The sequence below is a fragment of the Thomasclavelia ramosa DSM 1402 genome, from assembly GCF_014131695.1.
GTDB classification, from domain to species: Bacteria; Bacillota_I; Bacilli_A; order Erysipelotrichales; family Coprobacillaceae; genus Thomasclavelia; species Thomasclavelia ramosa.
Window position 1 is genome coordinate 57,672 of sequence record NZ_CP036346.1, and the last position, 57,671, is coordinate 115,342.

At 30.3% G+C, this 57,671-nt stretch carries 46 protein-coding genes (2 of these 46 cut by a window edge); 37 read left to right on the plus strand and 9 right to left on the minus strand.

Annotated elements, in window-relative coordinates; translation table 11 throughout:
• The 10 genes from EYR00_RS00270 to EYR00_RS00315 all read left to right on the plus strand — a co-directional run.
• A protein-coding gene (locus EYR00_RS00270; RefSeq protein WP_003535426.1) for an amidohydrolase crosses the window boundary here: on the plus strand, positions 1–1,063 show its 3' portion. Its footprint begins 497 nt before the window's first position; only the last 1,063 of its 1,560 coding nucleotides appear in the window; the start codon falls outside the window, past its left edge; the stop codon is at positions 1,061–1,063.
• Complete coding sequence (locus tag EYR00_RS00275; protein WP_003535425.1) at positions 1,064–1,705, plus strand: YggS family pyridoxal phosphate-dependent enzyme; 642 nt, start codon at positions 1,064–1,066, stop codon at positions 1,703–1,705.
• A gap of 208 nt (positions 1,706–1,913) precedes the next feature.
• Positions 1,914–2,663 carry a sugar isomerase domain-containing protein gene (locus EYR00_RS00280; RefSeq protein WP_003535424.1) on the plus strand — a complete coding sequence of 250 codons (750 nt, stop codon included), beginning with the start codon at positions 1,914–1,916 and terminating at the stop codon, positions 2,661–2,663.
• On the plus strand, positions 2,663–3,406 hold the full coding sequence (locus EYR00_RS00285; protein ID WP_040434117.1) for a sugar isomerase domain-containing protein: 744 nt from the start codon (positions 2,663–2,665) through the stop codon (positions 3,404–3,406). The genes EYR00_RS00280 and EYR00_RS00285 overlap by 1 nt, the downstream gene beginning before the upstream one ends.
• A 49-nt stretch (positions 3,407–3,455) precedes the next feature.
• On the plus strand, positions 3,456–5,555 hold the full coding sequence (locus EYR00_RS00290; RefSeq protein WP_003535420.1) for a BglG family transcription antiterminator: 2,100 nt from the start codon (positions 3,456–3,458) through the stop codon (positions 5,553–5,555).
• A complete protein-coding gene (locus tag EYR00_RS00295; RefSeq protein WP_003535418.1) occupies positions 5,548–6,696 on the plus strand; it encodes a putative N-acetylmannosamine-6-phosphate 2-epimerase in 1,149 nt (382 codons plus the stop codon). The genes EYR00_RS00290 and EYR00_RS00295 overlap by 8 nt, the downstream gene beginning before the upstream one ends.
• A 3-nt stretch (positions 6,697–6,699) precedes the next feature.
• Positions 6,700–6,996: a PTS sugar transporter subunit IIB gene (locus EYR00_RS00300; RefSeq protein WP_003535417.1), complete on the plus strand. Its 297-nt coding sequence runs from the start codon at positions 6,700–6,702 to the stop codon at positions 6,994–6,996.
• A 12-nt stretch (positions 6,997–7,008) separates the two neighbouring features.
• Positions 7,009–8,295 carry a PTS ascorbate transporter subunit IIC gene (locus EYR00_RS00305; protein ID WP_003535415.1) on the plus strand — a complete coding sequence of 429 codons (1,287 nt, stop codon included), beginning with the start codon at positions 7,009–7,011 and terminating at the stop codon, positions 8,293–8,295.
• A 199-nt stretch (positions 8,296–8,494) separates the two neighbouring features.
• Positions 8,495–9,037, plus strand: coding sequence for a hypothetical protein (locus EYR00_RS00310; RefSeq protein ID WP_003535413.1), 543 nt, complete (start codon positions 8,495–8,497; stop codon positions 9,035–9,037).
• A gap of 251 nt (positions 9,038–9,288) precedes the next feature.
• Positions 9,289–10,050 (plus strand): sporulation initiation factor Spo0A C-terminal domain-containing protein, encoded by a 762-nt coding sequence (locus tag EYR00_RS00315; RefSeq protein ID WP_003535411.1) that lies wholly within the window; start codon positions 9,289–9,291, stop codon positions 10,048–10,050.
• Between the two features lie 111 nt (positions 10,051–10,161).
• Here the strand turns inward: EYR00_RS00315 and spo0A are convergent, their stop codons facing one another.
• Together spo0A and EYR00_RS00325 are read right to left on the minus strand one after the other, a co-directional pair.
• Entirely contained in the window at positions 10,162–10,977 is an 816-nt protein-coding gene (gene spo0A, locus EYR00_RS00320) for a sporulation transcription factor Spo0A (protein ID WP_003535410.1), read from the minus strand.
• Positions 10,978–11,174: 197 nt separating this feature from the next.
• Positions 11,175–12,278 carry a transglutaminase domain-containing protein gene (locus tag EYR00_RS00325; protein WP_003535408.1) on the minus strand — a complete coding sequence of 368 codons (1,104 nt, stop codon included), beginning with the start codon at positions 12,276–12,278 and terminating at the stop codon, positions 11,175–11,177.
• Between the two features lie 243 nt (positions 12,279–12,521).
• On the opposite strand from EYR00_RS00325, the gene EYR00_RS00330 reads away from it, so the two are divergent.
• The 4 genes from EYR00_RS00330 to EYR00_RS00345 all read left to right on the plus strand — a co-directional run bounded on the left by EYR00_RS00330 (position 12,522) and on the right by EYR00_RS00345 (position 17,888).
• A complete protein-coding gene (locus EYR00_RS00330) occupies positions 12,522–14,021 on the plus strand; it encodes an LCP family protein (RefSeq protein ID WP_003535406.1) in 1,500 nt (499 codons plus the stop codon).
• Positions 14,022–14,119: 98 nt separating this feature from the next.
• The gene (locus EYR00_RS00335; protein ID WP_003535404.1) at positions 14,120–15,628 is read left to right on the plus strand and encodes an LCP family protein; all 1,509 of its coding nucleotides are present in this window, start codon (positions 14,120–14,122) and stop codon (positions 15,626–15,628) included.
• Between the two features lie 153 nt (positions 15,629–15,781).
• Entirely contained in the window at positions 15,782–17,293 is a 1,512-nt protein-coding gene (locus tag EYR00_RS00340; RefSeq protein WP_003535403.1) for a L,D-transpeptidase family protein, read from the plus strand.
• Between the two features lie 202 nt (positions 17,294–17,495).
• The gene (locus tag EYR00_RS00345) at positions 17,496–17,888 is read left to right on the plus strand and encodes a pyridoxamine 5'-phosphate oxidase family protein (RefSeq protein WP_003535402.1); all 393 of its coding nucleotides are present in this window, start codon (positions 17,496–17,498) and stop codon (positions 17,886–17,888) included.
• Positions 17,889–17,953: 65 nt separating this feature from the next.
• On the opposite strand, the gene rfbB is transcribed toward EYR00_RS00345, so the two are convergent.
• The 3 genes from rfbB to rfbA are packed head-to-tail and all read right to left on the minus strand — an operon-like array spanning position 17,954 to position 20,448.
• Entirely contained in the window at positions 17,954–18,979 is a 1,026-nt protein-coding gene (rfbB, locus tag EYR00_RS00350) for a dTDP-glucose 4,6-dehydratase (protein ID WP_003535401.1), read from the minus strand.
• Positions 18,980–19,555 (minus strand): dTDP-4-dehydrorhamnose 3,5-epimerase, encoded by a 576-nt coding sequence (gene rfbC, locus EYR00_RS00355; RefSeq protein WP_003535400.1) that lies wholly within the window; start codon positions 19,553–19,555, stop codon positions 18,980–18,982. It lies immediately after the preceding gene.
• 11 nt (positions 19,556–19,566) lie between these two features.
• Positions 19,567–20,448 (minus strand): glucose-1-phosphate thymidylyltransferase RfbA, encoded by an 882-nt coding sequence (gene rfbA / locus EYR00_RS00360; RefSeq protein ID WP_003535399.1) that lies wholly within the window; start codon positions 20,446–20,448, stop codon positions 19,567–19,569.
• Positions 20,449–20,643: 195 nt separating this feature from the next.
• On the opposite strand from rfbA, the gene EYR00_RS00365 reads away from it, so the two are divergent.
• A complete protein-coding gene (locus EYR00_RS00365) occupies positions 20,644–21,498 on the plus strand; it encodes a YitT family protein (protein WP_003535398.1) in 855 nt (284 codons plus the stop codon).
• 70 nt (positions 21,499–21,568) lie between these two features.
• Here the strand turns inward: EYR00_RS00365 and EYR00_RS00370 are convergent, their stop codons facing one another.
• Entirely contained in the window at positions 21,569–22,297 is a 729-nt protein-coding gene (locus tag EYR00_RS00370) for a 6-phosphogluconolactonase (RefSeq protein WP_003535397.1), read from the minus strand.
• A 303-nt stretch (positions 22,298–22,600) separates the two neighbouring features.
• Here EYR00_RS00370 and EYR00_RS00375 point away from each other — a divergent pair, with 303 nt between their 5' ends.
• The 3 genes from EYR00_RS00375 to EYR00_RS00385 all read left to right on the plus strand — a co-directional run bounded on the left by EYR00_RS00375 (position 22,601) and on the right by EYR00_RS00385 (position 25,511).
• Positions 22,601–23,959 (plus strand): PTS sugar transporter subunit IIC, encoded by a 1,359-nt coding sequence (locus tag EYR00_RS00375; RefSeq protein WP_003535395.1) that lies wholly within the window; start codon positions 22,601–22,603, stop codon positions 23,957–23,959.
• A 99-nt stretch (positions 23,960–24,058) separates the two neighbouring features.
• On the plus strand, positions 24,059–24,640 hold the full coding sequence (locus tag EYR00_RS00380; RefSeq protein ID WP_003535393.1) for an RDD family protein: 582 nt from the start codon (positions 24,059–24,061) through the stop codon (positions 24,638–24,640).
• Between the two features lie 70 nt (positions 24,641–24,710).
• Positions 24,711–25,511: a MurR/RpiR family transcriptional regulator gene (locus EYR00_RS00385; RefSeq protein WP_009300437.1), complete on the plus strand. Its 801-nt coding sequence runs from the start codon at positions 24,711–24,713 to the stop codon at positions 25,509–25,511.
• A gap of 29 nt (positions 25,512–25,540) precedes the next feature.
• Here the strand turns inward: EYR00_RS00385 and EYR00_RS00390 are convergent, their stop codons facing one another.
• On the minus strand, positions 25,541–26,704 hold the full coding sequence (locus EYR00_RS00390) for a MerR family transcriptional regulator (protein ID WP_003535389.1): 1,164 nt from the start codon (positions 26,702–26,704) through the stop codon (positions 25,541–25,543).
• 138 nt (positions 26,705–26,842) lie between these two features.
• Between EYR00_RS00390 and EYR00_RS00395 the strand changes: the two genes are divergently transcribed.
• From EYR00_RS00395 to EYR00_RS00400, 3 genes are all read left to right on the plus strand, one after another.
• On the plus strand, positions 26,843–28,378 hold the full coding sequence (locus EYR00_RS00395) for an LTA synthase family protein (protein WP_227154471.1): 1,536 nt from the start codon (positions 26,843–26,845) through the stop codon (positions 28,376–28,378).
• A gap of 905 nt (positions 28,379–29,283) precedes the next feature.
• Positions 29,284–29,415 carry a hypothetical protein gene (locus tag EYR00_RS15690; protein ID WP_257603233.1) on the plus strand — a complete coding sequence of 44 codons (132 nt, stop codon included), beginning with the start codon at positions 29,284–29,286 and terminating at the stop codon, positions 29,413–29,415.
• A gap of 659 nt (positions 29,416–30,074) precedes the next feature.
• Positions 30,075–31,430 (plus strand): NlpC/P60 family protein, encoded by a 1,356-nt coding sequence (locus tag EYR00_RS00400; protein WP_003535379.1) that lies wholly within the window; start codon positions 30,075–30,077, stop codon positions 31,428–31,430.
• A 267-nt stretch (positions 31,431–31,697) separates the two neighbouring features.
• Here the strand turns inward: EYR00_RS00400 and EYR00_RS00405 are convergent, their stop codons facing one another.
• Positions 31,698–32,174 (minus strand): phosphatase PAP2 family protein, encoded by a 477-nt coding sequence (locus tag EYR00_RS00405; protein ID WP_008792507.1) that lies wholly within the window; start codon positions 32,172–32,174, stop codon positions 31,698–31,700.
• A 139-nt stretch (positions 32,175–32,313) separates the two neighbouring features.
• Between EYR00_RS00405 and EYR00_RS00410 the strand changes: the two genes are divergently transcribed.
• Both EYR00_RS00410 and EYR00_RS00415 read left to right on the plus strand, forming a co-directional pair.
• Positions 32,314–33,678 carry an exopolysaccharide biosynthesis polyprenyl glycosylphosphotransferase gene (locus EYR00_RS00410; protein WP_003535375.1) on the plus strand — a complete coding sequence of 455 codons (1,365 nt, stop codon included), beginning with the start codon at positions 32,314–32,316 and terminating at the stop codon, positions 33,676–33,678.
• 153 nt (positions 33,679–33,831) lie between these two features.
• Positions 33,832–38,820: a GBS Bsp-like repeat-containing protein gene (locus tag EYR00_RS00415; protein ID WP_182481622.1), complete on the plus strand. Its 4,989-nt coding sequence runs from the start codon at positions 33,832–33,834 to the stop codon at positions 38,818–38,820.
• A 320-nt stretch (positions 38,821–39,140) separates the two neighbouring features.
• Here the strand turns inward: EYR00_RS00415 and EYR00_RS00420 are convergent, their stop codons facing one another.
• The gene (locus EYR00_RS00420) at positions 39,141–39,650 is read right to left on the minus strand and encodes a transposase (RefSeq protein WP_335755917.1); all 510 of its coding nucleotides are present in this window, start codon (positions 39,648–39,650) and stop codon (positions 39,141–39,143) included.
• A 1,629-nt stretch (positions 39,651–41,279) separates the two neighbouring features.
• Between EYR00_RS00420 and EYR00_RS00425 the strand changes: the two genes are divergently transcribed.
• From EYR00_RS00425 to EYR00_RS00490, 14 genes are all read left to right on the plus strand, one after another.
• Positions 41,280–42,407 (plus strand): ABC transporter ATP-binding protein, encoded by a 1,128-nt coding sequence (locus EYR00_RS00425; protein WP_003535370.1) that lies wholly within the window; start codon positions 41,280–41,282, stop codon positions 42,405–42,407.
• A 4-nt stretch (positions 42,408–42,411) separates the two neighbouring features.
• On the plus strand, positions 42,412–43,194 hold the full coding sequence (locus EYR00_RS00430) for an ABC transporter permease (protein WP_003535368.1): 783 nt from the start codon (positions 42,412–42,414) through the stop codon (positions 43,192–43,194).
• Between the two features lies 1 nt (position 43,195).
• Positions 43,196–45,352, plus strand: a complete 2,157-nt coding sequence (locus EYR00_RS00435) for a glycosyltransferase family 2 protein (protein WP_003535366.1) — start codon at positions 43,196–43,198, stop codon at positions 45,350–45,352.
• Positions 45,353–45,368: 16 nt separating this feature from the next.
• On the plus strand, positions 45,369–47,351 hold the full coding sequence (locus EYR00_RS00440) for a glycosyltransferase family 2 protein (protein WP_003535365.1): 1,983 nt from the start codon (positions 45,369–45,371) through the stop codon (positions 47,349–47,351).
• A gap of 10 nt (positions 47,352–47,361) precedes the next feature.
• Complete coding sequence (locus EYR00_RS00445) at positions 47,362–49,347, plus strand: DUF2142 domain-containing protein (RefSeq protein ID WP_003535364.1); 1,986 nt, start codon at positions 47,362–47,364, stop codon at positions 49,345–49,347.
• A 147-nt stretch (positions 49,348–49,494) separates the two neighbouring features.
• Complete coding sequence (locus EYR00_RS00450; protein ID WP_009010060.1) at positions 49,495–50,214, plus strand: glycosyltransferase family 2 protein; 720 nt, start codon at positions 49,495–49,497, stop codon at positions 50,212–50,214.
• Positions 50,214–50,570 (plus strand): DUF2304 domain-containing protein, encoded by a 357-nt coding sequence (locus EYR00_RS00455; RefSeq protein WP_003535362.1) that lies wholly within the window; start codon positions 50,214–50,216, stop codon positions 50,568–50,570. The genes EYR00_RS00450 and EYR00_RS00455 overlap by 1 nt, the downstream gene beginning before the upstream one ends.
• Positions 50,563–51,525: a glycosyltransferase family 2 protein gene (locus tag EYR00_RS00460; RefSeq protein WP_022007381.1), complete on the plus strand. Its 963-nt coding sequence runs from the start codon at positions 50,563–50,565 to the stop codon at positions 51,523–51,525. Before EYR00_RS00455 ends, EYR00_RS00460 begins: the two co-directional genes overlap by 8 nt.
• A 17-nt stretch (positions 51,526–51,542) precedes the next feature.
• Positions 51,543–52,337 carry a glycosyltransferase gene (locus tag EYR00_RS00465; RefSeq protein ID WP_003535351.1) on the plus strand — a complete coding sequence of 265 codons (795 nt, stop codon included), beginning with the start codon at positions 51,543–51,545 and terminating at the stop codon, positions 52,335–52,337.
• 71 nt (positions 52,338–52,408) lie between these two features.
• Entirely contained in the window at positions 52,409–53,473 is a 1,065-nt protein-coding gene (locus EYR00_RS00470; RefSeq protein WP_040434115.1) for a glycosyltransferase, read from the plus strand.
• Positions 53,460–54,566, plus strand: a complete 1,107-nt coding sequence (gene glf, locus EYR00_RS00475) for a UDP-galactopyranose mutase (RefSeq protein WP_003535346.1) — start codon at positions 53,460–53,462, stop codon at positions 54,564–54,566. Before EYR00_RS00470 ends, glf begins: the two co-directional genes overlap by 14 nt.
• Positions 54,567–55,997 (plus strand): flippase, encoded by a 1,431-nt coding sequence (locus EYR00_RS00480; RefSeq protein WP_003535344.1) that lies wholly within the window; start codon positions 54,567–54,569, stop codon positions 55,995–55,997. It abuts the gene before it with no gap.
• Positions 55,998–56,840, plus strand: a complete 843-nt coding sequence (gene rfbD / locus EYR00_RS00485; RefSeq protein ID WP_003535342.1) for a dTDP-4-dehydrorhamnose reductase — start codon at positions 55,998–56,000, stop codon at positions 56,838–56,840. It begins immediately after the preceding gene.
• Positions 56,841–56,892: 52 nt separating this feature from the next.
• Positions 56,893–57,671 carry the start of a DUF2142 domain-containing protein gene (locus tag EYR00_RS00490; RefSeq protein ID WP_003535340.1) on the plus strand. The gene runs 799 nt beyond the window's last position, so the window shows 779 of its 1,578 coding nt (coding positions 1–779); its start codon is at positions 56,893–56,895; its stop codon lies beyond the right edge, outside the window.

Below are 57,671 nucleotides of genomic sequence, written 5' to 3' on the forward strand. Positions count from 1 at the left end.
TCAAGAAAATGCACTTTATTTGATCTATGATACAATCCCTCAGCCAACTATTGAAGAAATAAAAGATAATATTTTAATCGCTCAAAAAGAGTTACATAGTTATGGAATAACATCTGTTCAAAGTGACGATCTCTTGAGTGCCACTAGTGATTATCATGATGCTCTACAGGCTTTTGAACAATTAAGAGCAGAAAATAAACTAACGATAAGAGTTTACGAACAAGCACAGTTGCCGACGTTAAAAGCCTTAAAAGAGTTTATTAATTTAGGTTATTGTACCGGTAGTGGTGATGAGTTTTTTAAAATAGGCCCATTAAAAATGCTTGGGGATGGATCATTAGGAGCACGAACTGCTTTTTTAAGTAAGCCTTATTATGATGCACCTAAGACACGAGGAATTCCTGTTTTTAGTCGTGAAGAAATCAAAATGATGTTTGACTACGCTAATCGTCATGAGATGCAGATTGCTATTCACGCAATTGGTGATGGAATCTTAGATTGGATTTTTGAAGGATACGAAAATGCGTTAAAAAACTATTCTCGTGAAGATCCACGACATGGTATTGTGCATTGTCAGATCACTCGAGAAGATCAGTTGCTTAAATATCAGCAGTTACATTTACATGCTTATATTCAAAGTGTCTTTTTAGATTATGATAATCATATTATTAATCAAAGGGTTTCTCCCCAACTAGCACAAACATCATATAATTTTAAAACACTTCGTAATATAACGACTATTTCTAATGGGTCAGACTGTCCAGTTGAAGCCCCAGATGTTTTAAAAGGGATTCAATTAGCGGTTACAAGAACATCTATCGATGGGACTGGACCATATCTAAAAGAGCAGGCATTAACTAGAGAAGAAGCGATCGAGTCGTTTACGATCGGTGGTGCATATGCTTCATTTGAAGAAGAGGTCAAAGGAACTTTGGAGGTAGGAAAGTATTGCGATTTTGTTGTGCTTAGTGATAATATATTAGACGTAGATGTTCAGCATATTAAAGACATTAAAGTATTGGCTACTTATGTAGGTGGGCAATTAGTCTATGGAGGTCAGTAAATGAGAGTAAATGAACAGGCAGTAAAAAATATTTTAAAATCGGTTGGTAATGCTAAATTGGTCGCAGCAACAAAATATGTTGGAATTGAAGAGATTAATGAATTAGAAAAACTAGGAGTAAAGTATTTTGGCGAAAATCGAGTCCAAGCTTTTTTAGAAAAATATGAAAAGTATCATGGGGCACAAGAATTTCATATGATAGGAACGCTACAACCAAATAAAGTTAAGTATATAATTGATAAAGTTAGCTTGATTCATTCAATTGATAGTTATTCATTAATTAAAGAAGTAGAAAAACAAGCTAAGAAGCATGATTTAAAAATGCCAATATTAATCCAAGTCAATGTAGCAAAAGAGGAAAGTAAGCATGGTTTTGCAGTAGAAGAAATTGAAGATGTATTTGATTATTTAAAAGAATGTCCCCATTTAATTGTAAAAGGGCTAATGATGATGGCACCACATATTGATTCTAATGATACAGCAGTATATTTTAAACAAACAAAGGAGTTATTTGATCAATTAAATTGTAAATATTCAGAGTTTGAAATGACAGAATTATCAATGGGGATGTCTAATGATTATCACGAAGCGTTAAAGTATGGAGCAACGATGATAAGGGTAGGAAGTGCCTTGTTTGAATAAAGTAAAGTTTATAGAGTCGCGGAGTTTATTAATTTAAAACTCCTTTTTTCATTATAAAATATAATGTATTTTAAGAGATTTGGATATTATTTCAAATTTCTTTTTTTATTGAACTTGTAAAATGCTTCTCAAGAAATTGAAAGAATTTGCAAATATTTGCTCTTTTGAATTTAGGTATAATGAAATTGTAAAGGAAGGAGGCTTTTAAATGGAAGCTTGGGAAAATTATTTTGAAGTTATGGAAAAAGTTGTTGCACAAGTAAAAAATACGCAAAAAGATAATATCAAAAAAGCTGCAAAAATACTTGCTGATACAACTGAAAAAGGAGGTCTTATTTATGGGTTTGGGACGGGTCATTCTCATTTAGTAGTCGATGATGCATTTTGGCGAGCTGCTACCCCGGCTAATTATTGTGCTTTGCTGGAACAAAGTGCAACAGGCAGTTTTGAAATTACAAAAAGTTATTACATTGAAAATATGTATGAAATTGGAAAAATGATAGTTGATTATCATCGAATCACCCCTAATGACTGCATGATTATTATTTCTAATTCTGGCAATAATATTGCACCAGTAGATGCTGCTATAAGGGCAAAAGAAAAGGGAATTCCTATTATTGCGATTACTGCAGTGGAATATAGCCAATTCTTAAAGACAAAACATAAGGCAGGAGTAAAGCTTAAAGATGTTGCTGATGTAGTGTTAGATAATTGTTCATTAATAGGTGATGCGGCAATTGAGATAGAAAATTTTCCTATGAAAGTGGGGGCAACTAGTACAATACCAAATGTCTTTTTACAAAATGCAATATTATGTGAAATGGTTGATATTTTAGTTAAAAAGGGAATTCACCCGGATGTTTATTACAATGGTCATATGGCTTTTATGAATGAAGATTGTGCTGATCATAATGATAAATTAGTGGATAAATATTTTTATCGGATAAGGAATTTATGATGAAAGCAAGATCAAGATACTATCAGCATATTCATGATATTTTAAATAATATTGTAGATTCACAAGAAGCAGCTATTCAAAAAGCTGCCTTAGAAATGACCCAATGTATTGAAAAGGGACATACGATTTATGCTTTTGGAGCTTCTCATGCGGGAATTCTTACCCAAGAACTGTTTTATCGGGCTGGTGGATTGGCTTTAATTAATCCAATTATGGCAAAGGAAGTTCAATTAGATGTAAGACCAATAACTCTAACCACGCAAATGGAGAGACTACCTGGTTATGGGACATTGATTTTAGAGCATACGCCAATACAAAAAGAAGATGTTCTAATTATTCATTCAGTTTCTGGTCGAAATACAATTGCAATTGATATGGCATTACGGGCTAAGGCAATGGGTGTGATCGTGATTGCTGTTACAAATATAGAATATAGTCAAGCTGTAGTTTCGCGACATGAAACAGGAAAGAAATTGTTAGATATTGCAGATATTGTTATTGATAATTGTGGAGATTTTGAGGATTCCAGTATTACTATTGATGGTCTAGACCAAAAGGTTGCCCCAACCTCTACAATAGCCGGAGCTTTTATTTTAAATAGTGTGATTATTCAAGTAGTAGAAAATCTAGTTAATGACGGCTTCGAACCACCGATTTTTCATAGTGCTAATATTGATGGAGGTGACGAATATAATCAAAATATCTTAAATCAATATAAAAATCGCATTCATTATATGAAGTGAGTAGAGAGGAGGCGTATGATTCTCTTATTGAATCATATGAGGATATCTTATGAATACTAGAAGTGTGGAAATATTGAAGAAGCTGTGCGGCGGAAAAAACTATCAAGTAGAAGATTTAGCACATGATTTTGAGATCTCTATTCGAATGATTAGATATGTTATTGATGATATTAATGATTTTTTAGAAACAATAAATATTAAAAAAAATATAATGATAAGAAATGGAAAGATTCAGTTTAATATTACTCATCAAGAAAAAGAGATACTGATGAAAGAAATTTCGAATTTGGATAATTATGTATATGCGATAAGTCCGTTTGAAAGAAAGTGCTATATTTTAGTTTCAATGTGGTGTTGCAGTGAACCACTCACAAGTCAGTATTTTGCTGATGAAATGAATGTTAGTAAAAGTAGTATTGATAAAGATATTCTTTCGATAAGACAAGAATATGAGGGATATGATTTTTCTATTAATGTAAAAACAGGAAAAGGCAGTTATATAGAGGGTGACGAAAGAGACATACGCTCATGTTTCTTTAGAGTTATTGAAAAGAATATTGATTTTAATAAATTTATGCACTTTCAATATACACCAATAACTTTTATTGAAAAGAATATTTATCGAATGGTCTTCGATAAATACTGGAAAATCATTATTAAAGTTATGAATGATTTTGAAAGTCATAGTGAAAAGAAATTAACCTATTTATCATATAAAGATATTTGTATCCATTTAGCTGTTTCTTTGACAAGAATAGAATTAGGGTATGATATCATCCTACATCAAGATTATTTGATTGAGATTTCAAAAACAGAAGGATATCATGATGCTCAATTTATTTGTTCACAAATAATGCAGGCATTAAATATTAAGATGTCACAATCAGAAGTTGCTATTATTACGATCTTATTAAATAGTGCTAGATATACGACTTTAAAGCGATATGTTATCTATGATTGGGCTAATATACAAATGATAGCAACTACTTTAGCCTTTAAAGTAGGAGAAAAACTTAATGTAAATTTTAGTCGAGATGAGGAATTGATCAATTCTTTAACCCTCCATTTAGGTCCTACAGTATTTAAACTGCAAAATCAAGTACCGGTTGTTAATCCGAGTTTGACAGTTATTAAGAAAAATTATCATGAAGTTTTTATAGCATTATTAGAAACAATTGATGAATTATGCTATAAGGAATTAAAAGGAATTAAAGAGGATGATATAGCTTTTTTAACGCTTCATTTTTGTGCCGCTTTAGAGAGAAAAAATCGTTTTAAAGATGTGTATAATGTTGTAATTGTTTGTGTTCATGGTTTTGGGACGGCTTCTTTAATGAAGGAGATGATCTGCTCGAGATTTAAAAATATTATTGTGAAGAAAACAGTAACTGAAGAACGGATTTTAAATATAGATCTCAGTAATATCGATTTTATTATTTCAAGTATTGATCTACAAATAATGCAGTGTTTGGTTGTTAAAGTCAATGTAATTTTAAAAGAGAGTGATTATCGATTGATTGAAAATGCTATGGAAAAAATTGTTCATCAAAATATTCAAGAAAGTGATACTTTTATGGATGGAATTTTAAGTATTGTTAAGAGAAACTGCGAGATTGTAAACTATCAGCAGCTTTTCGATGATTTCAGTGAATATTTTAAAGATTTAGGAATTGATGCAGGAATCAAACTGCAGCCATTATTAAATGAATATTTAACTGCTGATAAAGTTCTACTATGTGATACGGTCGATCATTGGGAGACTGCAGTCTGCTGTGCCGGACAAATGCTAGTTAAGAGTCAAGATATTGCAGAATGTTATATTAAATCAATGATAGATACGGTGAAAAAATCAGGGTCATATATGGTTATTGATGAAGGAATAGCCCTTATTCATGGAGAAATTGATTATGGGGTTAATCAAACATCAATGAGTCTGTTAATTATTAAAAATGGTGTCAAATTTAATCATGATAAATATGATCCAGTGCATATTATTTTATGTTTAGCGGCTAAAGATAATTATACGCACATGAAAGCATTAAATAATTTTATCAAATTTTTAGAGAATATAAGAAATAATGGGATAGAACGTTATTTTGAACTAGACTATGTTTTAGACCAGATTAATGAGGTAAGTAAATATGATTAAATATATAAAAGAGAATTGTGTGGATTTTTATAAAGAGTGCCATGATTGGAAAGAAGCAATTGTCTATGCTGGTTATCTATTAGAGAAAAATGGCTATATTGATCACCAGTATATAAATGATATGGTGAATATTATTGAAAAAAATGGCCCCTATATTGTAGTCATGCCAGGGGTTGCCTTGGCTCACGCAAGACCAAATGGTCATGTGTATCAAAATAGTATTAGCTTAGTAACTTTTAAAAATGGAGTGAAGTTTGGACACTCTGTTAATGATCCAGTTCGAGTATTGTTAGCGCTTGCAGCTAAAAGTGATGAGGAGCATTTAAAGCTGTTTCAAGAAGTGGCACTATGTCTAATGGATAGAAAATATTTACATAAAATATTTAATGCCCGTTCTTATCAAGATATTTTAAAGGATAATAAAAATATTGATGCTATTAAAGGGGGACTGATAGTTTCTTGTTATGCTGATTCAGCAATAAATCCCTATATGGACAATTCTATTGCAATTCAATGCCTGGCTCAAAGTTGTGTTGCTGGAGGAGCTAAGGCGATAAGAACAAATTTAGAACATGTAAAGGCAATTGCAGAAGTTGTAGATGTTCCGCTTATTGGTATTAAAAAAATCTATAAAGGAGATGATCCGCTTCATTCTAGTTTTAGAATTACACCAACAATGGATGAAGTCGATCAGCTAGTTGCAGCTGGCGTTGATGGTATAGCCATAGATGGCACTCAAAGAGAACGTTATGATGATTTATCATTAGAAGAATTTGTTAATAAAATAAAAAATAAATATCCAGAGTTATTTGTTATTGCAGATATTTCTACAGTGGAAGAGGGAATCAGAGCATCTAAAGCGGGAGTTGATGCAGTAGGTACTACTTTATCAGGATACACGCCATATTCTAAAAATCCAATTATATTTGGAACAGTGCCATCACCAGATCCAGATTATGAAATTATTAAAGAGCTAAAAACAGCCGGAGTATCAAGAGTCATTGCCGAAGGAAGAATTAATGACGGTAGTAAGATGAAGAAATGTATAGAGGCAGGAGCTTTTGCAGTTGTTATCGGAACATCCATAAGTGAGCCAGCTAAAATAGTAAAAACAATATTACATGATGCAAAAGAGGGATGAAAAATGAAAAGTTTTAAAGTTATCACGGTATGTGGTGCCGGAGTCGGAACAAGCACTTTGTTAAGAATGAATATTGATAAAACTTTTAAAAAATTTGCTTTACCATTAGAGGTAACAGTTGAGAATAAAGGATTATCAATGTCTAAAGGACTAATGTGCGATGCAGTATTTACTTTTGAATCGTTTGCTGATGAATTACGTTCTTGTTATGAGGATGTTATTGTAATCAATAATCTAATGGATATGAATGAATTAGAGGAAAAAATAAAAAAATTATTAGAAAAAAAGAATTTATTGTAGAGGAGGGAGATTATGTCAGTATTTAAAGTTATTGTAGATATTTTTCAAAATTATGTGTTTAATCAGCCGTTTATTTTCTTAAGTATTGTTGCGATGATTGGTCTTATTTTACAAAAAAAATCAATAGATAAAATTATTTCTGGATCAGTCAAAACGGGAATCGGTTATTTAATTCTAAGTGTAGGAACAAGCACAATCGCAGGCGTAGTTACGCCGATAGCTACGCTGCTGGAAAAAATTATGGGGATTGAAACAGTTGCAACTGGAATGGGAACAAATGCATTTACTGAACAGTGGGCATCGACGATTGCAATTATTATGGTTATTGGTTTTTTTATAAATCTAATTTTAGCTAGATTTACACCATTTAAGTACGTGTTTTTAACAGCACATCAAACATATTATTTGATCTTTGTTTATTTAGCTGTAGCTGTAGAAGTGTTTGCTAATCCAAATAATACGTTAGTCATTATTATTGGTGGTCTACTAACAGGAATCTACTGTACTTTAGCTCCAGCATTGGCCCAGCCTTTCTTGAGAAAGGTTACCGGCAGTGATGATTTTGCCTATGGTCACACCACAACATTCGGAGTTATTACGGGTTCATTAGTTGGAAATTTATTTAAAAAACATAAAAATGAATCGTCTGAAAACATTAATATTAATCCTAAATTAAACTTTTTAAAAGACATTACAGTTTCTACCGCTTTAGTTATGACAATCCTATATATCGTGGCAGTATGCTTGGCTGGTTTTGATTATGTCGAAGCGAATTTAAGTAATGGACAGCCCGCAATTTTATATGCGATTGTTTCTGGCGTTCAATTTGGAGTGGGGATTACAATTGTATTGAATGGTGTTTCAATGATGGTTTCAGAGATCACAGAAGCGTTTAAAGGTATTTCTGAAAAAATTGTACCTAATGCAGTACCAGCATTAGACTGTCCTGTCGTTTTTAACTTTGCTCCAACTGCAGTTATGCTAGGTTTTTTAAGTTGTTTAGGTACAGTTATATTGTGTACGATTATCTTTGGTGCAATTGGCTGGTATGCTCTGACACCACCGGTTATTACTACCTTTTTTGGAGGTGGACCAGCAGGTGTTTTTGGAAACTCTACAGGAGGCTGGCGTGGGGCTATTTTAGCTGGAGTCGTTGCTGGACTGTTATTGTCATTTGGACAAGCGTTAACGGTAGGCGTTTTATCAACAACAGTAGCGGACTTTGCTAGATGGTCAAATGATTTTGATTATTCTGTATTTCCAGCGTTTTTCAAATGGATACTACAGTTGTTTGCTTAAAATTATAAGGGATAAAATTATCCCTTTTTAAGTTTATTAAGATTGTCAAGAAAAGAAAAAGAAACTGACTGTCTTTTATATTTGTGTATTTAGCTCCTTAAAATTAACTTAATTAAAAAACTTTGACTATCTAAATAATTGCAATTCTGATGAAAATAGGATATTTTAAAGAAAGGGATAATTTAAGGGGATAAAGAAAATGATAACAGTTGCTAATAGTGCCGAGTATTTTATTAACGAATTTACTCAAGAAATATATGATCAAGTGTTAGATCATGTTGATTTTAAAAGCCTGGAGTGTAGTTGTGGGGCCAAAGGGAGTTTTGTTAAGATTGGATGTTATCCAAGATTTTATAAAACTGCAACTAATAAAATTTGTATTCGAATCCAGCGTGTGATGTGTAAACACTGTGGAAAAACACATGCAGTTTTTGTTGAGTGCATGGTACCTTCATCAATGCTTTTGCTGACTACACAAATTGAGATGCTAAGATCTTACTATAATCACCGGTTAGAAGAATTTTTAAGTAGTTATCCAACTATTGATCGTCCAAATGCTATTTATGTTATTAAAAATTATGAACGGAAGTGGGTAAATTATCTAAAAAAATCTGGATTTACCCTAAAAAGTAAAGAAAGAGAGATTCAGAGATATTTCTTTGAAAAATATCAAGTACAATTTTTACAGATGAAATGTTTCTCAAATTCATCCTCGTCACGCCTACTGAACCATTTGGTTTAGCTAATTTGCTATATACACATAAGTTTTATGTTCGAAATTGGAAAAATTTGTTATACTAGCACTCGGGATAAGTTAGGGGGGAGTGTATAAATGAGTTCTTTGAACATGAAATTAATATTAAATCACAAGTTCTTGGCAAATTATGAAACAGGCTCGGATATGATGTTTTAGTGCGCTTAAAAATAGGTTTTTAGACATGGGATAAAGGAAAAAAGTGAGGAGAAGTGTATTAGGCACAGAGTTATTTAAAAATGAATAATAAGGCAGGTATTGTGATTTTAACAGAAAATCATTTGTTGAAAGAGGAACTGGTCAATAAGATTAGAAGTAATGATCATTATGAAATTATTGCAACTTTTAATGATGGTGGTATATGTGAAGACTATTTAGCTACGCATACATGTGATTTACTTGTAATTGATTTAATTTTGACTAATATAGATGGTGCTGGAGTGATTGGGAATATAAGATCTAACAATCCAAAAGCCTTAAAACATGTTATTTGTATTAGTGATTTTACTAACTCACTAGTATTTGAAATGTTAGAAGGCTTAGCAGTAGATTACTGTTTAAAGAAACCGGTTGATTTAAACTATTTTATGGAAATCATTGATCGTATCTTAAAAATTAGATTAAAACATAATTTAGGTATTGACGATTATCATCAAACAGTTCTAAAAAAGGAAATTCATGATACGTTTATGAAAGTGGGAATGCCACGACATTTAAAAGGCTATAATTATCTAGTTACAGCAATTGTTTTAGTTTGTGGAAATATTAATCTTTTAGGAGAAATTACTAAAGAATTATATCCGCGTATTGCTAGAACTTATGGAACAACGGCATCACGAGTTGAACAGTCGATTCGTCATGTTTTAAAATGTACTTGGGAAAGTGGTTGTCAAGATGAGCTAGAGCAGCTATTTGGATTTCGGGCAAAACGTAAAACATGTAATTCTGAATTTATTTCAACAATTGTAGATGAGTTATTATCAAAGTATAAAGGAAGTTAACGATCCGAGGATTTAATTCCTCTTTTTATGTCAGTTATGGAGATCTCCATGATTGATATAAGAAAAAGATTAGTTTTTCTAAAATTAGGTAGAAAAAAAGAGCTTACGCTCTTATAAGTAACTATGACGGCTTGCCGCTTTTGTTTGATGTTCTAGACGAAGTTTATCAGCAATCATTGCAATAAATTCAGAATTGGTAGGTTTTGATTTAGTTGCACTGACTGTATAACCAAAGATATCATCAATTGCATCAGTATTACCGCGGTTCCAAGCAACTTCAATAGCATGACGAATGGCACGTTCTACTCTTGAAGCGGTAGTACTGTATTGGCGGGCAATATCTGGATAAAGGACTTTAGTTACTTGACCTAATAATTCGATATTATAGTAAGTAGATAGAATTGCAGTTCTTAGGTACATATATCCTTTGATGTGGGCTGGAATCCCAACTTCATGAAGGATATCTGTAATTTCATTTTCTAACTTAATTTTTTGATATTTTTCAGATTCGTTTTGTGACATACCTTTAATATCTTCTAATGTAACTTTCATTACAGAATTTAAGGTTGTCGCAAAATAATTGATATCGAATGGTTGTTTAAAACAATAACTTACATTTAATTTTTCTAATGTTTCACAAATTAATGGATTAGTAAAGCTAGTAATACAAACTACTTTATTATAGGCACGACTATTTACTTCCTTAAGTTTATTTAGAACACCGATTCCATCAATGTTGGTAAGCATTAAATCAATAATTAATAAATCACAATTATTATTAGATAAATAGTTTAAACAGCTTGTTGCATTATCGCTAGTACCAATAACGGTAAAGTTATTTGTCGCAATTAAACTGTCCTTAATATTATTCAATAAATCCTTGTTTTCTTCTAAAATGTATACTGTATACTTTTTAACGTCTGTCATCTCTATATTCCCCTTTCGTTTTAGTGACAAAATTTATTATATTTATACAGTATAAAAGAGAAAAGGGTTTATTTATAGATAATTAGGGATTTAGTAAAGTAAGGAATTAAGTTCCCTATAACAAGAAAGTTTTCGTGAAAATTCGTGAAGAATTCTCGAATTTTCAAGGATAATAACGAGTCGTGTCGAACGGCTGATTATTCGATTTTTTGATTAAAAATTAAAACATTTAAATTATCATAATAAAAATATTGAACAGTATATTGCTTACTTGTATAGGGATTGAAAAGGTCAAACATTTCCTCTTGATCAATCAATCTTTTTTTTGCTTCCTGATAACAACTGTCACTAAATTTAAATTCCATCCAGGCAATATTATCATGTTTATACTGTTTTACCATTTTATTTAATGCTGCTTTATTGTAATTTTCGTTATAAAGATTCTCATATTTGAAATACGTATAATTTCCTTGTTTCGTTATTTCATATTGATCAAGAGGTTCATATAATTTCAACATATCATCAGAATCAAACATAAAATAGTTCATCATTGCAAAAATATTGCCTTCGCTATCATAATCACCCCAAGTAGCATCAAGATAGTAATAGTCATCATCTAGATAAATTAAATTCCAGGCATGATAAGCTTCATCGTCACTAGCACCAATTTCTTTACCCACGATATAGGCGCTTTTTATCCCAACTGCTTCAGCAAGATACTGAATAGCCTTTACATAGCCGCTGCAAACTGTTTCACCATAAATTAACGAGCTAGTAATATATTGATTATCTTTAGCATTATCAACATATCGACACTTCTCAATTACAAATTGATAAATTTTTTTTAATTTATCATAATCACTACTTTCACTTGAAATCGAATTTACTAATTCATCACGGACAGATTCTAATTGAGCTGTTAAAGTGTCACGTTCACTTTTAGAATATGAATAACTGGGAATATAATTACATATATCAACTTGATTTTGTAGCTCAAAATAATCTAGATAATAGATTTCGGGATGATCATATAAAACATAATCATTTATTTTTTGAACTAATTCATAATCATTACTGCTGATTGTGACCTTTTTTGCATTATCAAGAATGCAATTATAAATATTTTCATAAATTTCTTTTTCTTTAGATGATAAAGACTGATAATAGTATAAATAACTCGCATCGCCGCTTAAGTAGTCAGTATCAATAGTTATTGCTGGTCGAGAATTAGACTTTTCACGAAAACTAAAACACCCGGTTAATAAAAATAGTGATAATATCGTCAGTAATATCTTTTTCATTTTTGGATTCCTCCTATTTTTAGTATAACATGGATTATTCATGAGAAAGAAGGATTATGATAAAAGTGGCTAAAATTATCACATAAAGACCATAATATAACATGTTTATTAATAAACATAGATGAATGATTAATATTTCTTACAAAATTCTTAAAATTTCTATTTATTTCGACATAAATTTGTATTATAAAACAGATTATGATATTATTTAACGGTAAAAAAGTGCGAATATAGGAGGCTTATATGAAAGACAATAAGTTTATTAAATTTATTACTTCTAAGTATTTGATTTTGGCAGTGCAGTTATTCGCAACCGCATTGTTTACATATTTAATCTTTCAATTGGATCTAGTACCATTAAAATACTTGATTCCAGCGACAGGGGCATTAGGTTTATTAATTATAATTTTCTTCTTTATCATGAGGAGCGGGCAAAAGAAAATTAATCAAGGTTTAAAAAGCAAGCGTTCAATCGTTACAAAAATTATTAGCTTATTAATGAGTATTTTATTAATGTTCGCATCAAGTTATGTTGTTAGGGGAAATGATTTTTTTAATACCGTTACTAAAGCAACAACACAAAAATATTTAGTTTCAGTGATTACAATGAAAAATAATAGTGCAACTAAATTAAGTGATCTTGATGGAAAGAAATTTGGTGTATCTTATCAACATGATACAACGACGATTACTAAAGCAATTGCTGATATGGAAAATGATCTTGGGGAACAAGAAGATATGGTTAAATATGATGACTATAGCGGATTGGCCGATGCTCTGTATAAAGGTGAAGTAGATGCTATTATTGTTGGACAAGAATATAAGTCGATGTTGGAAGCAAATCATGATAGTTTTGATGACGAAACAAAAATTATTAAATCATATGAATATGAATCTAAGTTAAGTGTTACAACTAAACAAACAAATGTAACAGAAAACCCATTTACAATTTATGTTACTGGAATTGATACATATGGTAGTGTTAGTACCGTAGCTCGAAGTGATGTAAACTTGATTGTTACTGTTAATCCTAAAACAAAACAAATTTTGATGACCAGTATTCCGCGTGATTGTGAAATTCAATTGCATAAGAATGGTAAAATGGATAAATTAACTCATACCGGAATCTATGGAACAAGTGAAACAATTAGTACGATTGAAGATTTCTTAGATGTTGAAATTAATTATTTTGCGAGAACTAATTTTAGTGGAATGACAAATATTGTAGATGCTCTTGGTGGGGTAACAATCGATTCTGATTATAAATTCACAACATTACATGGTAATTACAACATTGTTAAAGGCGAAAACCAAATGGATGGGGATAAAGCATTATGCTTTGTTCGGGAAAGATATTCTTTACCAAATGGAGATTTTGACCGTGGTAAAAATCAACAAAAATTATTAAAAGCAATGTTAGAAAAAGCAATGTCACCAAAGATAATCACTAATTTTAATAATATTTTGACTGCGATTGAAGGAAGTTTTGAAACTGATATGTCAAGTAAAGAAATTAAGTCGTTATTGAATATGCAGTTAAACGATATGTCGGATTGGACTGTTTATAATGTTCAAGTAGAAGGTGAAGGTTATAAAACTTCGAAAACTGCATCAATGTATGGGACAGAGGTCTATGTAATGAAACCTTATCAAAAACAAGTTAAAAAAATTAAGAAGATCATTGATACGGTAGAACAAGGTGGAACTATTTCTGAAGAGGATTTAAAAGGGCTAGGAAACTAAAGAGCTTCATTATGAAGCTCTTTCTATTTAACAACAAAATAACCTATGCTACGACAAATCAATATGATATTATAAAAGGTGTTCGGTGAGGTGAGAGAATGGCAAAGAAGAAAAAGAAAAAAGGAATGTTTTCTAAACTTACATCTAAAGGAATTATTTTAACGATACAGTTAATTGCTTCAGCCGTATTCTTAGGATATATTTATGTATTGAAAATGTTACCAACTAGGTATTATGCAATTTTAATAATTGTTTTAATAGCATTATTATTGCTTGAAATGATTTGGATTACATCCGGAGCACGAAGAAAAAGAAGAACAGGAAAAGGCTTTAGAATTTTTATTAGTAAGTTCGTAAGTGTTGCTTTATCTGCTCTATTGATCGTAGGAAGCGTGTATGCTTCACAGGGTAATAGTTTTTTAAGTAATATTACAAGTGCATTTACACAAACTAGAGTTATTGCAGTATATGCAATGAAGCAAGGAAAAATTAATAAAGTTGAAGATTTGAAAGGAAAAACAATCGGAGTAGAAAATAAAACTAGTGTATCTAGTATTACCGATGCTTTAGCACAAGTACAAGAAAAAATCGGTAAAGAACCTGAAAAGAAAAATTATAGTGATTATGCTGATTTAGCAGATGCTCTGTATAAAGGTGAAGTAGATTGTATTGTTGCTGATCAGTCATATTTAGGTGTGTTGGAAACTAATCACGAAAGTTTTGAAGATGAAACTAAAGTGGTTTATAAAATGGAAGTTCAAGAAAAATTAGAAGCAGTAACAACAAAGACAGATGTTACTGAAAATCCTTTTATTGTCTATATAACTGGTATTGATACATATGGTTCAGTTAACACTATCTCTCGTGCGGATGTAAATCTTGTTGTTTGTGTCAATCCATTGGAAAAACAAGTATTGATGGTTAGTGTTCCTAGAGATACTCAAGTCAATCTGCATAAAAATGGTAAGATGGATAAAATTACCCATTCAGCAATGTATGGAATTAATGAGACGATTCAGACACTAGAAGACTTTTTAGATCTAAAAGTCAATTATTATGCAAAAACTAATTTTAGTGGAATTACAAACATTATTGATGCCTTGGGGGGAGTGGAAGTAGATTCACCGTATGAATTTACAACATTACATGGTAATTATAAGATAAAAAAAGGTGTCAATGAATTAAATGGTGATCAAGCATTATGTTTTGTTCGGGAACGTTATGCTCTACCATCGGGAGACTTTGATCGTGGTAAAAATCAGCAGCGGTTATTAAAAGCAATGTTGAAAAAAGCAATGTCACCGAAAATTATTACTAACTATAGCAATATTTTAGCAGCTGTTGAGGGAAGTTTTGAAACTGATATGTCAAGTGATGATATCAAGTCATTAGTTAATATGCAGTTAGATGATATGGCCAATTGGGAAATGTTCAATGTTCAAGTAACTGGTGATGGGGCTATTTCATATGATACATATTCGCAAAAAGGGAAGAAAACATATATTACAATCCCTTATAAAAAATCAATTCAAAATATTCGTAAAGTAATTGATAAAATTGAAGCTGGTAAAAAACTTACTGAAGCTGATGTAAAAGGATTAAGTTAGCCGACGATTATAGTCGGCTTTTTATGTTAAATTTGTTAAATTTATTTAAGATTGTTGATTTTTTTGTTAATTAAGCGAATTGATTGAAACCGATATTATTTGTGCTATAATGAGATAAAATTTAAGGTTTGTTGTTGTAAGGAGAGAAGTAGATTGGCGTTTATTAAGAAGATAAAAAAATTAAAAAAGAGTGTTAAAATTACTGGTGGAGTAATTATAGGAGTTATTGTTGTCTTTGCTATTTTTTCATTTTATTATCGTGATAAGTGGTATCCTAATACATCTATTAATGGAATCGATGTATCAAGCATGACTTATGAAGAAAGTAAAAATGTATTAAAGAACCAGATTGAAAGTTATGCTTTGGAAATAGGGGCAGAGGGAAATCAAAAGCTTACGATTGCAGGGAAAGATATTAATTTAAGTGCAGATTTTGAAAAAAATCTAGAAAGTGACTATAAAAATCATCGCAGTCAACGTAGTATTTTTGGGATTTTTAGTGGTTACAACCATGATATTGATTTAAAAATATCTTATGATCAAAATAAATTAAGTGAAATAGTTAATGGTTCAGTGCTTATCAATGGGAATGAAGAATATCAAATTGTGCAGTCAACAAATGCTCATATTGAATACGATGAAACAACGAAGAGTGGAAAAATGGTTAAAGCAACAATTGGAAATGAACTAAATCTCGAAAAATTTAGTAACTTAATTACAACGTCAATAAGTAAATTAACTACAAAGATTGATTTAACTGATCAAGATAAATATGCAGAAGTTTATCAACAGCCAGTTAGTGATATTAGTGATAAGCATTTAGAAGAGATGTTGAATACGTATAATAATTATCTATTAAATTGGATCAACTGGGATATGGGAGAAGGCAAAGTTGAGACGATGACACCAGATGATATTAAAAACTGGTTAAGCTGTAATGATAAAGGTGAAGTTGTCCTTGATAAAGAAGCAATGAGTGAGTGGATTGAAGAATTTTGTTTGCGCTATAAGACAGTTGGAAAGAAACGTAATTTTACGACTCATAATGGAAACGTGATTCAGATTTCAGGTGGTGACTATGGCTGGCGCCTTGATTATGAAAAGATCGTTAAACAAGTAGAAGCAGCGATTACTGAAAAAACGGACAGTAAATTAATTGAGGCCTACCTCAGTGAGCAAAGTAAAAAGAATCAAAAAGCTTTAACAACGGAATTAGAACCAACTTATTCTAATAAGGCGTATCAAAAAGATTATGAAAACTTTGAAAATGATTGGGATACTCAAAATTATAGTGAAATTGATTTAACTGAACAAAGAGTATACGTGTATCGCGATGGTCAATTAGCTTATTCTTGTATTTGTGTAAGTGGATTACCAACTGAGAAAAATGATCGTATCACACGTACAGGGGTATGGTATATCAAAGAGAAAAAACCAGAGAAAGTTTTAGTTGGCGAAGATTATGAGACTCCGGTTAAATATTGGATTAGAATTATGTGGACAGGAACTGGATATCATGCTTTGGATCGAAGCGACTGGGCAAATTGGACTCCAGATCTGTATAAAGTAAAAGGATCACATGGATGTTTGAATCTTCAAGAAGAGGATGCCAAAAAATTATATGAGCTGATTAGAATGAATGATCCAGTTTTTATTCATTATTAAAATTATTAAAAAGCATTTTCTTAGTTAAACTAAAGGAATGCTTTTTTAATTTTAATTATTTTAAATTATTTATTATAAATGCTGGTAAGAGAGATTAAAGAATAAAATTATAACTAATATAATGATTTAACTAAGTTTATAATGATTAGATTGTACTAATGAGTTGAGGGGAGTAAAATATATATTATAAGGAGGAGCTGGTATGAATGAAGTTTATGAATTCTTGAAGAAATGTGGAACTTATTATTTAGCTACTGTTGAGGGTTATAAACCGCGGGTTAGGCCATTTGGGACAATTGATTTGTATAATAATAGATTGTATATCCAAACTGGTAAAGTTAAAGCTGTTTCGCGACAAATTAAAGAGAATCCTCAAATAGAGATTTGTGCTATGGATGATGGAAAATGGATTAGAATTGAAGCAACTGCTTATCTTGATAATAATATTGATGCACAAAAACATATGTTAGCAGCCTATCCATCATTGCAAAAAATGTATCAGCCTGGAGATGGAAATACAGAAGTATTTTATCTTCGTAATGTAACTGCAAAAATCTGTTCTTTTACAGAAGAACCAAAAATCTTCAAATTTTAATTAATTTGATAATAAAAAAATTGTTGAACTCATTTATGTTCAACAATTTTTAATTTAAATAATAATTATTTTACTTTTCCAGCGTACATTTTCTCAAAATAGTTTTGATATTCACCAGAAAGAATATTTTGCCACCATTCTTTATTATCTAAATACCATTGAATGGTTTGTTGGATACCAGTATCAAAGTTATATTTTGGTTTCCATCCAAGTTCTGTTTCTAATTTAGTTGGATCAATAGCATAACGACGATCATGCCCCTTACGATCTTCAACATATTTGATTAAAGATTCAGGTTTATTTAAAGCTTTTAAAATAGTTTGAACAACTTCTAAATTAGTTCTTTCATTATGACCACCAACATTATAAACTTCACCAACACGACCTTTTCTAATAATTAAGTCAATTGCAACACAGTGATCGTATACATGTAACCAGTCACGAACATTATCACCTTTACCATATACTGGTAATTCTTCATCAGCTAAAGCTCTTGAAATCATTAATGGAATTAACTTTTCAGGGAAATGATATGGACCATAGTTATTTGAACATCTAGAAATAGTTACTGGTAATCCAAAAGTACGATGATAAGCTAAAACAAATAAATCTGCAGAAGCTTTTGATGAACTATAAGGACTAGATGTGTGTAATGGTGTTGTTTCAGTAAAGAACAAATCAGGTCGATCTAAAGGTAGGTCACCATATACTTCATCAGTAGATACTTGATGATATCTTTTTACTCCAAATTCTTTAGCTGCATCTAATAAAGTAGTTGTTCCCATAACATTTGTTTTAACGAAGATTTCAGGATCAGTAATACTTCTATCAACATGTGATTCTGCTGCGAAGTTAACAACAACATCAAATTTTTCTTCTTCAAATAACTTAAAGATGAATTCACGGTCAGCAATATCACCTTTAACAAATTTATAATTCGGTTTACCTTCAACTGGTTTACAAGTCTCTAAGTTTCCAGCATAAGTTAATAAATCTAAGTTAACGATCATATCTTCTGGATAAGTTTCAACCATATAGTGAACAAAGTTTCCACCGATGAAACCTGCTCCACCTGTTACTAAAATTTTCATTTATTTATCTCCTTCAAATTTAAAATTACAATCACTTTCATCTAATGTAGGACCATTTTTATCTTTATCTGATAAGATTGGTTCAATTCCATTTAATAATCCGCCCCAATCAACATTGACCGAAGGATCATCGTAACGAATTCCCCGATCATGTTCTTTAGAGTATAAATTATCTACTTTGTATCTAAATTCAACATTATCAGTTAATGTTAAGAAACCATGAGCAAATCCTCGAGGAATAAAGAACATCTTCTTATTTTCTTCACTCAACTCTACTGCAACCCATTGTTTATAAGTTGGAGAACCTTTACGAATATCAACAGCGACATCAATAACAGTTCCTTTAGTACAGCTAACTAATTTAGCTTGGGCCATTGGATCATTTTGGAAATGCAAGCCTCTTAAAGTCCCTTTTTTTGCTGTAAAAGACATGTTGTCTTGAACAAAGACATTATCAATTCCTAATTCATGAAAATTACTTGTTGAATATGTTTCCATGAAATAACCGCGGTGATCACCATGAATATCTGGCTCAATGATAACCACACCAGGGATTTTAGTTTCAATTTTTTTCATTTGTCTACCTCTTATTGATCTATAAATTTACCGTCTAATACATCTTTTAAATATTTACCATATTGGTTTTTCTTATACAACTCATATGATGTATTAAGCTGGTCTTTGGAAATCCACCCGTTATTATAAGCGATTTCTTCAAGACATGCAATCTTCCGGTTTTGATGAGTTTCTACAGTTTTAACAAAGTTAGTTGCATCGACTAAACTTTCATGAGTTCCTGTATCTAACCAGGTAAATCCTTGTCCTAATAAAGTTACATCTAAAGTACCATTATCTAGATAGATTTTATTTAAATCAGTAATTTCTAATTCGCCACGGGCACTTGGTTTAATACTTTTAGCGAATTCAACAACATTTTTATCATAGAAATATAGCCCTGTAACAGCATAATTAGATTTAGGATTAGCTGGTTTTTCTTCTAGTGAAACAGCTTTACCATTTTCATCAAATTCAACAACCCCAAATCTCTCAGGATCATCAACATAATATCCAAATACGGTTGCTCCACTAAACTTATTAGCAGCTTCTCTTAAACGTTTACCTAAGCCATGACCATGGAAAATATTATCCCCTAAGACCATTGCACATCCTTCACCATCAATAAATTCTTCACCAAGAATAAATGCCTGAGCTAATCCATCAGGAGAGGGTTGTACTTTGTATTGAAGTGAAATCCCAAATTGGCTGCCGTCACCTAATAGTTCTTCAAAACGAGGAGTATCATCAGGTGTCGAGATGATTAGGATATCTTTGATTCCAGCTTCCATCAAAATACTTAATGGATAATAAATCATTGGTTTGTCATAAATTGGTAATAATTGTTTACTTGTTACTTGAGTTAGAGGATATAATCTTGTTCCAGATCCTCCAGCTAATACAATACCTTTCATATTAAAAAGCCTCCTTTATTTCATCATAATCTTAAACCATTACGTAACGTAAGGGTCAAGTGTTATTGTATAATGATATTAAAGTTTTTAGTACTAAAAAGATGTCTAAAAGAATTAATTAGTAATTGTATTGTATAAAAAACAATTATGATTTAAAATAGATAAAGTTGAAAGTAATGATGAAAGAGTGAGAAAATGAAAGATATCAGAAATATAATCGGAATATTATTAGGTAATACAATTTATGCTTTAGGAGTAACGATGTTTATTTTACCTAATAATTTAATTACAGGTGGAACAACAGGGATGGCGTTGTTAGTAAATGCGACGACTGGATTTTCAATAACTGTCTTTGTTTCAATTTTTAATGTCAGTATGTTTTTAATTGGGTGGAAAGTATTAGGGAAAAAGTTTGCTTTAACGACTTTGATCAGTTCTTTTTACTATCCATTCATTTTAGGGATTCTTCAAGGTGTTTTTAAAAATGAAATGATGAGTAAAGATACATTATTATGCGTTATTTTAGCGGGATTAATGATTGGTACAGCAATCGGGTTAGTAATTCGTTGTGGAGCTAGTACTGGAGGAATGGATATACCGCCATTGATCCTAAATAAAAAATTAGGTATTCCTATTTCAGTAAGTATGTATGGTTTTGATTTTATTATTTTACTAGGACAAATGGTCATTCGTAATCGAGAAATGGTTTTTTATGGAATCTTGCTAGTGCTGATCTATACTGTTGTCTTAGATAAAGTATTGGTTATTGGAAAATCACAGATGCAAGTCAAAATAGTTAGCGCTAAATTTAATGAGATAAATGAAAAGATTATTAGTGTTCTTGATCGGGGAACTACACTGATTCATAGTGAGACGGGTTTTAAGCATAATCAGTACCCAGTAGTTTTAACAGTTGTAAATAATCGAGAGTTGACCCAGTTAAATAATTATGTTTATGACATCGATCCTGATGCCTTTATGATTATCAATAAGGTAAATGAGGTTAGGGGAAAAGGCTTCTCAAGTGCAAAAAAATATGAAAATAAATAAAACGGCTAATATGCAGCGCTCGCCTAAAGTCAGTCTAACTTTAGGCGGGACACTACAATAGGCCGTTTTGTTATAATCTTTTATAGTTATTTAAATCTAGTAATGAAGCAGCATCTTGATCACAAATAACCGTAAAGTTAGGATGCAGTTTTAAAATGGTAGCTGGTAATTCGTCAGTGATTGGTGAATCAAGCATTTGCTTTAAAATTTCTGCTTTTTCTTTACCTGTGACAATCATTACTAGGTGTTTTACTCGCATCAAACTCTTTGGACCCATTGTTAAAGTTACCGGTTGTTGGGGTTTATCAGCATAAGCGGGATTAACCGCATTTTTAATTTTGCGTTCTAATGCATAAGTATAGCTGTCCATTGGTGTACAGCGAGGACAGTTACTACAAAAGTGACCATCAAATCCTAACCCAATCAGCATTGCATCGATTTCTCCGGCATTACGAATCTGTTCATCAAAGGTTTCCCAATTGTCCATAGTAGTGATATGAACTCGATCGGCAGGAATATTAGCTGGTTCAAAAAACACTTTTTGCATTTCTTTCCAGTTTTCACCATCTTCTTTAGCTGTTTTTCCAATATATGGGGCTTCATCGAATAAATAATATTGCACATCAGCGAATTTTGCTTGATCTTTAACATATGGAATCATCATTTTATATAATAATTCGGGTGAACGACCAGCGGTTAGTGAAATATTTACACGCTTATCTTGCATCATTGTTCCGAGTAAAATTTGCATCGCACTTTCACTCATTTTTTCTTTTGAATCTTCAATAATTAATTTCATAATCTTTCTCCTTGATTTTCATATTTTATGAAACATCTTGGATAAAGAAGTAAAGCTTACACAAAGGCTATTCTAAGGCAATAAAGATATTAGGTCAAGGTAATTTTGGTAAAATAATTAATAATATTTATATTTTTTAAAATAACTTTTTTAGCTATTTTTTCATTTTATCATAAATTCAACTAAAATAATTAGTGATTTCCAAATATTGGAAATTATTTCGCAATTATGCAAAATAATTGTTTATAGACTGGTTGAGTTTATATAATCATGGGGAGGTTAAAAGAAGGGAGGAATTAAAATATGAATTTTATTGAAAAATTCAATGAGATTGCCAATAAGACTTTAGTTCCAATTGCTAATAAACTTGGGAACCAGCGTCATTTGGCAGCAATTCGTGATGGTATGGTAGTGGCGATTCCATTATCGATTTTAGGTGGTTTTTGTTTAATTATTTCAACTCCACCATTTACGCCAAAGAGTTTACCGGATTGGGGAGTAATTAGTGATCTATTAATTGGCTGGTATAATTGGGCTCAGGCCAATGCAACGGCTTTGCGACTGCCGTACAATATGACAATGGCATTAATGGGGCTATTTGTTGCTATCGCGATCGCATATCATTTGGCTAAAAGATATGAAATGTCAGGATTAAATGCAGCGATTGTTTCAACCACAGTATTTTTATTGATTTGTGCACCAACAACAACTGCGGTATTGACTAGTGCAATTAGTGAGGGGGCCAACACTAATGATCTATTAGCACAGGCAGCTAGTTTTATTCCTACGACCTACCTAGATGCTAAAGGTATTTTTACTGCTATTATTGTTTCTATCGGCTGTGTTGAAATAATGAGGGTGATGTTGAAGAAAAATATTCGTTTTAAGATGCCTGAGGGAGTTCCTCCAGCAATCGCTTCATCATTTGATTCAATTTTACCACTATTTGTTTGTATGGGAGTCTTCTATGGCTTATCATTGATTATTCAAAATATTAGTGGTGAATTATTACCTAGTTTGATCATGACGATTTTAGCACCAGCAATTTCAGGATTAGATTCATTACTTGGAATTTGTTTAATTACAATTATTGCTCAAACTTTCTGGTTCTTTGGTTTACATGGTGCAAGTATTACGCAGCCAATCAGACTGCCGTTTATGCAAATGTATTTAATGGCAAATATCACTGCTTTTTCAGCTGGTGAGCCAATTGTCAATTTCTTTACTCAACCATTTTGGTCTTATGTAATTACACTTGGTGGCGGAGGTGCAACATTAGGTTTATGTATTCTCTTGTTACGCTCAAAATCAGTAGAGTTAAAGACATTAGGTAAATTATCAATCGGACCAGCAATTTTTAATATCAATGAGCCAATCATCTTCGGGTTACCAATGGTCTTGAATCCGTTAATGATGATACCATTTATTTTTGTACCGGTAATTAATACAATTATTGCTTATACTTGTATGGCTTTAAATATTGTTGGAAAGGGCGTAGTTGAGACTCCATGGACAACTCCGGCACCGATTGGCGCAGCCTTGGGCTGTATGGATATCAAAGCGGGAATCATGGTTATTATCTTAATTATTTTGGATATGCTACTTTATTATCCATTCTTTAAATTAATGGAAAAACAGAAATTAGCTGAAGAAAATAGCTAATTTATTAAAAGTTGATACAATCAAGGATAAAGATAAACTTACACACCAAAAAGAGATTTTAAATCTCTTTTTATTTTAAAAATTTATTGGAGAAGAAAAATGAGTAAAAAAAGAGATAATAAAAGAAAAATAGAGATAAAAGGCTACGATATTGCTAAGTTGCGATTTCAGCGTTTTTTAGCAATGGTCATTGACTGGTACATTAGTAATATGATTGTCGCTATTCCTGTAACTTTTTTTCTTAGGGGTAAGGACTATATTCAACCATATTCTTTTCAACTAGAAACATATGGCTATAAAATAGGAATGATCTATGGTCTGTTTGTTGTAGTTGTTGGGATTTGTTATTATTTTGCTGTTCCGACATATATATGGAAAGGTCAAACTTTAGGAAAGAAAATTTGTAAACTACAAGTTGTTAAAACTGATGGACAAAAAGTGGATACAAAAACAATGTTTTTAAGAGAAATCATTGGTGCAGTAGTAATAGAAGGTGGGATTGTCGTTTCAGCCACGTATATCCGTAAATTAATTGGCTTATTGATTACAGCCGAGATTATTCCGATTCTTAAATATGGAGCGTATGCAATAACCCTCGCTTCAATTATTTATGCGTATTTTAATCCTTTATCACAATCTTTTCATGATAAACTAGCAAGAACAGTAGTAATTAGAAAATAAAATTAGACATTTTAACTGTTCATGATATACTATTGAATTATTAATAGATTTTATGAAGGGTGGAACTGGTATGTATAATTTAACGATTATCTTGTTATCAACGATCAATAGCGAATTAATTAATTCTAATAATTATCGAATTGCTAAATATATTTTAGAGAACATGCGGGCTCTGGAGGATATCTCCATAACCGAATTAGCGAAAGAGTGCTATGTGTCTAATTCTAGTATTTCTAGGTTTTGCCGTGATATTGGCTTACGAGATTATAATGAGTTAAAAAGTCAAATTGCAAAGTACCAGCCAGCTCACCAGTATGCCAAAAATAAATTCTATTATCAAAGTTATCAAAAAGAGGTTCCTGGTCAATCCTTTGTTGAAGGGGTTATAGAAAATTTACAATTATTAAAGAGAACAATTAACGAAAAAGATATTTATAAATTGGTAACTGATATTGCGAATTATTCAAATGTTGCAGCCTTTGGATATATGCAATCACAAAGTGTTGCCCAAAATTTACAATATGATCTTCAAACATGCCATAAATTTATTCATACATCAATGAAATATAGTGATCAAATTGAATATATCAATAATGCTGATAGTAGTAATTTGATTATTATTTTATCAGAATCCGGTACTTATTTTAAACGAGCTTTTGAAAGAAAGACATTATTTAGAAATACTAATGACAAACCTAAAATATATTTAATTACTTGTAATTCGGATATTGAAATTCCCTATGTAGATTACTATATTCGCTATGAAAGTATTAATGACTATGCCAGTCATCCATATTCATTAGCAGCCATTACGGGAATGATCTGTACATGTTATGCGGAGCGGTATCTAGAGGCTCCTGAACCAATTTAAAAAGTAAAGCGACTCCTAAAAGAGTCGCTTTACTTCGTACAAATAAATAAACCAGAGTCCTTGGTGATCTTAATCCCCTGGGATTCTTTGATTAAATCTTCGATATATATTTTAAATTCTTTTAGTCGATTACCAAGGTATTCGTTTTGATTACCATGACAACTAAGAATATAATCGATAAGTGGTTGGGCTTCAGTTATTAACAAATAATCTTCATATTTTTTTAATTCCACATAATTAAAATAGCTTTTTAAAATATCTTTACCATTTTCAAGACCGAAACGTTCAGGAAGAGGATCATCAGATAAAGAGATACGTGAGTCAAAGTTTTGAGCAAGTTCGCTAATTTCCTGCATATGATATTTACTGTAGGTCGTGCAATAAAAAGTACCATTATTCTTTAAGACACGAGTTATTTCAGTTAAACCTTGTTTTAAATCCTTTAAATAAAAAAGCATGTGATTAGCAACAATTGTATCAAAGTAGTTATTTTTAAAAGGAATACTTTGGCAGTCTGCAACAATATAATTATAATCATTTCCAAGTTTTTGACGAATTTCATCTATCATTCCCTCAGAATTATCTGATAAGAAGATTTCTCGATTACGAAGATTATATGTATTGTTCTCCCATAATTTACCATTTCCACAGCCGAGCTCTAATAGACGATACACGGTGGAAAAATCAATTTGTTCAAAAATCCAGGGAAACCAGCCTTGCTGGTTTATTGAAAATTTGTCATGCAGTTTGATTCGTGTATCAAGATTTTTAGCATTCATATATTGCGTGACAAGATTATCATCAATTGTTGATAAGCGGATCAGTTCAATAATTTTGTCCCAGGCGATATTTTTTTTATTGATTAGACGCTCTGTTGCTTTTAAAGAATCTTTTAGATTGGTTAAATGTTTGATTTTCTGATCAATTAGATTGGTTTGCAGTTTAATCGACTCTTTAAAGTTATCCTGGTTATTATCTTGAATAAGAGGATAAATTTCTTCAAGTGAGAATCCTAATTCTTTTAGTGAGAGGATCTTTTGAAGGGTAATTAAATCACGATTGCAATAGCGGCGATATCCGTTATCAAGAATTTTTGTTGGTTTTAAAAGACCGATTTTATCATAATATCTGATTGTTCTTAAGGTGACACCTGCCATTTTCGCAAATTCACCAGTTGAATATAGTTTTTCCATAGTTATATTATAAGGTGAAGTGTTGTTTTTTTAAAGAAAAATAAATTTTTAATCTAATTTAGAAACGAATATATTATTGTGTTAGAAATTTGTTAGAAATTGTTAAAGATTATGTTAAAATTAAATTTGGTGATAGTAATGAGTAAAAGGCATAGAGCTGTATCAATAATTATATTTAGTATTTTTTTATTTTTATCGTTAATGATTTGTACTTCGGTATTGTGGTGTAATCGTACTTTTGGAAAAGTAGATATGGATCAGTTGTTGTTTACTGTATTAGCTCCGACAACAAGTACTGATCATGGTATTATTATTAGCTGGATTTTAGAATCACTTGTTTTTTCTTTGGTAATAATGGTAATTGTTTTAATTTCTTACTATTTGATAAGAAAATATTGGGCAAATAGATTTGTGAAACCAAGATTTTTATATGTGATTAATCGTCATCTATGGGTTTTAGGAGTTGTTTTATTGGCAGGTGCGTTATCTATGGCAGAAAGTAATTTTGGGGTATTTGACTATTTGCGCAAAAGTAATCAAAAAACGGAAATATATGAGCCGAAAAAGATTGCTGTAAAGAAAGAGGTTTCGGACGGAGATCCAGAACTTATTTATGCTGATCCAACGAGTGTTGCAGTTTCTGGTGAGAATCCTAATAATTTAATATATATATATTTAGAGTCTTATGAAAATACGTTCATGGATGTTGTTAATGGCGGTATCAAAGAAATTAATTGTTTACCTGAGCTGACTCAATTAGCCAATGAGAATATTAGTTTTTCAAATACTGACAAAGCTGGAGGGGCTTTGGGGTTTACTGGAACTACTTGGACGATAGCTTCAATGGTAGGGCAGTCATCAGGCTTGCCATTAAAATCAGAAGTAGCTAATGATATGAGTAATTATGCTAAATTTATGCCGGGAGCAAAAATGATTGGTGATATTCTTGCGGAAAATGGTTATATTCAGGAATTTTGTATTGGAGGTAATGCGACTTTCGCGGGGACTGATAAGCTGTTCGAACAACATGGAAACTATAAGATCGTAGATTATAAAGCCCTTAAGAATGATGGACGAGTGCAACGAGGTGAAGTGTGCGAGTGGGGAATAAATGATCAGGGCTTATTTAGAATTGCTAAGGAGGAGATAACTAACTTAGTCAATAGTGGTCAAAAATTTAATTTTACAATGGCAACAATAGATTGCCATACAACCGATGGAATTAAATGTTCACTTTGTCCGAATACCTATTCAAATAGATATGAGAATATTTATGCTTGTCAATCAAAACAAGTAAATAATTTTATCTCATGGTGTAAGGAACAGTCCTGGTTTGCAAATACAACAATTGTTTTAGTTGGTGATCATAATACTATGGCGGTTAAATATACTAAAGATATTCCTGCTGATTATGTTAGAACGACATATAACTGTTTTATTAATTCTAAAGTATCGAGTAATAATATAAAAAACAGACAGTTCAGTCATTTAGATATGTTTCCAACTACGTTAGCAGCTATGGGATTTAAAGTAGATGGAAATAAGTTAGCTTTAGGTACAAATCTTTTTAGTAGTTTACCTACAGCGATTGAAAAGTATGGTCAGGCTTATATTGAGGCTGAAGTTCAAAAGAGTTCAACTTTTTTAGATGAGAATATTTATAAGTTTAATTAAGTATTGCGTTGATTTTTATTATATGTTTCAGAAAGTCTAGAAAAGAGTCTAATAAAATTATTTAAAGAATATTTTAGATAGATATGCTTTATAGTATGAAATCTTGATAATATATTTTATTTACCATGATTCAAAGATATGGGTATTTATCTGAAGATTACAATAAGTTCAAAGGATGATAATAAGATTGAAAATTATAATGGTCATAATTTTGTGAGACTTCAGCTATTGTATATGGTAAAGCTAATGGCAATAATAAAGATAAAAATGAACAAAAAAAGCTTGAGAATGCAGGTATAACTAAAAATAAATTTGTTAAGTGGGCATAAGATTATTAAAAAAACCACAAATTTTCTAATGAGTATTTATTAATTGTAAAAGTCTATAATTTTATATTTTACTGATATTAAATAGCTATATTTACTTAAATGTAGATAAAATTTATTTTTTGTAAAGTAGTATTTATCACTACTATATTGTATAATTATATATAGCGATGGAGAGAAAATCTGAAGAAGCTATTTGAAATTGTATTGGTACTATTTTTATGTATTGGAATGGTTGGGGGCAGTAGTAAATCAGATAATTTGAGTGGCTCAAACAGCTCAGAATTAAAAACTAATTCAGAAATAAAGTAAGTTTTAGAAGCTACCGGGTATACAACAGAATATGGAGAAAATCTTGAGGCAAGTGTTGATGCATTTGCTAGAAATAAAAAGTAGGTCAAGTATTTATTTTTTATGAAAATTACGAAGATATGGGCTTGACATATCAATCTAATGAAACAGTGTTATTTGTTGATGAGCGATCAACATTAAATCTTTAAAATAATGGTGTATTTAAGGTTGGAGTGGATTTAGAGGCTGGAATATATAATATTAGTCTATGTGGTGATAATTCATATTATGGGACTGTGTTTCTTAATGATGATGAAAAAAATTGAAATTGGATCAAATGATTTTGGCTTTACTGATGATATTCAAATAAAAGTCAATGATAGAGAATATTTAGTAAGTGCTGTAATTACTAAAGTTTAGTAAATATAATGTGTAAAAAATTCTGTTTAGAAGAGTAACTCTAAATATACTGTACTAAAGTCGTTAAGTTTTATAAAATTAATTAATAGTTTTTAGAATGTTGTTAAGTGAAGAAAAGTATATACCAGAAATATTAATTATAACATTTTTCTTATTAATTTTAATAGTCAATAGCTTTCTTATTGTATAACCATAAATTATTTCGTAAGCATTATAGGAGAGAATGCTCGAAAAACTATCTGTGACATGAGTGCAAGTATAGTTTTATAAAGATAATATTGTCTTTATTTAAAATTGGATTGGAGTATTTAACTGTTTTTTGTATGTTAAATATTTTAATTGGTTATATTAGTATTCAAAATATTAATATTAGTTATATGGAAGAAGTAGGAGAGTTAAGTTTTTGGCTCTTCTATTTTTTGATATAATATTTTATTGATTTAAAAATTATTTATTAAAATTTCTATATATTTAATAAAACTATATTTTGATAATAGAAAAGTAGGTTGTGAAAAAAGCTAAATTATGTACGGATTGGTTTAAAATATAGATTCACTTTAACAATTCTAAATAAAAATCAGGAAAGGAAAAGTATATTGAATTTTTTGTTAATGATTTGATGATAACAGATTAGATTCTAATATACAGAGAAAAGTTTTATGAAAAAATTTTTAAAGTTATTTGTGGTAGTAATGCTTACATGCACGACGCTAGTTTTTACATTAGGCATTTTTACTTCACCCCTTTCATTAAGTGCAATGGAGTTACCAGCAATAAATTATCAAGCTCATGTTGAAGATAAAGGTTGGTTAGATACAGTCCATGATAATGAAATTGCAGGAACTGTAAATCAAAGTAAGCGACTAGAGGCATTAATTTTAAATCTTAAAGAAAATGATAAAAGTATGGTAAGATATCGTGCTCATATAGCTGATGTTGGGTGGCAAGCATGGGTTACATCAGGAGCTCAAGCAGGCACTACAGATAAAGCAATAGCTATACAAGCGTTTCAAGCAGAGCTTACAAATGAGTACAAAGATATGTATGATATTTATTATCGGGTACACGTGCCATATAGGGGTTGGCTAGGCTGGGCAAAGAATGGAGAGATTGCAGGATCGATAGGACTTGCACTTCGAACAGAAGCGATTCAAATTAAATTAGTTATTAAAGGAAGTCAAATTTCAACAGAGGGATTATCATCACTAACAAAACCAACATTAACATATAGCTCTCATGTGCAAGATATGGGATGGATGAGTTATGCAGATGAAGGTAAGATGGCAGGAACTACTAATCAAAAAAAGAGAATGGAAGCTGTTAAAATTAAATTAAGTGATTTTGATGGTAATAGTGGATTAACATATCGAACTCATGTTTCTGATGTGGGTTGGCAGAACTGGGTCTCTAGCAATGAAAGAGCGGGAACTGAAGGTCAAAATAAACCTATTGAGGCAATTGAAATTAGTTTATCAAGAACAATGTCTGATTTTTTTGATATCTATTATAGAATGCATGTTTCCAATATGGGTTGGTTAGGTTGGGCAAAGAATGGAGAAACAGCAGGTACGATAGGGGGAAGGATTCAATCAGAAGCAATTGAAATTAAACTTGTTCCTAGAAACTCCACATTTGATAGAGGTGGTGTGGCTTTTGTAGATGCTACAATTACGATACGTGACCGTATCGTTGATGCAGCGCATTCGAGATTAGGATGCCCATATGTTTGGGGAGGAAATGGTCCCAACACATTTGATTGTTCTGGGCTTGTTAAGTGGTGCTATGCTCAAGTAGGATTTAGTATTCCTCGAACAACAGGTGAATTAAAGAGTTATGGTACTCAAATAAGTGTATCACAAGCTTTACCAGGAGATATTTTATGGAAGTCAGGTCATGTTGGTATTTACATTGGTAATGGTCAATATATCCATGCACCTCAAACTGGTGATGTAGTTAAGATTTCTTCAGTATCGAGTGGTAACTTTACTTTTGCTAGAAGATCTAATGAGTTATAAAGAATATATTAAAGACTCGTACTTTTGAAGTGAAGTCGAGTCTTTTTCTAAATTATTTAGTTAAATGTTTAATATCAAAATTATCTACCTTTTATACTCATCACTATTTTTAATTTTAGTTTTGAACCTTGGAAAATAGATATATTGTTTTCTAATTCTTAATTACATGTTGGATATTTTACTATTACTATATGCATCCTTTAATCCCACCCAGTATTATTTAATAAAAATCACAAGAATATTTTTTATCTTGTGATTAAAAAGTTATTAAATTAAATTAACTATAAAAGCAATAGCAATACTTGCAAGAATATCAGTTAAGTAGTGAACACCTGATAAAAGTCTACATAATGAGATAGCTATTGCAAGGGTACTTAATAGCAATCCCATATTAGGACCAAAGTGTAAAACAGCTAAAGCAATTGATATTGACATAGCAACATGAATACTTGGAAATGAATGACCCGTTTTTTTACTGCCGTCAATTGGTGTCAAATCATATTTTTCAGAGGGGCGTTTTCTATCAATTACAATTCTTAAAATAGCGGTAATTGCAAATACTGCTATTGGTTCTGCCGCTAAACCTAATAGGTTGTGTGGTCGATCTAAATATATTTTTAATAAAAAGAGCATATAAAAAATAGCAACCATGTATGGACAAAATCTTGAAGTAAAATGAGTACAAGATTTGATAAATGGGTGATTCCACATAAATTTATTTAATCCCGTATAAAAGAATTTCATGGACAACCTCCTATAAAGTATATAATTATTATACAATATTTATCAGTTTAAACAATCTTATTAGTTGTTTAAACTGATAAAAGATAGAAATAATAGTTGTATTAAGGTATAATTGTTCTATGAATGTCGAGGTGGAATTATGAATAGAAAAATAATGCCAATCATGTTATTTATGATTGAGGTTGTGATGTATTATTTTATATGCTTATATTTTCATATGGATATTGATTTAATAGTGGGATCAGGAACGCTATATTTTTTATTTTTATTTATTTACGGACATTATTCATTAAATACTTGTTTAATATGGAATGAAATTCAACAGCTTGTCAAATCAAGTTTTTGTTTTTACATAGCTTTATTAGTTTTAGTACCCCAATCTACAGGTTACGAAAGAAAAATGCATTTAACGCTTATGGCGATATCAATGTTTTTGATTAGTTTATTAGCATCTAGATTTCTTAGAATTGCGTTTAGAGAACAATTTGCGAGGAAAACATTAGTTATTGGTACCGGATACGAGGCAGCAAGATTAGGAAAAATATCAAATAATAATAGATTTGCTTTAACTAATATAATGGGATATGTTGATGTAAATAAAACAAATGAATTATTTAGATTTGAACAAGAAAATATTATTAAGCATAGTCCTATATATGAATATGATAAAATTGATGAAGCAATAGAAAACCTAGGTATTGAACAAATCATTATTGCAATACCAGAAGCTGATCAGCAAGTAATTGATAAGGTAATGAGCGATATATATGGTAAAGTTGATTCAGTTAAGTATTTACCAGATGTGAATGGAACAATGACGTTTTCTTCAGAAGTTCAAGATTTTGATGGACAGCTACTAATCGCAACTTCAAATGATGAAATTGGATTATTAGATAAGTTTATTAAGAGACTTATTGATATATTAGCTGGTATAGCAGGGGTGATGACTTTACTGCCATTAATGGCTTATGTGAAATATAAATATGTTAAGAGCGGTGACCATGACAATATCATGTTTTCACAAGAGCGGATTGGGAAAAATGGAAAGTTGATTAAAATATATAAATTTAGATCAATGATACCTAATGCCGAAGCTGAGCTTGAAAGAATGATGGAAGAGGATCCTAAAATAAAAGAAGAGTATTTAACTAACAAAAAATTAAAAGATGATCCTCGGATTACTCCTGTTGGACATTTTTTAAGGAAAACATCGTTAGACGAGTGGCCACAATTTGTAAATGTATTAAAGGGTGAAATGAGTTTTATAGGGCCAAGACCATACTTACCACGTGAAAAAGAGGATATGGGTCAATATTATGATTCAATTATTAAATTAAAACCTGGTGTTACAGGGATGTGGCAAGCTAATGGTCGAAGTGATGTGGAGTTTAGTTATCGGTGTAAATTAGATGACTATTATTATCATAATTGGTCAATATGGTTAGATTTTACAATTATGTATAAAACTGTTAAAAGTGTTGTTTATGGAAAAGGTTCGTTATAGATATATAGTTTTAGATATTTAAACAAATAAAATAAGAAAGTGTATATAATTATATTTAATTATAAATAAATGTGTGAATTAATGATTGAATGATTGTTATATTAGCACATTTTTTGTATACTTATACTGATTAATAGAGTCAGGAGAGTGTGTATGAAGAAAAAAATAGCAAAAGTTAGTGCTGCATCGTTGATTACATTAAGTATGACAGTGGGAAATGTTGCGGCTTTTAATAATCATGATGATTTATCAGTAGAAGATGAAAGTAGTAATGATAAAAATATAGATCTAAATAGTAATTCCACTACGGAATTAGAAAATAATTCTTCGATTGAAACAAAAAATGGTAATAAGGAAGTTATTGGTCAAACTAAATTTGTTGATGAGAATGGAAACATCACAACTGTGGATGTCTATGATGGTACTACTGGAGAAGTGTATAATCCTAGATTAAGAGTTGTGAGTACAGCCAATATGGTTAATTTTAACTGTAGTAGTGCAGGAACAACTACGGAGTTTGTAGATTATTATACTGGACAGGCGGGATATATTTCAAAAGCAAGTGCTGCTGATGCTGCTTTTTTAGGTTATGAAAATGGAAAAGTTAAGTTTATGATTTCAGGTGTTACAGGGTTAGTAGATCCAAGTAAAGTAGAGGTTTTAACACAAGGAACTTATTATGCAAGTAACTATGAAGTAAATTCATCAGGTAATTTATATCATTATATTTCTAATAATGTTAATGCTACCGGTAATCAAGGAAATAGTAACTATGTAGGAAAAGGACCAAGCTATTTGACAAAAGGAAAAGAATATTATAGCTATGATGGACACTATTTTTATGAAAATTATAATACTATGATTACGGATTACAAAAATAATGTAAGAACAAATTCGGTTAATCCAAGTACCCCATATTATAATTATTTTCAATACCTACCAATGCGAAGTAAAACAAACTACACTGCTCAAGAATTAACAACTTATCTTAACAATAAAGCAAACTCAAGTACATCGAAATTAAATAATACTGGTGACATGTTCATAAAATATCAAAATAAGTATGGTGTAAATGCATTAATGGCAGCGAGTTTTGCTGCACTTGAATCAGGTTGGGGTAAGAGTTCTATAGCTCAAAATAAAAATAATTTATTTGGGATGAATGCAACAGATGCTAACCCTTCAGAAGATGCCAAAAAATATTCAAGTGTCGAAGCTTGTATTGAAGATTTTGCATCAAACTGGATGTCAAAGAAATATCTAAATGGGACATACACAAGTTTATTTAGGGGTGGGTACTTTGGTGATAAAGGAAGTGGAATTTTCGGTAAATACTCCTCTGACCCATACGAAGGTGAAAAATGTGCATCAATTGCTGAAAATATGGATGCGAGTATATCTGGAAAAGATAAAAATTATTATACTATTGGTGTAAAAGATGTTGCTGGAACGTCACGGACTAATTTGAATGTACGACAATCAAGCAATATATCATCAACAGTTCTATATACAACAATAAAAAATCCTAGTTATGCTTTTATAGTAAGAAAGAAGACTCCTGAAAATGAATTCTATGAAATTCAAAGTGATTCAGTATTGAATAGTAATAGGACTGCAGTGTCAACAAGTGCGGAATATAATTATGACAGTGATTATGCATATGTATCTTCTAATCATTTAACAATTGTAAATAATGGAAATGATATTTCATATGAGAAAAATGAAGCACCAGTAATAAGCAATGCGAAGATAACAAACGTGAGCCGAAGCGGATATACAGTGACATGTACAGTAACAGATGACAATGCGGTAGACAGAGTACTGATGCCGACATGGAGCGAGAACAACGGGCAGGATGATCTGATCTGGTATACAGCCAACAGGAGCGGAAATACATATACAATAGAAGTAAAGACATCAAACCACAAAAATGACAGCGGAAAATATCATACTGATATATATGCTTATGACAGCGAAGGAAAAGTAAGCAAGGTAGAGCTGACGGCGACAGTACCGGGGGCAAATGAAGCACCGGTAATAAGCAATGCGAAGATAACAAACGTGAGCCAAAGCGGATATACAGTGACATGTACAGTAACAGATGACAATGCGGTAGACAGGGTACTGATGCCGACATGGAGCGAGAACAACGGGCAGGATGATCTGATCTGGTATACAGCCAACAGGACTGGAAATACATATACAATAGAAGTAAAGACATCAAACCACAAAAATGACAGCGGAAAATATCATACTGATATATATGCTTATGACAGCGAAGGAAAAGTAAGCAAGGTAGAGCTGACGGCGACAGTACCGGGGGCAAATGAAGCACCGGTAATAAGCAATGCGAAGATAACAAACGTGAGCCAAAGCGGATATACAGTGACATGTACAGTAACAGATGACAATGCGGTAGACAGAGTACTGATGCCGACATGGAGCGAGAACAACGGGCAGGATGATCTGATCTGGTATACAGCCAACAGGACTGGAAATACATATACAATAGAAGTAAAGACATCAAACCACAAAAATGACAGCGGAAAATATCATACTGATATATATGCTTATGACAGCGAAGGAAAAGTAAGCAAGGTAGAGCTGACGGCGACAGTACCGGGGGCAAATGAAGCACCGGTAATAAGCAATGCGAAGATAACAAACGTGAGCCGAAGCGGATATACAGTGACATGTACAGTAACAGATGACAATGCGGTAGACAGAGTACTGATGCCGACATGGAGCGAGAACAACGGGCAGGATGATCTGATCTGGTATACAGCCAACAGGACTGAAAATACATATACAATAGAAGTAAAGACATCAAACCACAAAAATGACAGCGGAAAATACCATACTGATATATATGCTTATGACAGCGAAGGAAAAGTAAGCAAGGTAGAGCTGACGGCGACAGTACCGGGGGCAAATGAAGCACCGGTAATAAGCAATGCGAAGATAACAAACGTGAGCCGAAGCGGATATACAGTGACATGTACAGTAACAGATGACAATGCGGTGGACAGAGTACTGATGCCGACATGGAGCGAGAACAACGGGCAGGATGATCTGATCTGGTATACAGCCAACAGGACTGGAAATACATATACAATAGAAGTAAAGACATCAAACCACAAAAATGACAGCGGAAAATATCATACTGATATATATGCTTATGACAGCGAAGGAAAAGTAAGCAAGGTAGAGCTGACGGCGACAGTACCGGGGGCAAATGAAGCACCGGTAATAAGCAATGCGAAGATAACAAACGTGAGCCGAAGCGGATATACAGTGACATGTACAGTAACAGATGACAATGCGGTAGACAGAGTACTGATGCCGACATGGAGCGAGAACAACGGGCAGGATGATCTGATCTGGTATACAGCCAACAGGACTGGAAATACATATACAATAGAAGTAAAGACATCAAACCACAAAAATGACAGCGGAAAATACCATACTGATATATATGCTTATGACAGCGAAGGAAAAGTAAGCAAGGTAGAGCTGACGGCGACAGTACCGGGGGCAAATGAAGCACCGGTAATAAGCAATGCGAAGATAACAAACGTGAGCCGAAGCGGATATACAGTGACATGTACAGTAACAGATGACAATGCGGTAGACAGAGTACTGATGCCGACATGGAGCGAGAACAACGGACAGGATGATCTGATCTGGTATACAGCCAACAGGACTGGAAATACATATACAATAGAAGTTGATATGATGAATCATAATTATGATACTGGTAAGATTAATACTGATATATATGCTTACGATGATGAGGGTGAATATAGTAAACTTGAATTGGATACAAAAATTGAAGAAAATCAAGCACCTGTTATAAGTGATGTAAAAGTTATTAATGTGACATCTGATGAGTATACGGTGATTTGTAAAGTAACAGATGATTTGGAAGTTGTTAGAGTTCAAATGCCAACATGGACAGTAAACAATGGACAGGATGATATAGTATGGCATGAAGCTGAATTGAAAAATGGTGTTGCTACGTTTACGGTAAATCGTAAAGATCATAATTTTGAGTATGGTGATTATATTACTCATATTTATGCGTATGATAGAGAAGGATTAAAAGGTTTTTCAATTTGTGGTACAGTAAATTTAAAAGAACCTGATATAAATACAAGTACTAAACCAATAATAAAGAATGTCAAAATTTCAAATATAAATGATAGTGGGTATACTGTTACTTGCACAGTTTTAAGTAACAATAAAATTACAGAGGTATTATTTCCTACGTGGACATATAAAAATGAACAGGATGATTTAATTTGGGGAGTGGGACAAAAACTGGAAAACGAATACACTTTCAGAGTAAATAGAAGCGATCATAATTATGAATTTGGAACGTATGTCACGCATATCTATGCTTATGATGAAAAAGGTGCAGTAAACAATATAGAATTACCGTTTCATAATATAATAAATACTACGGAAAGAATTGGATGGGCATATATTGATGGGCAAAAATACTTTTTTGATAATAAAGGAAATATAGCTGGGAATATGCCATCAAAAAAGGTAATTGATGTTAGTTCATATAATGGGAATATCGATTGGAATACTGTAAAACAGTATGGAGATGTTGATGGAGCAATTTTGAGAATTGCAGCTCATCCTAATGGGGAATACATAGAAGATGTGCAATTTGCAAATAATTTGGCGGCATGCAGAAGATTGAAAATACCATTTGGGGTATATATATATGATTATTCTAACAGTGAAAATGATGCCTTAAATGAAGCAAAGTTTGTAATAGATATTCTTCAGAAATATAATGTTACACCAGATGAATTAGGATATCCTGTATATTTTGATTTGGAGCGCACTACTATAACAAAAGAGCAAAATATAGCGAATATGAATGCATTTATAAGTGAAATGAATGCAAAAGGTTATACAACAAATGTATATAGTTATCGAGCAATGCTTAATAGCAGTTTAAATGATAAGGCTATTTTATCCAATGTATCGTGGATGGCTGCTTATACTGATACAATTGGATGGGAAAATCCATACTATAAAGGTAAATTCGGATGGCAATATACAAGTTCTGGAAGCATTCCTGGAATTTCGGGAAATGTAGATATTAGTTGCTGGTATACTATATAATTAAATAAAAATATTATGGTAAAAAGTCTATTGAACCAAATTGTTTGGACTAAATTTAATTAGTAGAATTAAGCGACGCTTTAAAATAATATAGGGTACTAAACAAAAAGTAGGGTTAGAAGATGTATAATCTTCAATAATTATCCTACTTTTTTATGTCTAGATATAGTATTATTTCATTTTTTATTTGTTTTTGTTTTTCTTGATTTGTTTTTTATTAATAGAAATTGTATACGTATCTAAAAGATTCTGAGAATACATAATTCTATTTCTAGCTCTGTCAAAATTGGTCATTCCATTTTCATTAGATAGAATCTTTTTTACATAATTATTTTTTCCTTCAATACATCCGTTAGATATTCTTCTTCATTATATTCATTTTCTTTAACATCATTAAATACACGATAATCTTCTTTCAAATTATAAGCCATTTTTAATTCTTTGTTTATAGAAAGAACACATTCTAATACTCCTGCTTCACTAGTTGTATAACCTAATGTACGATCAAAAAAGTACTTTTCATCATTTATTTTATCGCCACTCTTTAAAAGCAGTTCGTATCTATATTTTAATAATTTGTATTCTTGACTATCTTTGTAACGTCTTAATATCCTTTTCCTAACTGAATTTAGACAGACTGTAATCTTCTTTAAAACACGGAAACTGTCAATACATATTATAGTTTTAGGAAAATATAGTCTCATTAAAGTGCGGTAATGATTATACATATCCATAGAAATGTATTTTACTTTATCACGTTCACTCTTAGGAATGGAGAAGAAATAATCATTAAGTTTCTCTTCACATCTAGATTCAACGATATCTAGGATAAGTTAGTTTTTGAATCCCATAATCATAAATGCATATTTATATTTAGAACGTCTGTCGAAATAGAAATCATCTATACATATGATTTCTTGTAAGTGGTGTCTTTTTAATTGAACATGATTATCAAATATTCTTACTACTGTTGAAGGGCTAACGTTATAGCATTTGGCAATAGATGAGTAAGTAGCTGTATAATGTTTAAGATCATTTAATATAGAAATTAATGTAACATTTGTAATAGAACTATAACTCTTATCAAAAGAATTTGGTTCATTAAATGTTTTCCTTCAGTATTTTGTGATACAATTATATTTGATATTGCTATACTTAATCAAAATGATATATTAATCTAGTTAAATCAACATACTTTTTAAATATTTTACTAACATATCTTCTGCTTGTTCAAAGTTTGTATCGATATATTAAATAATACCATTTCGTGATTATATAAATTTATAACAGAGTATTGATACAGTTTACTATCAACTATATGAACTTCTAATAAATCTGTGGGTCATACCTCAGTACATTTGGCTATATTAAAGTTTTTTACATAATAGATTTTATAATTTTCTTCATCGACTATAGTAAAAATTTATAACTGTTCTAATCATATCTCCTCTATATGAATTTATATTTAGCTTTCATTGTAATAGTGTGACATCAACCTTTTAACTTTTTATGATTAGCCTTAAATTCTATGTTAGACAAATCTAAAGAAGATCTATGGTATCCATAATTTTGGTATTCTGAGAACCATTATTCATTTTATAGTAGTGTATTGATTCTTAACACTGGAAATATTTAGAATAATCTTTGATGGGTAATAACAATACGATTTATTTACAATTTTTACCTTTTTCTTTGGTTGTCGTGTTTTCATGTATGAACTACAGTATGTAATTTTCTTATGTACTCATTCTTTGTCTTAAGACTTAATATTTCTTCATTTTTTTGTTAGATAATTGAACTTTTGTTATTTGGATATACAGCTTTCATTTCTTTTTTTCGGTAGCTGATTTCCTTTTTTTCTACTATATTATAGCTTTTTTATAAGAGTTTATCCAAGAATGCAACAATCGATCATATTTAATGGTAGTACTCGTGACTATATTAGTAATTTACGCTTAGATGTGACCAATACTAATTTTTAATACGTTTTTACAATAAAAAATAGCTATAACATCTAAACAATTTCAATTAATATAATGCTAAAAAGGTTGATTTTTTCTAATTGAATAGGAGTTATTATCTTTATTTTTGCCCTCCCATATCATCGCATATGCTATTTTCTATAATGAAAAAGTGGCTTACTTGTTTAGGTGGGTAAACTTTGCACTCACTTTAGAGCTCCCTTTTTTACAACTTTTAGAAATAAAATAAATAAGTTAGTGTTTAGTGTAGGTTTATGGTATTATAATCAATGAAGTAATTTATAAATTGGATTTTTATGGTAATAATTTAATTAAATTATCATTAAAAATCTTTGCTTATAAATAATTTAGCAAAAAATATGAAAGGCTGTATATATAGAGGGTATGCTTGCAAAAATTAAAAAAATGCAGTAAAATGCAGTGAATTATGAAGAGTCTAACTAAAACTATAAAAGTATATTTATAAAGGTGGATTTTATGGAAAATATAGAAAATGCAATAGAAATAAGAGATATGAGTAAAGATTTCAAGCTTATTTATGACAAACCAACAACTTTAAAGGAACGGTTAGTTTTTTGGAATAGATCAAAGCCTGAATGGCATCATGTTCTGAAAAATATAAATCTAGATATTAAGAAAGGTGATACTGTTGCTTTAGTGGGGACAAATGGAAGTGGAAAATCTACACTTTTAAAATTAATGACAAGAATATTATATCCTACAAAAGGAAAATTAGAAACTGCCGGGAAATTAACTTCGCTATTAGAACTTGGAGCGGGTTTTCATCCTGATTTTACAGGTAGAGAAAATATATATTTTAATGCATCTATTTTTGGATTGACTAAATTTGAAATAGAAAAACGAATTGATGAAATAATAGAGTTTTCTGAATTAGGAAGTTTTATTGATAATCCAGTTAGGACTTATTCGTCAGGAATGTACATGCGTTTAGCTTTTTCAGTAGCAATAAATGTTGATGCTGAAATATTATTAATAGATGAGATTTTGGCAGTTGGAGATCAACACTTTCAAGATAAGTGTTTTTCGAAGTTGAAAGAGTTGAGAGATAGTGATAAAACAATTGTTATTGTTTCTCATAGCTTAGATATGATTAAAAAATTATGTACAAGAGCGGTTTGGATTTATAACGGTGAAGTAAAGGCGGATGGAAATCCAAATATTGTAATTGATAAATATCTTGATCAAGTAGTTAAGGATCATGCCAATCAAGTTAAAGATTATGTACCAGAAACAATTAACTGTATCTTAACAATTGAAACACCAACGGAGTTTGAAGAAAAAGATAATAGCAGTAATATTGTAGTATCAGGTTGGGAAGTAAGTAATACTTTTACAACTAATGTAGATGTTTATATGGATAATAAATATATTGGTCGTGCAAGTAGGCATAAAAGAAATGATGTTCTTATGCATTATCAAGAAGCTAATGGCGGAGCAAGCATGAATGCTCAAGCAGGATGGGAAATTAATGTGCCTGTAAAGGGATTAGAGGGAAATCATATCATTTATGTAAAAGTTAGTGATGGAGATAATATAATTGCAAATAAACAAGTACAAGTAATTCTTAAGGATAAAAGTAGGTAAAATTATGAAATTAATTGAAAATTTATATCAATATAGGGAATTGTTAAAATCAAATATTAAAAAAGAAATTCGTGGTAAGTACAAAGGTTCTGTTTTAGGAGTTTTGTGGTCATTTTTAAACCCTTTGTTAATGGTAATGGTTTATTTTTTAGTCTTTCCTTTTTTGTTTAGAAATACTGTTGATAATTATTTGATATATCTTGTTATTGGGGTGATTCCTTGGAATTTTTTTACGACAACTATGAATCAAGGTATTATGACTATTAGAGTGAATGAGGGAATTATAAAAAAAGTGTACTTTCCAAGAGAAATTCTGCCTATTTCTGTTGCAACAAGTGGGCTTGTTAACTTTTTCATATCGTCAATAATAATGTTATTATTTTGTATATTTGGTGGGGTAGGTATTTCATGGCATCTAATCCTATTTCCAGTATTTGCATTAATTCAATACTTTATAACTATGGGATTGATTTTAGGTTTGAGTGCAATTAATGTGTATATTAAGGATACAGAATATATAGTACAGTTTTTTATTAATATGTTATTTTATGGAACGCCAATTTTATATGATTTGAGTACATTTAAAGACTTTCCGTCAATTTTAATGAAAATTATTAATTTAAATCCTTTTAAACATCTAATGGTTATTTACCGAGATATCTTTATGTATCACAATGTACCAAATTTAGGAGCTACAGTTTATATTGTTATATTTGCGGCTATCTGTTTTTTTGGAGGGTTAGCAATATTTAGAAAACTAGAAAAAGGGTTTGCTGAGGAGGTATAAAATGGGAGTTACAAACTTTGTTGACTCAACTAAAAAAACACCGACTTTTATTAATGATGAAATCACGGGTATAAAGGTTCAATATTTAAAAATTATACTAGCTAATTTAAAAGAAAATAATGAACTCTTTGTTTATAGTAATGATATAGAAATTGCTTATAATAAAAAAATGATATCAGATGATGGGGATATTCAAATTGAATTAGAAATTCCTAAAGATTGTAAAGAGATAAGAGTTTGTTGTTTAAGCGGTAAATGTCTAATAGATGTTTATAGATTAAAAATTTCTTATGCTTTTAAAATTAGAAGTTTATTTAAAAAGATTTTTTCTATAATAAATAGATCAATTATTGTATTTGGGCGAGGTATGAGATTTTTATGGCGTGAACATAGGATGATGATTCCTCCAACATTATGGAGAAAATATTTTATTCGTTTTTTTAGTCGAGTGAAGGAACGAGGTGAGATATTATGGAATCCGTTTATTCAAGATGATTATCATAAATGGATTCAGAAATTTGAGAAAAATAATATTGATAAAGAACAGGAATATAATCCCTTAATATCAATCCTTATACCAGTTTATAATGTTGAGAGAAAATTTTTATCAGAGTGTTTAGATTCGATTTTAAATCAAACATATCAAAATTATGAAGTATGTATAGTTGATGATTGTTCAACAAATCTGGAAACGATTAACACGTTAAAAGAATATGAAAATAAAGATACCCGTATAGTAGTTAAAACTAGGTTAATTAACGGACATATTTCAAAGGCTTCAAATGATGCACTTGAAATTGCACGTGGTGAGTTTATTTGTTTAGTTGATAATGATGATACGCTAGCACCAAATGCTTTATATGAAAATGTAGCTTTATTAAATAAACATAAAGATGCTGATTTCATTTATAGTGATGAAGACAAATTAGATTTGCGGGGTGAAAGATGTGAGCCGCACTTTAAGTCTGATTTTGCACCAGATACTTTATTAGGTATAAATTATATTTGTCATCTTGCAGTTTTGCGGACTTCATTAGTTAGAGAAGTTGGTGGTTTCACAGTTGGTCTAGAAGGAGTTCAGGACCATGATTTATTTTTACGAATAACTGAAAAAACAAAGAATATATATCACATCCCAAAAATCTTATATCATTGGAGAATGATTGAGGGCTCAACATCTTTATCAGTTGATAATAAAGCTTATGCAGTGAAAAAGGGAATAGAAACTATAGAGAGTACCCTAAAAAGGCGAGGCGTAAAAGCAAATGTTAAAAGTTTAGGGAATAGTACAGTTTATGGGATTGAGTATGTATTAGATACAGAACCAAGTGTATCTATTATTGTCCCAACTAGAGATTTTGCAGATGTGACAGAAAAGTGCTTAGAATCTATTTACAAATTAACAAATTATAGTAATTTTGAAGTTGTAATTGTGGATAATAGAAGCGAAAAGCAAGAAACTATGGAATTGTTTGAAAAATATCAAATGAGATATGAAAATTTTAGAGTTATTAAAGCTGATATGGAGTTTAATTATTCTGCAATAAATAATTTAGCAGTAAATACATGCAAGTCAGATGTATTAGTACTTCTTAATAACGATACAGAAGTACTTACGCCAAACTGGTTAAAATTGATGGTATCTTATGCAATACAGAAACATATCGGAGCAGTTGGAGCAAAATTATTATATCCAGATATGACGATTCAACATGGTGGAGTTTTGCTCGGAGTAGGGAATGCGGTGGCTGCTCATGCTTTTATTAGTCATCCTAGGGATGATGAGGGAGTATATGGGCGTTTAAAAATACCTTATAATTATTCAGCTGTAACGGCAGCTTGTTTAGCAGTAGAACGAAAAAAATATATACAAGTTGGGGGACTAGATGAGACTTTAAAGGTTGCATATAATGATGTTGATTTTAATTTAAAATTACTAGATGCAGGATATTATAATTTATTTATTCCGCAAGTTGAATTAATTCATTATGAGTCAAAAAGCAGAGGACTTGATTCAACTAGTGAAAAGTATAAACAATTCTTGGCAGAGAATAATTATATGCATAAGAAGTGGGCTAAGTATATTGAATGTGATCCATATTACAATAAAAATTTAAGTAAGTTAGGTTTGTATATGTTAAATAGGAACATTGATTAGGTGGTGAGTCATAGTAATGAAGTATAGAATAGAAGAATGTGAAGTATGTGGTATTATGAATCCAACATTAGTTATACGAGGTTGGGCGGATTCAACAATTAACCATATTAAAATTAAATCACCTGATGAAATTTTAGTGAAAGAAATAAAAAAAATTAGATCTAGAATAGTATCATTTGATTATAAAATACCTTTAAAAAAACATACAGTATATAAAGTATACTTATGTAATGATGAATTAGATATTAAAGTTAAAGTTGTTCGTTCTAATTTTATAAAAAGAGTATGGCAAAAATATAAACCTAGAGGTATATTTATTAATAAGGTCTTTGGAATTATATATGATCCATTAAAGAGGGAAATAATAAAATTCAATAAGGGAACGTTAAATATGCAAAATGAGAATGAATATAATGAGTGGCTAAAAAATAACGATAGATTTGTTGAAGTGAAAAATTTTAATTATCAGCCTAAAATATCTATAGTTATGCCAGTTTATAATGTTCCTGGAAAGTACTTGAGTTATTGTATAGAATCCATTTTGAAACAAACATATCAAAATTTTGAAATTTGTATTGCTGATGACTGTTCAACTAATATTGATACAATTGAAACACTAAAAGCTTATAAAAATAAAGATAATAGGATAAAAGTTATTTTTAGAGAAGAAAATGGGCATATTTCTAGAGCAACAAATTCTGCTTTATCTTTAGCAAGTGGTGAATTTATAGGATTGATGGATAATGATGATACGTTAGATCCGCATGCATTAAATGAAGTAGTTAATATATTAAATGAGGATAAAAATATAGATTTTATATATACCGATGAAGATAAAATAGACATGGGTGGAAAAAGAAGTGATCCACATTTTAAACCTGATTTTTCGTTAGATACATTGTATGGTGGGAATTATATCTGTCACTTTAGTGTTATTAGAAAAAATATAATTGAAAAAATCGGCGGTTTTCGAGTTGGGTATGAAGGTGCACAAGATTTTGATTTATTTTTGAGAGTATCAAATGAAACTGATAAAATTTATCATATACCTAAAATTCTATATCATTGGAGAATGATTCCAGGTTCAACAGCTGTAGGTGGGGATGGTGCTAAAAACTATGCTGGGGAAGCAGGAAAACGTGCATTAGAGGATTATTTTAAACAAAAAGCTATTTCGGTTAAGATAGATAATATTATTAGTACACAATACTTTGTTGAATATATTTTCGAAAATGAACCAAAAGTAGATATTCTTGTTGTTTTTGAAGGTAATAACACATCATTAAATAATTTTTTAAGATCAGTATATACTGATAATGCTTATAAAAATTTTGTTGTAAATATTATAAATAAAGATAACAAACCATTGAAAATAGATACAAATTTTAATCACAGTGTTAAGCTTTTTATTAATGAGAAAAATGTTATTGAGACAGTAAATAATATTATTCAAGCAAGTGATGGTGAATACATAATATTTGCAAATGAGTATTGTAATTTTGAGACATATGATTGGATTAACTTGATGGTTGGCTATGCAAAACAAAATGAAATAGGTGCTGTTGGTTGTAAAGTTATGGATAAAAATAAGATTGTAAGAAATGCTGGAGTTATATTAAGCGAGCAATCTTTATTTATAAATGCTTATGAATGTACTAGTAGAAATGATTATGGGAATTATGGTAGGCTATTAGTACCATATAATTATTCTATAGTAAGTAGTCATTTAATGTGTGTTTCAAAAGAAAAAATACATAATTTAGATACCGATTTTAATTTAGATTTTTCGCTATATGATTTATGTTTGAGATTGTTAGAGGATGGTTTGAGAAATGTTGTTTTACCACAAGTAGAAGTTATTAATACAGCATACAAAAGAAGTTCAGATATTGAGCAAGAGAAAATTTTTCAAAGAAAGAATAAAATGCATATAGGGAATGATAGATATTATAATGTAAACCTTTCAAAAGAAAAAGCGTTTAGATTAAAAAAAATATAAGGAGTTAGGGATGAAGTTTAAAAATATTTTGTCGCAAATATTTAATGGTTTAAAAAAAATAAGTTATCAATGGCAAATATATAGGGATAAATCTTTTGCAAGTAGTATTTTAAAATTTTTTCCTAAAAACTTTTTGCTTGTTATATTTTTAATCTGTTCATTTATAATTATATTTAATGAGTATGCAGCAAATAATAATAGTGTTATATATAGAAATAATCATTTATATTCGAGTAATGTAGGGGCTATATATAAAGAACCAATAGAATTTAGCCTAGATAGAAAAAATGTTGATCAAGATTTTGATATCTTAAGTATTAAATTTGCAACATATGATAGAATAAATGATTCAGATTATACTTTATCGGTAATGGACAAAAATAATGTAGTATATGAAACAAATTTCAATACAAAAAAATTTGGTGATAATGAGTATGAGGATTTTTATCTCAATGATACAATAGATAGTAAGCGTCTAAAAGATTATACCGTGAAAATATCACCAATTAAAACAGATACTAGTAATAATATAACTGTTTTGTGTAATGAGGAAAATGGGGATATAGCGGTAGCGTATAAGGTAAGCAAAAGTCCTTTGAACATAAGCACTTTTATAATCATTGGAATGATTATATTGTTTTTTATTTTGATGAAGATTGTTAATGAAAGAAAAATAATACATGAAAAGTTTTTGATATTAGCTTTAATTTTTATTGCGTTTGCAACTATATTAACGCCACCATATCAAGTTCCCGACGAGAGATTGCATTATTTAAGGACTCTACAATTATCTCAATATAATTTTTCAAAAACACCATCAGAAAATTTGGGAAGCAGAGAGATAATTGTACCAGACAACTTAGATGATGTTAATTATAGTAGAGCAGAAGCAACTGATGCAGTCACGGATGTTGGATTGATAGGTGATAGCATGGTAGAGGGGCGAAATATTGAAAAAAGATATAATTCAAGTATAGGTGGAAGTGCTGTAATGGTCGCTTATTTATTACCTTCTATTATTTTAAGGTTAGTTGACTGTTTTACGAACTCACCATTAGTTTTATTTTACACAGGCAGATTAGTCTGCTTAGGAATAAATTTTCTTCTCACCTACTATGCAATTAAATTAACTCCTAAGTTCAAAAATACGATGCTTATAGTTGCATTGATGCCGATGTCTATTCAATCAATGATTTCATATTCGTACGATGGATTATTAAATGCATGTATATTGCTATTTATAGCAACATGTCTAAAAATGATATATGATAAAGAAAATAAGATAAATAAAAGATATTTGTCTATTTCAGTGATAATGCTATTTATGATAATTAGTATAAAATTACCATATGCATTATTAGGAGTTTTATACTTCTTTATACCATCTTATAAGTTTAATAATAGTGTAAAAAAGACAGCAAGTATTTTTATTGTTTTATTTGCTACATATCTATCGACGTTGTTATTATCAAAGGTTATGAGTATAGGGGCGTTGACCACTTCTGTAGTTTCAAATAGTGGAAATGAACAATCAAATTTTACGTATATATTAAATAATCCATTAGAAATATTTTCAATTGCAAAAAATACTTTTAAAGAAAAAATCGTCTTTTATATCGATTCGTTAGTTGGTTATTTTGGATACTTTTCTATAAAAATGCATACAATATTTCAATATGCCTATTTAATCATGGCAGGTGGGCTAATACTGACGGAAGAAAGTAATTTTAAGAAAAAAGAAAGAATATTTTATTTTTTAATAGTGTTAACAGTTATTGCGGGAATTTTTGGTGCTCTATATTTTGCATGGTCAGGATATCAATTGTCATACGTAGAAGGAGTACAAGGAAGGTATTTTATACCATTAATTTTACCAACAATAATGATATTTTCATTTAGGAAAAAAATATTGACTATTAAGAATTCAACAATATTTTCTTTTATCGACATAATTTTACTTAATTATATAATTTTATTACTGGTTTATAATTTTTAATTACAATGCATTTATTGTTGATTTTACGGGTTAGTTTGTTACTTTCCCGTTTTTAATATAGATTGGGTTTATAATCAAGGTTTCATTTACACATTTATTTAGATTTGTTATAATGCAAAGAGATTATCACATATGAGGAGAATAATGATGGAGCAAAAAATTCTTATAATAATACCTGCCTATAATGAAGAGAAAAGCATTGCAGAGGTTTATCTGAATATTTGTAATTACAATAATGAGTTTGGAACTAATTATGATGTAATTGTGATTAATGATGGATCAACAGATGATACTAAGCATATTTGTGAAATAAATAATATACCTGTAGTTAATTTGATCCATAATCTTGGTATAGGTGGAGCAGTACAGACTGGGTATAAATATGCGCGAGATAACGGATATGATTTCGCTATTCAATTCGATGGTGATGGGCAACATGAAGTTTCGTGTATTAAGGATATTTTAGAACCATTGTATAATGATTCAGCAGATTTTGTAATTGGGTCAAGATTTATTGATAAAAGCTCTAGTGAGTTTAAGTCAAGTTTTGCTAGAAGGATAGGTATTAGAATAATTTCAAATATGATAAAGTTTATTACTGGAAAAAGAATACACGATATAACATCTGGCTTTAGAGCAGCTAATCGGCGGGTTATTTTAGACTTTGCGTTATCTTATCCGGTGGAATATCCTGAACCAATAACAAATACAGAATTACTAAAAAAGGGCGTACGAATACAAGAAATACCAGTAAAGATGCATGAGAGAGAGGCTGGAATTTCATCAATAAATTCATGGAAAAATGTATACTTCATGGTAAATATTATACTTTCGGTTTTTGTTGTCGGAATTAGGAGGTGGAAATAATGAGTTTTGGAACAGTACTTTTAGTTCTAGGAACAGGTTTATTAATATTCTTAGTAACATTACAATTATTAAGAAGGGGAAGAATACCAGTAAAATTTTCTATTTTGTGGTTTATTGTAGCAGTAATCTTGTTAGTTGTAGGGATTTTTCCAAATTTTATAGTGCTAATATCTACTAGAATAGGTTTTATATCTATGTCCAATATGCTGGTTGGAATACTTATATTTTTATTATTTGCAATGTGCATAGCTTTAACTGTGATTGTATCAGGGCAAGCAACAAAAATTACGTTACTAATTCAAGAAGTTTCAATGCTAAAGAAAAAAATAGTTAATGAGGAAAAAAATAATGGATAAAAAAGTTACAATTATAATACCTGTATACAATGCAGGTGCTAATATTGAGCATTGTATACAGAGTATTCTGAAACAAACTAGTAGAGATTTTAAAGTGCTACTAATTAATGACGGCTCAACTGACGATTCATTAATAAGAATAACTGAGTATGCTAATCGTTATCCAGATATTTTTAAAGTTTTAACTCATGAAAATATGGGAGTGGTTGAAACTAGACATCGTGGAATTAAAGAAGCTGATACTGAATACATCATGTTTATGGATAATGATGATTTTATAGATAATGATTATGTTGAAGTTCTTTTAAATGAGATTGAAAAAACTGATAGTGATATTGTAATAACGGGGTATCGTCGAGCTAACTTTGATAAAGTTTTATTTACTATTCCTGCATATGATGATGAATGGACTAAATACCGAATTACAGCACCATGGGCAAGAATATTTAGAAGAAATTTTTTAGTAGAAAATAATGTTAGGTTTTTAAAGACCTATATTGGAGAAGATACGTATTTTAATATGAATGCATATTTATATACTAATAAAATTCATGGTCTGGATTATGTTGGTTATAATTGGTATTATAACGATGAAAGTGTATCAAACGTCAAGCAACGTGGTTTAAAACCAGAATGTGATGTCCTAGTTGTTCTAAATGAGATTGATAAGCTATATAAAGAAAAAGATGAATATTTGAATTATTTTGTAACAAGACATATCATATGGTATTTATTATTTTCTGGTGTTGATGCGACACCACAAAGATTCATGGAAGAATATAAGCGTTTATTTGAATGGCTAAAGAATCAAGGATATAAACTTTCTATACCATTTTATTCTAAAAAGATAAAAAGCGAACCATTTAAAAACAGATTAATTATAAGCATATTTAACTTTTTATCTAAAATTGGATTAGTAAGTATATTTACTAAAATATATTGTAAAGGTAAATAAGATGGAGGAGAACATTTTTGAAAGAATATAATATTAATGATTTATATGTGGTTATAGTTGTGTACAATACATCCTGTCAAGATTCCATTAGCTACAATAGAGCAAAGGATAGTAGTGTAAAAATCATTGTATGTGATAATAGTACTAGTGATTATGGCAATGAAGAAATAGTAAAGAATGATGGGAATATTTATATAAATATGGGTGGTAATAATGGCTTGAGTAAAGCATATAATGCAGCTATTCAAGTAATAAACAAGGATAACCGATATATTTGTTTGTTTGATGATGATACTGATATGGGTAAGAAATATTTTGATAAAGTTCTTTCTTATATAAATATGTCAAATGCAGATATTCTCTTACCGGTAGTTAAAACAAGTACTAGAATTTTATCGCCATGTCAATTTAAGAAAAAAAGGTGTGTAGAGGTTAAAAATTTAGAAGAGCTAATTAATAAACCTATTTCAGCAATTAATAGTGGAATGGTTATAAAGAGTGAAATCTATAAAGATTATAAATATAATGAAAATATATTTTTAGATTATTTAGATCATGATTTTATGAGAGAAATGAATAGGGTTAAAAAGAATATACTCGTTATGAATGATAATGTTTTAAAACAAGATTTTTCAATGGAGTCAAATAGTCTAGAAGCTTCCTATAAGAGATTATGTATACTCAATCATGATTTAAAAGAGTATTATAAGGAAGACTATATAATGTATCTGTATCAAATATTAGCTTATAAACTGGTAATGATAAAGAAATATAAATCATTAAAATTTCTTGTACTAAAAAAATTTAGATAAAATAGAAGGATGTATGCCTTTAAAATATAAAAATTATATTGTATGAAAAGTACTGAAGAGTGGAGAAAGATATGAAAAAAAGAGTTTTATTTTTATCAGAACAGCAAAAAAAAGAATATTTAGGAGGGGCAAAAGCAAGAAAAGATATAGATTTGATATTAAAACAACTTGGATATAAAGAAATTATATGTCGACCATGTAGAGATTTTTCTAGTCCTAAAAATGTTATCAATAGTTTATATTCCATACAAGTAAATTGGATAAAAATCAAAAGAATAATTCGTGATAATGATATTTTAGTAATCCAGTATCCATTCGGTAAATATGATGTTAATGATAGACAAATAGCGAAAATAAAGAAAACAAAAAAAGTGGATTTTATCGCTATTATCCATGATTTACCAAGTATTCAAGATAAAACTGCGGATAAGTTAGAAGAGATAAAGTTACTCAAAAAATTTGATATCGTTATTTGCCATAACAAGAAGATGTTGGAAGTCCTAAAAGAATTAGGTATTGATAATAATAAATTGGTGTGTTTAGAAATATTTGATTACTTATGTAATGAGGATATTAAAGCTCGGGTTTCTAAAGATGATGGAATTACAGTTGCAGGAAATTTATCCTCTAGTAAAGCAGGGTATATTTATAAATTATTAGATAAATGTAATGAGGAAAATATAATATTTAATTTATATGGTCCGAATTTTGAAAGAGATAACGAATCTTCATATAATGGTAGTTTACCACCGGAAGAATTAATTAAAAAAATAAAAGGTTCTTATGGACTTATTTGGGATGGGGATAGTTTGGAATTATGCAATGGAACTTTTGGTGAGTACCAAAAGATAAATAATCCCCATCGGGTCTCAATGAATTTAGCTGCAAAAATGCCAATTTTAATTTGGAAAGAAGCTGCTTTGAAAGATTTTGTTATCGATAATAATATAGGTGTTGCAATTGATTCGTTAAAAAATATTAAAGATATATTAAATAGTATTAAAGATAGCGACTATGATATAATGAGAGATAACTTAGAGAGTGTTTCAAAGAAAATTAGAAGTGGTTATTATACAAAAAAGGCAATTAATGAGGCAATACTTAAACTAGAGGGCGAGAAAAATGGAAAAGTATGATTATTTAGTAGTTGGATCAGGATTATTTGGTTCAATATTTGCTTATGAAGCAAATAAAAAAGGAAAAAAGTGTTTAGTTATTGATAAGAGGAATCATGTAGGTGGAAATATATATACTGAAAATATAGAGGGGATTAATGTTCATAAATATGGTGCTCACATATTTCATACTTCTAATAAAGAAGTATGGGATTATATAAATCAATTTGCAATATTTAATCGTTATACAAATTCACCAGTAGCTTTTTATAAAGATGAAGTATATAATATGCCTTTTAATATGAATACATTTTCAAGGTTATGGAATATAAAGACACCAAAAGAAGCTAAAGAAATTATTGAAAAACAAAAGAAAGAATCAGGTATTATTGAACCATGCAATCTAGAAGAACAGGCGATATCGTTAGTTGGTAAAGATATCTATGAAAAATTAGTCAAAGGTTATACACAGAAACAGTGGGGACGAGAGTGTACAGATTTACCAGCTTTTATTATTAAAAGATTACCAGTTAGATTTACTTATGATAATAATTACTTTAACGATTTATATCAAGGAATACCTATGGGTGGATATACTAAAATTATTGAAAAGATGCTGGATGGAATTGATGTTAGACTAAATTGTGATTATTTTAAAAATAAGGAAGAATTAGATGGTTTAGCAAATAAAATTTTGTTTACAGGTATGATAGATCAGTTTTATGATTATAAATTTGGTACTTTAGAATACCGTAGTTTAAAATTTGAAACAGAAGTACTTGATGAAGAAAATTATCAAGGTAATGCAGTGGTAAACTATACTGAATATGAAATACCATATACTAGAATTATTGAACATAAGCACTTTGAATATGGTACACAAACTAAGACGGTTATTACAAGAGAATATCCAGCTAACTGGAGTAAAGGTGATGAGCCCTATTATCCTATGAATGACGATAAGAATAATGCTCTATATGGAAAGTATGAGCAGTTAGCAAAACAAGAAAGTAATATAATATTTGGAGGACGATTAGGACAATATAAATATTACGATATGCATAATGTTATAGCAGAAGCACTCAAATGTGTGGCTAAAGAACTAGGTGATTAGATGAATAAGGTTATAAAAAATTATCTTTATAATTTAAGCTATCAATTATTATTAATTGTTTTACCTATTATTACAACACCATATGTTTCCCGGGTTTTAGGAGCAGAAGCAATTGGAACATATGCATATACCAATTCAATTACACAATATTTCATATTATTTGGATGTATTGGATTAAACTTATATGGTCAAAGAGAAATTGCATATCGTCAAAATAATATAGGAGAGAGAAATAGGGTTTTTTGTGAATTGGTTTTCCTTAGAACCGTTACAATTATAATTAGCTTGATTGTATTTTATATTACATTTGCTAGAGAAGGTCAATATGCATACATATTTATTATTCAAATAATGGATATTATCGCTTCCATTTTTGATGTGTCATGGTTTTTTCAGGGAATGGAAGACTTTAAAAAGACAGTGTTAAGAAATTTTTTAGCTAGAATAGTATGCGTTAGTTTAATTTTCATGTTTGTAAAATCTAGTGCTGATTTACCATTATATGTATTGTTTTATTCTATTACTTTACTTTTAGGTAATATATCAATGTGGTTTTATATACCTAAATATATTAAAAGGAATGATGTGAAAAATCTGAATATTCAGAGACATATAAAGCCGGCTGTGATGTTATTTTTACCACAAATTGCGAGTTCACTATATACTTTATTAGATAAAACTATGATTGGGCTTATTACTGATAATAATTCAGAAGTTGCTTATTATGAGCAGTCACAAATTATTATTAAAACAGTCTTAACTTTATTAACATCTTTAAGTACTGCAATGATGCCAAGAATTGCTAATTTATTCGCAACGGATGATATGGAAACGGTAAAAAATTATATGACAATGTCTATAAAATTTATTTTAATGTTCTCTTTTCCATTTGTACTAGGGATCATTGGAATAGCTCCTGGTTTTGTACCATGGTTTTATGGAAATGGATTCGAAAAAGTAATTCCTAATCTTATGCTAATTTCTCCAATAATAATTTTTATTGGGTTAAGTGCAGTTACTGGGACACAATATTTATTAGCATTAGGGAGGCAGAGAGAGTATACATTTTCAATAATAGCTGCAGCAATTATTAATTTGATTTTAAATCTTATTTTGATTCCTCAGTTCAGTTCTTTAGGAGCGGCTATTGCGACAAGTTTTGCTGAACTTGTTGCATTGTTAACCCAAATATGGTTTATTAGAAAGGACTTTAATATTTTTTCTATACTAAAGCAAGGGTTTAGATACTTGGTTTTCAGTTTAATAATGTTTGTAGTTGTTTTTGGTATTTCTAATTTTTTAAGTATGTCAATTGTGAGTACATTAATTGAAATTTTTGTGGGTGGTATCATATATTTATTATTACTTATTATTGCTAAAGATACTATTTTTAATGGAGTTAGAGCTAAATTAGCAGAGAGGAGAAAATAAATGAAATTATTGGTTACAGGCGTTAAAGGTCAATTAGGACATGATATTGTCAATGAATGTAATAACAGAAATATAGAAGCAGTAGGTGTCGATGTAGAGGAAATGGATATTACAGATGCTGGAAAAGTAGCAGAAGTGATCAAGTCTGGTAATTATAATGCAGTAATTCATTGTGCTGCATGGACAGCAGTAGATAAAGCTGAGGATGAAGTAGAATTATGTACTAAAGTAAATGTTGATGGTACAAGAAACATTGCAAATATATGTAAAGAATTAGATATTCCAATGATGTATTTTTCAACTGATTATGTATTTGATGGTCAAGGTGAAACTGAATGGAAGGAATATGATGAAAGACATCCATTAAATGTATATGGTCAAACTAAATATGAAGGCGAACTTATTGTAGAAACGTTACCTAAGCACTTTATTGTAAGGATTGCTTGGGTATTTGGTATTAATGGAAATAACTTCATTAAAACAATGTTGCGACTTGGTAAAGAACGTGGTGCTGTTTGTGTTGTTGACGATCAAATCGGTTCACCAACATATACATATGATTTATCTAAATTAGTTGTTGATATGATTCAAACTGATAAATATGGAATATACCATGCTACTAATGAAGGGTTATGTTCTTGGTATGAATTTGCGTGTGAAATCTTTAAACAAGCAGGTATGAGTGTAGAAGTAACACCAGTTGATTCTAATGCTTTTCCTGCAAAAGCCAAGAGGCCAAATAACAGTAGAATGTCTAAGGCTATGCTAGATAAAAATGGATTTGGACGTTTACCAACATGGCAAGATGCATTGAGTAGATATTTAAAAGAAATTGATTATTAATAATATAAATGCTAGTATTTTAATATAATGCTAGCATTTTTAGGAGTAAATAATGAAACACGCTAAAATCCACCGTATTAATAATATGAATAAGAAATTAAGTGATAGTTTTATAAAGAACAATAAAACTATCACTATTACAATTATAATAATAACTGTATTTTTTTATTTTACTACGCTATGGTCAATAGATGGCCTAATAGGGTTTAAAATTATAGTATTAGGATGTGTTATGAGTGTTCTTTTGTTAGGGGTTAAAGAAATATTACAAAAGAATAGTAGAATTGAAAAATTATTTATAATTTGTGTAATACCGATAGGCTTGATTTATACATTATTAATTCCTCCAGGGATAGTCCCAGATGAATGGGCACATATGCAAAATGAGTTTTCTTTATCTAGTCAATTGCTAGGTAAAGAAATTGATGGGAAAGTTACAATGAGAGAATCGGAATTAAATTTTCTTTCAAAACAAGTGATTAATCCAGCCAAGGGATACTATGATTTTATTTATAATAACATAATTTCAACGGATAATAGTGCGTATATTCATACAGAAATTGACTCTTTTGGAATAACTCAATTATTTGCATATTTTCCAGCTGTTTTAGGAATTACTTTTGCGAGAATATTGCATTTTGGTGTTGTGACAACCGTTTACTTTGGGAGATTATTCAATTTTATATTTTACATACTGCTGACCTATCTATCAATAAAAAAAATACCCTTTGGGAAATTATTAATGTTCACAATCACTATGTTGCCAATGACTTGTCAACAAATGTTTAGTTTATCTTATGATACAGTAGTTAATTCATCAGCATTTATATG

What these genes read in the sequence shown, in the direction of transcription:
- EYR00_RS00470 (WP_040434115.1), top strand. Translation starts at nt 52,409, where the DNA reads ATGAAAAAAAGAGTTTTATTTTTATCAGAACAGCAAAAAAAAGAATAT.
- EYR00_RS00280 (WP_003535424.1), top strand. Translation starts at nt 1,914, where the DNA reads ATGGAAGCTTGGGAAAATTATTTTGAAGTTATGGAAAAAGTTGTTGCA.
- EYR00_RS00445 (WP_003535364.1), top strand. Translation starts at nt 47,362, where the DNA reads ATGAAGTTTAAAAATATTTTGTCGCAAATATTTAATGGTTTAAAAAAA.
- EYR00_RS00380 (WP_003535393.1), top strand. Translation starts at nt 24,059, where the DNA reads ATGAGTAAAAAAAGAGATAATAAAAGAAAAATAGAGATAAAAGGCTAC.
- EYR00_RS00450 (WP_009010060.1), top strand. Translation starts at nt 49,495, where the DNA reads ATGGAGCAAAAAATTCTTATAATAATACCTGCCTATAATGAAGAGAAA.
- EYR00_RS00435 (WP_003535366.1), top strand. Translation starts at nt 43,196, where the DNA reads ATGGGAGTTACAAACTTTGTTGACTCAACTAAAAAAACACCGACTTTT.
- glf (WP_003535346.1), top strand. Translation starts at nt 53,460, where the DNA reads ATGGAAAAGTATGATTATTTAGTAGTTGGATCAGGATTATTTGGTTCA.
- EYR00_RS00440 (WP_003535365.1), top strand. Translation starts at nt 45,369, where the DNA reads ATGAAGTATAGAATAGAAGAATGTGAAGTATGTGGTATTATGAATCCA.
- EYR00_RS00480 (WP_003535344.1), top strand. Translation starts at nt 54,567, where the DNA reads ATGAATAAGGTTATAAAAAATTATCTTTATAATTTAAGCTATCAATTA.
- EYR00_RS00315 (WP_003535411.1), top strand. Translation starts at nt 9,289, where the DNA reads ATGAATAATAAGGCAGGTATTGTGATTTTAACAGAAAATCATTTGTTG.
- EYR00_RS00365 (WP_003535398.1), top strand. Translation starts at nt 20,644, where the DNA reads ATGAAAGATATCAGAAATATAATCGGAATATTATTAGGTAATACAATT.
- EYR00_RS00430 (WP_003535368.1), top strand. Translation starts at nt 42,412, where the DNA reads ATGAAATTAATTGAAAATTTATATCAATATAGGGAATTGTTAAAATCA.
- EYR00_RS00335 (WP_003535404.1), top strand. Translation starts at nt 14,120, where the DNA reads ATGGCAAAGAAGAAAAAGAAAAAAGGAATGTTTTCTAAACTTACATCT.
- EYR00_RS00425 (WP_003535370.1), top strand. Translation starts at nt 41,280, where the DNA reads ATGGAAAATATAGAAAATGCAATAGAAATAAGAGATATGAGTAAAGAT.
- EYR00_RS00285 (WP_040434117.1), top strand. Translation starts at nt 2,663, where the DNA reads ATGAAAGCAAGATCAAGATACTATCAGCATATTCATGATATTTTAAAT.
- EYR00_RS00375 (WP_003535395.1), top strand. Translation starts at nt 22,601, where the DNA reads ATGAATTTTATTGAAAAATTCAATGAGATTGCCAATAAGACTTTAGTT.
- EYR00_RS00295 (WP_003535418.1), top strand. Translation starts at nt 5,548, where the DNA reads ATGATTAAATATATAAAAGAGAATTGTGTGGATTTTTATAAAGAGTGC.
- EYR00_RS00310 (WP_003535413.1), top strand. Translation starts at nt 8,495, where the DNA reads ATGATAACAGTTGCTAATAGTGCCGAGTATTTTATTAACGAATTTACT.
- EYR00_RS00325 (WP_003535408.1), bottom strand. Translation starts at nt 12,278, where the DNA reads ATGAAAAAGATATTACTGACGATATTATCACTATTTTTATTAACCGGG.
- EYR00_RS00405 (WP_008792507.1), bottom strand. Translation starts at nt 32,174, where the DNA reads ATGAAATTCTTTTATACGGGATTAAATAAATTTATGTGGAATCACCCA.
- EYR00_RS00330 (WP_003535406.1), top strand. Translation starts at nt 12,522, where the DNA reads ATGAAAGACAATAAGTTTATTAAATTTATTACTTCTAAGTATTTGATT.
- spo0A (WP_003535410.1), bottom strand. Translation starts at nt 10,977, where the DNA reads ATGACAGACGTTAAAAAGTATACAGTATACATTTTAGAAGAAAACAAG.
- EYR00_RS00395 (WP_227154471.1), top strand. Translation starts at nt 26,843, where the DNA reads ATGAGTAAAAGGCATAGAGCTGTATCAATAATTATATTTAGTATTTTT.
- EYR00_RS00400 (WP_003535379.1), top strand. Translation starts at nt 30,075, where the DNA reads ATGAAAAAATTTTTAAAGTTATTTGTGGTAGTAATGCTTACATGCACG.
- rfbB (WP_003535401.1), bottom strand. Translation starts at nt 18,979, where the DNA reads ATGAAAATTTTAGTAACAGGTGGAGCAGGTTTCATCGGTGGAAACTTT.
- EYR00_RS00275 (WP_003535425.1), top strand. Translation starts at nt 1,064, where the DNA reads ATGAGAGTAAATGAACAGGCAGTAAAAAATATTTTAAAATCGGTTGGT.
- EYR00_RS00415 (WP_182481622.1), top strand. Translation starts at nt 33,832, where the DNA reads ATGAAGAAAAAAATAGCAAAAGTTAGTGCTGCATCGTTGATTACATTA.
- rfbD (WP_003535342.1), top strand. Translation starts at nt 55,998, where the DNA reads ATGAAATTATTGGTTACAGGCGTTAAAGGTCAATTAGGACATGATATT.
- EYR00_RS00455 (WP_003535362.1), top strand. Translation starts at nt 50,214, where the DNA reads ATGAGTTTTGGAACAGTACTTTTAGTTCTAGGAACAGGTTTATTAATA.
- EYR00_RS00460 (WP_022007381.1), top strand. Translation starts at nt 50,563, where the DNA reads ATGGATAAAAAAGTTACAATTATAATACCTGTATACAATGCAGGTGCT.
- EYR00_RS00370 (WP_003535397.1), bottom strand. Translation starts at nt 22,297, where the DNA reads ATGAAATTAATTATTGAAGATTCAAAAGAAAAAATGAGTGAAAGTGCG.
- rfbC (WP_003535400.1), bottom strand. Translation starts at nt 19,555, where the DNA reads ATGAAAAAAATTGAAACTAAAATCCCTGGTGTGGTTATCATTGAGCCA.
- EYR00_RS00300 (WP_003535417.1), top strand. Translation starts at nt 6,700, where the DNA reads ATGAAAAGTTTTAAAGTTATCACGGTATGTGGTGCCGGAGTCGGAACA.
- rfbA (WP_003535399.1), bottom strand. Translation starts at nt 20,448, where the DNA reads ATGAAAGGTATTGTATTAGCTGGAGGATCTGGAACAAGATTATATCCT.
- EYR00_RS00385 (WP_009300437.1), top strand. Translation starts at nt 24,711, where the DNA reads ATGTATAATTTAACGATTATCTTGTTATCAACGATCAATAGCGAATTA.
- EYR00_RS00390 (WP_003535389.1), bottom strand. Translation starts at nt 26,704, where the DNA reads ATGGAAAAACTATATTCAACTGGTGAATTTGCGAAAATGGCAGGTGTC.
- EYR00_RS00410 (WP_003535375.1), top strand. Translation starts at nt 32,314, where the DNA reads ATGAATAGAAAAATAATGCCAATCATGTTATTTATGATTGAGGTTGTG.
- EYR00_RS00305 (WP_003535415.1), top strand. Translation starts at nt 7,009, where the DNA reads ATGTCAGTATTTAAAGTTATTGTAGATATTTTTCAAAATTATGTGTTT.
- EYR00_RS00290 (WP_003535420.1), top strand. Translation starts at nt 3,456, where the DNA reads ATGAATACTAGAAGTGTGGAAATATTGAAGAAGCTGTGCGGCGGAAAA.
- EYR00_RS00345 (WP_003535402.1), top strand. Translation starts at nt 17,496, where the DNA reads ATGAATGAAGTTTATGAATTCTTGAAGAAATGTGGAACTTATTATTTA.
- EYR00_RS15690 (WP_257603233.1), top strand. Translation starts at nt 29,284, where the DNA reads ATGGGACTGTGTTTCTTAATGATGATGAAAAAAATTGAAATTGGATCA.